This window comes from Niastella sp. sgz303648, from assembly GCF_059587045.1.
Map to the genome: position 1 here is coordinate 115,343 of NZ_JCAPSW010000006.1, position 57,671 is coordinate 173,013.

Here is a 57,671-nt window from a genome sequence, read left to right on the forward strand (position 1 = left end):
CGTTGCACCGAGCTTAAACCAAAACCTGTACCCTGTTTGGGCGATGAGGTTTCGGGGTCGAACGGATTTTGTATTTGAATCACCAGATAATTCGATTCTTCTTTGGCTTCCATATGAATGGTTACGGGTTCGGTAGTGTCGTAAAGGCCAAACTTAATGGCATTTTCAACCAGCGGCTGTAACAGCATATTGGGTAACTGTAGTTTTCTTGCGTCATCTGTGCTATGTATGGCTGCCTGTAAGCGGTGTCCAAAGCGCACTTTTTCAATATCGAGGTATAGTTGTAAATGTTGCAATTCGTCGTCGAAACTTATCCATTGGTTCTCTTCTTTTTTTAATGTGCCGCGCAGAAAATCTGATAACTGCTGAACCATTTTGCGGGCCTGTGCGGGTTGTATGGTTATTAAAGCGCTTATTGAATTAAGGCTGTTGAATAAAAAGTGGGGTTGCAGTTGCTGGCGTAATTTAAATAACTCGGCTTCGCGCGCCAGTTTTTCGGCATCGGTTTTACGTTGTTCGCTTTCTTTTTGTTCCTGCAGCGTGTAATACAATTCACTGATGAGGGCCATGCAAATGGTGGTCAGTAAAGCAATATCGAACCGTATGGGCATGAATTTATCGAGGAAGCTTACGTAGTCAGTTTTACCGGGATAAATAATGCCCATAGTATATTTTACAATGGTGCTCCATAAACCACAGGTGGCGGCGCAAATGATAATAATATATATGTATTTGCCTTTTTTGGGGCGGTAATATCTTAGGTTATTGGTAACGAGTATGCAAATGGCTGCCAGCAATGCGTTGCTCACCAGGCTGTCGATAACGGCTATACGCCATTCGAATCCCCAGTCCTGCAATATCTTAACCTGCATCAGCGACCAGGTAAACCACGCCGCAGCATATATGGTTTTGTTTTTAATGGTTGATAGTGGAGATGATGCCAAAGCTAAAGGCGTTTAAAGTCAATGATAATAAAATAAAGCTACTATTTATCTGTTACCGGTTACCGGGCGCTGGTTACCGGCAACCAGCAACCGGCACCTAAAATAATTGCAGAAATTTATGCGTACTATTCGATTTAATATGAGTGGCTTTTTTGTGTACCATTTCTTCATACAACGGGGCATTATCGGTTTCCTGAATTCTCGAATACAATTCTGCTCCGTCGATCAGCGCCGATATTTTATACAACTCACACACGTTTACAAATTGCCATTGTACTAATTTTTGCTGCTGGTTCAGAAACATTTCCTGTTCCTGTTCGCCAATGGCCTTTGCTTTTTCAAATGCCTCGTTTTCATCGGTGGCCTGTACTAATCGCAATTGTTCATCAAACTGCGCTGTGTGATCGCCGTCGCCGCAAATAATACGGTATACTATTTTTGCCAGGAACCAGTTCATATAATAGGTATTTAATGGTTGGTGAAAGACTTTATTAATAACTTTTGATTTCGATGCCGCCGAAGAAAGTAGTGCCGTTTAAAATAACCACTTTGTTTTCGTCGAAACTTGCTACAGGTGTACGCTTATCTTCGATACCGCCAAAAACGGCTACCATTTCTGAACGGATCTGCCAGTGGGGGGGTACAATTAACTTGGCGCCGCCGAATATCTGCACCATTTCTATCACTATTCTGCCTTCAAAATCGGCCTGTGTTAAGTTTATTTCAGCGCCTCCGAATATCGACACAATATCGCCGCCGCTGAAGTTTTTGGTATAAACGGTTTTTTTAATATTGCCGAAGATCGAAACAACCTCTAAGTTATCGCCTCTTTTTTTACGGGTGGTTGTTTCGGTAATATCCGGTGTTTCGGTAATATCCGAAGTTTCGGTGGGAGTATCGGTATTGGACGTGTTCGTTTGATCGTAATATTCTTTCCAACGCTCATCGAACCGGGTATGCCACAGCTTGCGGCGGCGGGGCGCCAGTATAATAATCAGGCCTAAAGCAATAATAAGCACGGGCCATATGAAGTGATAGATGGGTATGTTGGGCCATATCTTATCTAACAAAAAAACAAAGCCTACACCCGAAATGATCACCCAACCCGGGTCGCGGAAGGTATTACCCGCACCGGCCAGTAAACCAAATGCAATTAGCAGCATAGGCCAGGTAAATAACCATTCGGGAAATGCAACGCCAAATTCTTTTAAAAGTAAAATGGAACCAATGCCCAGCAGGAACAGTCCGGCCAAAACACTGCCGCTTCTTTTCCGTGCCTGGCGCCTTTCCTGTCGCGCTGCTCTTTTCAGTGCCCTGCGTTGTTCTTTGAATGTATTGTGACTCATGGAGTATTAATTTTACACAAAGCTATCCTCCATGACACTGTAATACAAGGCCTGGCCGACAGGCAGTCGGCAATTTTCGGTAAAACCGGATTTTCGACCGGTGAAAACGGAAGAAGGTAATAGTTACCGGTTACCAGTTACTGGTTACCGGGCTGTAATAGAAGCAGATCGCTCACAATAAGGAATAGACAATATGCAATAAGCAATGAAACAAACCGGGGGCCTTGTCAATTGTCTATTGCTTATTGGTTAATAGAATCCGTTCATGTTTCTTGATAACTTGCTTCTGATGCGACTGAGGGTTTCAAGCGTCATACCCAGGTAAGAAGCAATGAATTTAAGCGGAACCCGGTTCAGCAGGTCGCTTTTGGTGGCAATAAAATGTTTGTATTTCGAAGTGGCTTCGGTTAGCCGTGCTATAAAGGCTCTTTCTTCTGCATCGCGATAATACCTTTCCAATATCTTTCTGCCCACAATATTGGCTTCGGGAAAATGATCGTATAAATATTGAAGGTCCTCGTAATTGAGGCCCACCAGGTCGCAGTCTTCGAGCGCCTGAATATTTTCGCGTGCCGGTTGCTGTAAGCCAAAGCTGGTAATGGAGCTTACCAGTTCGTGTTCGGCAGTGATCCATGTAGTGATTTCCTTGATACCCTCTTTTATGTAGCTGCGTAAAATGCCTTTGCGTATCAGGTATATTTTCGAACACATGGTGCCCGACACTACCAAAAATTCGCCTTTGCTTACATGGTGCGGGAAAGTTTTTTGATTTAAATAGTCCTGTACAGCAGTACTAACGGGATATATGTTTTTTACAAATGAAGTAAATGGTGATTCTGAATAAGCGGTTTTTGATAACCATTGCTCTACACCTGTTTGTTTGGTTAGCGTTGTCGTCGTCATCTGTTGAGGTTTTAGATTGTCCTGAATTTGTGGAGGTACGGCCGTCGCTACGATTGCTTCAGTGGTAAGACACAGGTAATATTGAGCTGGATATTCTTATTAAAGATATAAATAATATTTTAAGTTTAGTAGTATTTATAATATGTATGAAAAATAAATAGCAGGCCTGCCAGTCCTCTGTGTTTGAGAAGATTAGTAGAAAAATTACAGATATGAATATGTGAAGCGGAAGTCTGAAGACAGATGTCCGAAGTCTGCTATCTGAGGACGGAAGTTGAAATCACGGGTTCTTCCGGCTTCCGGCTTCTGATTTCTGACCTCAGGTTTTCAGCAACTTAAAATCATCACCATCGAACATCCCCAGGTCGCTCAGTTTCAGGTGGGGAATAACGAGCAGGGCCATAAACGATAGGGTCATAAATGGAGCCGAAAGGCTGGCGCCCAGCGATTTGGCCATGGCATCGATAGCTGTATATGCTTCGGCAACTTTGTATCCGTCTTCGGCGCTCATGAGGCCGCCTACCGGTAATGGAAGTATCAGTTGCGCCTGCGGGCTCACACAACTTATGCCGCCCTGTTGTTCAATCACCAGGTTTACTGCCTGGCATATGCTTTCATCATCGGCGCCCACGGCAACAATATTATGACTATCATGTGCTACCGACGAAGCAATAGCGCCCTGTTTCAGTCCGATGTTTTTGATAAAACCGGTGGCAACCGGAGCATTCGCATAGCGGTTTACCACTACTATTTTGAGTATATCCCTGCCGGTATCGCTTACCAGGAATCCGTTGGCTATTTTAGGAGGCAGTAACAGTTTGTTGGTAATCAGCTGTCCATCGAGCGCCTCAATAACGGGGATTTCGGTTTCATCTTTGGAGGGAATCCCGAAATCGGAGATTTTCTTTAATTGACAATTAAAATTATTTACGCTGCCTGATTCAAGATAAGGAATGAACGAATTGCCTTTTTCCGCTACCAGTTCACCGTTAATATAGGTTTGTTGTATGGTAAACTGTTTCAGGTCGCCGGTTACAATAAAATCAGCGGGGTCGCCCACCCGCAGCAATCCAACATTGAGTTTATAATGCAAAACCGGGTTAACACAGGCAGCCTGCAAAATGCTAAACAGGTCAATGCCTTTAGCCACGGCCCTTGCGCATAGCTGGTTAATATGACCGGCCACGAGGCTATCGGGGTGTTTATCATCGCTGCCGAACATGATGTACCCGGGATAATCGTTCAGCAAAGGGATCAGTGCTTCGAAATTACGGGCGGCGCTACCTTCGCGAATGATGATCTTCATACCGTATTGCAGTTTATCCAACGCTTCTTCTTTGCTAAAGCATTCATGATCGGTACTGATAACCACTTTGCCCGGTTCACCGGCCTCGATATATTGCCGTGCCTGATCGCCCCGTAACCCCGGTGCATGTCCGTCGATCGGTTTGCCGGCCAGTTGGGCAGCCCTGATTTTTTGCATAACCACCGGATCGTTATACAATACCCCCGGAAAATTCATCATTTCGCTTAAATAGGGTATTTCTTCTTTTTGCAACAGCATGGTTACCTGATCGGCATCTAACGTGGCGCCTGCAGTTTCAAAAACGGTTGCCGGAACACAACTGGGAGCGCCGAAATAAAATTTAAAAGGAACGGTTTTGCCATTGCTGATCATGTACTCAACCCCCTGCATACCGCACACGTTGGCAATTTCGTGCGGGTCGCTGATGGTGGCAATGGTGCCATGCACCACTGCCAGCCGCGCAAATTCGCGCGGTATGAGCATGGAACTTTCAATATGCACATGACTATCTATAAAACCGGGGAGAATATAGTTTTGACTTTCAGGTTCTGAACTATCTGATGGCGTAATGGCAGTGATTTTTCCATCGGTCACGGTTATTGTAGCCGGATATATTTTTTTCTGCCATACATCTATGAGTTGACCTGAAATGCTAAAGTTCATATGTTTTGTTTTAGTCTGCAAGACCGCAAGTCTGCAAGTCCGAAAGATGAATGCTGCTAATGTAAGATTCTTTCGGACTTCCGGACTTTCCGACTTTTAAAAAGAAACCGGCAGGCCTGTAATATTTTCCCGCATGGGTCAACTAATTTTAAGGATTAACTAAACAGAAAAACTTTTATATAAAAAAAGGAACTTATTTTTATCCTCCAACCATTTTACCTAATAAAAAAATTAAATCATGAGATCCCTTCGTGTTGTATTGTTTTCAGTAGTGAGTATGCTGTCTGTTGTTTCTCTGCATGCCCAAACCGTTGATGACGTTATTAATAAGCACATTGAAGCAATAGGCGGCAAAGACAAAATTTCGGCCATAAAATCAGTATATACCGAGTATGATGTAGATATAATGGGCAATACGGCCTCGGGGATCACTTACCTGGTAAATGGCAAAGGCTTCAGGAATGAAGTAGATTTTGCAGGACAAAAGATCATTGAATGTGTTACCGAAAAAGGCGGCTGGGGCGTAAACCCAATGGCAGGTCAAACTGCACCAGAGGCCATGCCCGCCGATCAGGCAAAACTTCGCATGGGCCAGCTGGATGCCGGCGGACCCTTATTCAACTACGCATCCAAAGGCAATAAAGTTGAATTATTAGGAAAAGATACCCTTAACGGTAAATCCGTTTATAAAATAAAAGTTACCACCAAAGATGCCAATGAAAGTACATTCTGGATCGATGGTTCAACCTATTATATTTTAAAAAGCGTTTCAAAAGCAACCGTAAATGGTGAGCAAATTGAAACCAGTGTGCAGTTCAACAACTATAAGAAAACCGATTATGGATATGTAATACCGGTTAATTATGAAGTAACCCTGCCCCAGGGCTTTGCGCTGAACATAACCAGTAAAAAAACTGAGATCAATAAAGATATCGACATGAAGTTGTTTGAGATGCAGAAGTAAAGACTGATGTCGGAAGTCAGAAGTCAGAAGACAGAAGTCGGAAGATGGATGTAAAAAAATGTTAAAACGGGCGTGCTGTGACGTATGATTGCAGCACGCCTTTTTATTTATAGCGAAGCAAAAGATCTGTGTTCATCTGTATAATCTGTGGCAAAACTTCCTTCGCGTAGCGAATGAAAAACCCACATCCGTGGCTTCGCGCAGCGAAGCCTCCTTTAAAAGTTTGTTAGTACCGGTTGTTTCTTTAATTTGATGCCTTAATCAGGCAATATGGCAACATTTAAAAGGAGCATTTGTAGCATCATTTGTTTGGTTCTTTTTTGTACAGTATATGCCCAGCAGGCAATTGTAAATACAGTTGGAAAAGATCCGTTTACCGGGAAAACCACCGAAGTAGTTTATAAAGCAAAAGAAGGCACCTGGACGTTCACAGGATTCAATAATACCGTTATAAAAACAACGTATAAACCGGCCGACTACAGCAAAAATGAGCAGGTATCAGATGCCGTTATTGCCAAACCGGTTGGGGTTAACACTAAAATAACAGCAGGTACATCTCAAACGGTAGAATGGGAAAACTTAACCAGTGTAGTGGTGCAGCGCGAAAAATTCTATTATAAAGCGGGCAAAGAAGTAAAAGTAAAATCTGCCAGTTATTTTGCACAGGGCGATAGCCGCGGTTTCCGTTTTCAGTTAATGCCCAATGAACAGATCTTCGGTGGTGGCGAACGGGCCTTGCCGATGAACCGCCGTGGATACCGCATAAATTTATACAACAGTCCCTCGTACGGCTATGGGTTAGGAGCCGAAAACCTGAACTTTTCGGTGCCGTTCTTTATTTCCTCCGCCGGTTATGGTTTGTTTTTCGATAATCCTTCGAAAGGCTATGCCGATATTGGCCTTACCGATAAAAATACCCTTGAAACCGGTTTTATCAGTGGCGAGTTAACCTATTACGTGGTGTTTGGTAAAAACATCGACGAAATAATGAACAATTATACGGCCATCACCGGCCGCCAGCCTTTACCGCCACGCTGGGTGTTTGGCAATTTTGTTTCGCGTTTTGGTTATCGAAGCGAAGAGCAGGTGAAGCAGGTAGTAACTAAAATGAAGCAGGATAATTTCCCCATGGATGGTCTCGTGTTTGACCTGTTTTGGTTTGGCGACGATATCAAAGGCACCCTTGGAAACCTCGACTGGGTAAATACTCAAAAATGGCCTAACCCCAAACAAATGATCACTGATTTTAAAATGAAGGATAACTTAAAATCAGTGTTGATTACCGAACCATTTATTTTACAAAATACCAGATCGTATGCCGAGGCTACCCCCTTTTTAGCAACCGATGAAGCCGGCAAGCCGATGATGATCCCTGATTTTTATTTTGGAACCGGCGGTTTGGTAGATATATTCCGCAAACAATCGCAGGACTGGATATGGAAATATTATAAAAAGCAAATTGTTAATGGTGTAAGCGGCTGGTGGGTTGATTTAGCAGAACCCGAAAAACATCCCACGGGCATGATGCACAACTTTAAAGATTACGGTATAAACCGTTTGATGGGCGCCGATGAAGTGCATAACGTATATGGTCACTACTGGAGCAAAATGCTGTTTGAAAAATATAACTCTGAAGTTTCGGACCAGCGAATGTTTTTATTGAACCGATCAGGTTTTGCAGGCAGCCAGCGGTACAATGTATTTCCGTGGACCGGCGATGTGGCCCGTAGCTGGAGCGGATTAAAATCGCAACCCCTGGTTTTATTGGGAATGAGCATGAGCGGATTGCCCTATGTACATTCCGATGCCGGCGGATTTGCCACGGCAGATCAGCCTGACCCGGAGCTATATACGCGGTGGATACAGTTTGCTGCTTTTACGCCTGTATTTCGTCCGCATGGCACTGCGCTGGAAGATTATGATCGAAGTGTAAAAAGCATTCCTTCAGAACCGTGTTTTATAGAAGAGCCGTATAAAAGTATCGTTCGCAATTATATCAATCTGCGTTACCAGTTATTGCCGTATAACTATTCATTAAGCTACGAGCAGGCCGTGTTAGGGAAACCGTTGATGCGGCCATTGTGCTATTATAATTTATCCGACAGCATTGCGCTAAGGGCAGATGATGAATATTTCTGGGGCGATAATTTATTAGTAGCGCCGGTAACCGGTCAGGGGGCTACCGCCCGTATGTTGTACCTGCCTGCCGGTAAATGGTACAGCCTGGTCAATAACACGGTAAGCGATGGCAATAAATATATCAATCAACCGGCCGATGTAAAACAAATACCGGTGTTTGTAAAAGAAGGCAGCTTTGTGCCGATGTGGATCACAAAGGATACCATCAAATCGACCGAGTCGTACAACTCAAAAGAAATTACCATCCGGTATTATCCTTCGGCCACAGCTTCGACTTACGTATGGTTCGACGATGATGGCAACAGCACCAGAACGCTCGAAAAAGCCGATTACGAGCTGGTTACTTTCAGGGGCATTACTTCGGGCAATAAAGTAACCATCGAGATCAATACCAACAATCCGAATCAGTACGGTAAAAAATTCAGGCGCAAATTCAATATTGAATTACCAGTTCCCTTTGCAGCCGGTCAACAAGTAATGGTAAATGGCAAACCATTGGGTACTGAAACGATGGGTAAGCAACTCAATCCCTTTCAGCAGCTCACGAATGAATATGTATCGGTTGAGTTTAATGGCAAACCCTTAAAGGTAGAAGTGACCCTGAAGTAAGGGGGGAACATATTGCAGTTGGTGTGCATAAATAAGTTTTTCTAAAACACCTGATAGTCAATCGAACGGCAGGCAGATAAATACGGTACGTAAATCTCCTATATCGATAAAATCAGTTTGGCACGCGGCATGCTCTTCTATAACTGCAAAATCCACCCCCTTATGAAAAAGACTATTTTGATTGTACTGATCATGCAATTATTCATGTACCTGCTTATGTATTTGATAGCATAGTTTACTATTCTGTTACTTGTAGCGGTTTGGTTTTGTACCTGACCGCTTTTTTAATATCGAATATTAAACAGAAGAATGCTGAATGTTGAAGTTGCCTTTCCTTCGAAATTCGATGTTTATTATTCGTTATTCAATATTGTTCAATAAATCAGGTCTGCGATCTTTAGTACGTTGCAGCGATTGTTCATACCGCCAGTCTTCAACTTTTTTAGGATCGCCGCTAAGCAGTATATCAGGCACTTTCCATCCTCTGAAATCGGCCGGACGGGTATACACAGGCGGCGCCAGCAGGTTATCCTGAAATGAATCCATCAATGCCGAAGTTTCATCGTTCAATACACCCGGTAATAAACGGCCTATGGCATCAACCACAATAGCGGCAGCCAGTTCACCACCACTTAACACGTAATCGCCGATTGATATTTCCCTGGTGATAAAATGTTCGCGTATGCGTTCATCGATCCCTTTATAATGACCGCAGATAACAATCAGGTTTTCTTTAAGTGATAACTGGTTGGCGATCGACTGGTTAAACCGCTCGCCATCGGGCGTCATATAAATGATTTCGTCATATTTGCGTTCCTGCGACAGCGTTTCAATAGCTTTGGCCAGGGGTTCGCACATCATTACCATACCGGCGCCGCCGCCATATTGGTAATCATCTACCTGCCCGTATTCATTTACGGCCCATTGACGCAGGTGGTGCACCTGTACTTCGAGCAAACCTTTATCGCGTGCCCTTTTCATAATAGAGTGCGAAAACGGGCTTTCGAGTAATTCGGGCAAAACGGTAATAATATCAATACGCATGGAGCAAAGATAAAATATTGAACAGAAGAATAATGATGTTGAATGTTGAAGGTATGAGCAACCGGTTCAGCATTCAGTATTGGAAATTCAAAATTCGATATTAATTAAGTATTTGGTAATTTGTGACGTAATTATACAGGCATACAAATGTTTAAAGAGAAACCGTTTAACGTAATATTGTTTTGTTCGATTATAACCATTACTACTGCTGTATTACAATACCTGTATCCGCAGTTCAGCTTTCTGGATGGCGGGCTGATCACCGCTATTCTGGTAACTGTATTTTTAAAGAATGACCTGTACACCAAATTATTCGGCTTTGTTTCGATAGCTCTTGTAGTTATTTCTACTTTTTACCCCAACGAATTCATGACCCGGCAGCAGGTGATTATGCAGCATTTATTTTCGGGCATTGTTGTGGTGCTCACCCTGATATCGGTGCTGTATGTAAAAAAGCTGTATGGTTCCATTGAATCAGATAAACAACAGGTTACCGCTTTATTTGAACATGCCACCGAAGGTATTATTCTTACCAATCAAAAAGGTGAGATCGTTTTAATAAACCCCGCTGCCTTTGAACTGTTCCGGTACAAAAAAGATGAGCTGGTAGGTAAATCAATTGAAGTACTGATCCCTGGCCGGTTTCATCAGAATCACCACAAGTATCGCGAAGGGTTTTACCAAAAACCATCCAACAGGTCGATGGGGCATGGGCGTGATTTGTTTGCCCGTACAAAAGACGGGCACGAACTGCCGGTTGAAGTAAGTCTTAGCTATTATAAGCAAAAGGGCGAGTTTTATGTGATTGCGTTTATTGTTGATATTACACAACGGAAAGAAAGCGAACGAAGGCTGATTGAACAAAAAGATCAGCTCGAAAAAGTATCGGCCGACATACGTAAATTAAATGCCGAGCTGGAAAATAAGGTAGAAGAAAGAACGCTTATTTTGAAAGAAGCCCTGCAGGAACTCGAAAAGTCGCAGCAGGACCTGAGCGAAGCGCTTAATAAGGAAAAAGAACTGAATGAAATTAAATCGAGGTTCGTATCAACCGCTTCTCATGAATTTCGTACGCCGCTCAGTACTGTTTTGTCATCGGCCGCATTATTATCAAAATATGTAAAAACCGAAGAGCAGGATAAACGCGAACGGCATATAAGACGTATTAAAGACTCGGTTAAACACCTGAACAATTTGCTCGAAGACTTTTTATCGCTGGGTAAACTGGAAGAAGGAAAGGTGGAAGCGAAACCCGAGGTGACCGATATAAAAGAATTTCTGGATGAAGTAGCCGAAGAAATGAAAGCTATTGCCAAACCGGGTCAGCTTATATTGGTTGACATGAACGGCGATACGGTGTTTACTACCGACAGAAAATTATTGAAGAACATACTCATTAACCTGCTTAGCAATGCCGTGAAGTTTTCGCCCGAAGAAGCAGAAATATTTTTAAATGCCCAAAACAAAAACAACGAGCTTGTGGTATCGGTAAAAGACCAGGGTATTGGCATTTCGGAAGAAGATCAGCAACATTTATTTAGCAGCTTTTTCCGGGGCAAAAATGCCATCAATATTCAGGGAACCGGTCTTGGTTTGCACATTGTTAAAGGATATGTTGAATTGTTGCACGGCACAATATCACTCAACAGCAAAATAGGAGAGGGTACTATCATTACGCTTCAGTTACCTTCTCTGCCCGAAAACTGTTAAGGGTTTTCACTGCTCGTTAAATAATCGTAACTTAAGAATATAAATTCTCCTGTTATGTTACGAAAACCTGCATTTGTTACCACATTGGTTACAGGCTACCTGGTTTTGTATTATATATTGTTTCATGCAGGCGCCTCTGAAGATATCATTACGGCCATGTTCGCTGCCTCACCGGTTTTAGTTGTGTGGATGGCGATTACTATTATAAAACATGGAAAATATACAGGGGCTGAATTAGGCGACCATGAATGGGGATATCAGGACCGGTTTAATGACACGAAATAACCGGTTGGGGCGCCCTTGCCAATACAGGGCTTACAAATGGAATACCGAGGTTCAATCCACGTAAAATAAGCAACACAGCCATGCCTGCTACCAGCCAGTGTACTGCTTTTTTTAATTGCCGGCGAATAGAAATATTAATGTGAACGCCAAAAAACGACAATGCCAGCATAGCGGGCAAAGTGCCCGATCCGAAAGAAGCCATGAACACAACGCTTTCGGTAATGGAAGAAGCGCTTAAGGTAGCGGCAATGGCAACATATACCATGCCGCAGGGCAATAATCCATTGGCCATTCCCAGTAATAAATAATGATGGTATCGGGGCGATTTTAATAACCTGCCCATTACACCCTGTATACTAACATGAAAAGCCCTGAGCCATTTGGGCGAAACCGGGCTATTGAGAAAATAATTGAGAAAGGACAGCAGCAATATAACCATGCCCATGGTAATACTAAACCATTGCTGAAAGCCTGCTATGTAAATGCTTCTTCCTGCCCATCCGAACAGGGCGCCAATGGCCGCATAGGTAATAATGCGACCGGCATTGTAAAGCATTACCGCTGCCGCCTGCTGCATCCGTTGCAAATGCTGAACAGGTAAGGCCAATGCCAGCGGACCACACATGCCCACACAGTGAAAACTGCTCACCAATCCTAATAAGATGCCTGCTATTGCTGCCTCAAAAAACATAGGAATGCCAATACTGTTGAATGAATATATATAACTGTTACACGTTTCAGGTTACCGGTTACAAGATTAAAGCCCCTGCAACCTGAAATTTGTAACCTGTAACAATTAATTTATGGTAACATGTACTTCGCTGTAATACTGCTGCCCGTTACTTTCCCAGTTCAGCTTAACGGTATAAATGCCGGGAACAAATTCCCTGCGGTCGATGATTTGTTGGGCCGCGGAAGTCATCTTAAGCGCTACTTTTTTATCTTTCTGAGCATTGTCGGCACAATAAAACAAGGCATTTCCCGAAACGGTAGTCTGCTGCATTTCGTTCGGTAAGCGAATGATAATATTATTTCCTGATTGTGTTACAGTAGCGCGGCTGCTGAGGCGATTGGCGCGGTTAGTGCCATCTATCACCTGCTGGTATTGCAGCTCATCTTTGTAATATTCTTTCGACACCAGGTCGTAGCGGGTGTGCATGCTTTGGAAAACGAGGTACAATATCATACCTGCAAACAGAACAAACCCAAGCGTTAATTTATGTCCCCAATTCAATGTCATAATAAATTGTTTTGTGGTGAATGGTGAAACGTAAATCGTGAAACGGCAATCGGCAAAGCCCTTTAACTCCCTGTCAGCTCTGTTAACTTATCAACTGGTTAACTTATTAACTTACCAACTTTTCAACCCGTTAACCTCCCAATTCCTATGCGCAATCTGCCCACCTCCTTGTACCTTTATTCTGCAACAGGTCCCAGGAAATTGGTTGTTATTTCATCGATCTTTTCTTTTCCGTTATACAGCCCGATGTGAACGGGCAATTTTCTTTGATGAATGATGTTGGCAGGAAGCACTATAAAGAAAGTGCCCGAGCCCTGGCCTTCTTCTTTCACCTGAATGTTATGATGTGCGCCGATAATCTCAACCCTGCCGCTGATGTTCTCGAGCTTCAGCTGTAACGGAACCTGTTGAATGGTTTTATTGGCCACTTTAATATTGTACAGGTTCGATATACTATCGGCACCCCTTTGCTGATACAACATACCGGGCGTACGCATAATGGTTGCATCAACTTCTTTGCGGGTGAATAATAAAATGCCCAGAATGATTAGTAAAATGGTAAGCAATACGGTATACAGTTTCATGCGGCCGGTATACTTCAGCGGCTCCCTGCTTTCGATGCCGTTTTCCGATGCATACCGTATAAGCTCCAATGGTTTGTTTATTTTTTCCATCATGGCATTGCAGGCATCGATGCAGGCTGTACAACCCACGCATTCCAGCTGCGTGCCATTGCGTATGTCGATGCCTGTAGGACAAACCTTTACACATTGCAGGCAATCAATACAATCGCCCTGTTCGAGAACGGTCTTCTTGCTAAACTTGCCCCGCGGCTCGCCCCGTTTGTAATCGTAGGCCACGATCATTGAATTGCGGTCTAACAATACGCCCTGCAAACGGCCGTAAGGGCATACTACCGTACAGGCCTGTTCGCGAAAGAAAGCATACACGGCATAAAAAACGCCCGAAAAAATCAGTATCGAAAACAATCCGCCTACATGCAGATGTACAGGTTCGGTTATTATCTTACCCAGTTCTTTAGTACCGATAATATAAGCCAGAAAGAAATTGGCGATGATGAACGACATCAGGTAAAACACGGTGTGCTTAGCCGTTTTTTTAAATATTTTACTGCCTGTCCACGGGGCCTGCGCCAGCAGCCGTTGTTCTGCAGCATTACCTTCAATGGCATATTCGATTTTACGAAAGAACATTTCCATGAAAATGGTTTGCGGACAAACCCATCCGCAAAACAGCCGGCCGAAGGCAGCAGTAAACAAAATTATAAATACAATGAATGTTACCATCGCGAGGCCGAAGATGAAAAAATCCTGCGGCCAGAATACCTTTCCAAAAATGATAAAATGCGCGGTTGTTACATCAAACAAAAACAATGGCCTGCCATGTACGTATATAAACGGCAGTGAAAAGAAAAGAATAAAGAAAAACCAGCTTATATAGGTACGAATGGAATATAACTTACCCTTTGGCTTTTGCGCGTACACCCATTTTCGCTTGCCCGATGCATCTACTGTTGCAATACGGTCGCGGAACGAGTTGTTGAATTCAGGCGACACAGGGGTAATATTTGTTGCAGGTTCCAATTGTTTAATTAGTTTTTAGTAACAGCGGCTACTTTATTGGTGATTGAATCTGATTTATTGTTTGTATTGGTTTCTTCCTGGAACAACTCACCCTGTTTGGCTTTGGCATTCGGTGGGTTGGTGCCATGAATTGATTTTATATAGCTGGCTACCTGTGCTATTTGCACGGGCGACAGATCGTCTTTCCAGCTGCGCATTCCTTTTTCGGGCCAGCCGTATTTAATGGTTTTAAAAACATCTTTCACGCTGCCGCCATGTAACCAGTAATCATCGGTAAGGTTGGGGCCTACAATTCCTTCTCCGGCTTTACCATGACAGGCTGCGCAGTTTTGTGTAAACACTTTTTCACCACCTGCCAGGTCGGCTGCTGCAGTTAACCGTTTTACGGTGCTTTCATCAACATTATTAGCCGATTTTTTCAGGTAGATCGCTTTTTGTTCATCTGCCTGCTTCATAGCAATTTGTAACTCTTCGTGGCTTAACGGGGCTGTATGCGAAACGTGGTACCTCCACAGATAAACAGCAGCAAAAATGATAGTTGCATAAAATCCATACAGCCACCAGGGTGGTAACCGGTTATCCAGCTCGCGAATGCCATCGTAATCGTGGCCGAGATCGATCTGCGCTTCCTGTTCAACCGGCTTAAATCTGTTTAGCTTATCCCAAATGTTAACCTTCGGCTTCAGCTTGTATTCGGTAGCGCCCGATAAGTTCTGCCGTAATTTTTCTTTCGACAGAAAAACGCGCAACTGATACAACAGCATAAATACTACCAGTAGTTCAGCGCCAATTACGCCTACAATAAAGTAAAAGGCAACGGGCGATAAACCACCGATTGTTTCGGCTGTCTGCGTGGTGGCCGCAGCTACATTAGCATCCTGCGCAAACACCGGAGCGCTGAATAACAGCAGGGCAATAACAGATGCGGTGGCGGCAACAGCACTGCCCGATTTGTTTTGTTCACGCTCTTTTTCTTTCTGATGGTAATAACTGGCTGCGCCTAACACAACATTGGCAAGCAAGCCAATGGCCAGTAAAAGAATGAGCATGATGATAATCATGGTTATAACAAACGGATCGTACATGGAGGATTCTTTTGGCGCACTTCCTCCTCCATTGGCCATTACTGCCGGTACTGATAATAACCAGGCCGCAATAACAGTGGCTGCTTTTTTTAATGTGCTGTTTTTTCTTTTAAACCGATTAAAGCCGGGCATATTTAAATTGTTTTAAAAGTTCTTTGTTAGTCTAAAGGAATGCGACTGATATCATAGATCGTTTTCTTGTCTGCTTTAATCACCCATATCAGCATCACGAGAAAAAACAATCCGAAAATCGCAAATGATAAAAGCGGGTAAATGCTTACCCCGGTGATCTTTTCCAGATAGTTTATGAACTTCATAGTTGTATTAGTTTGAGCTTTGAGCAACTGAACTTGCTTTTATATCTTTTCCCAACCGTTGCAGATAGGCAATCAGTGCTACGATCTCTGCATCTTTGGGTGTTTCTATTTTATCCAATTTCAGGCTTACACGAATTCCGTTTGCCTGTAACAGTAAGTCCTGATTAGCTACGTGATCATATCCTTTGGGATAGGGCACTCCTAATGTTTGCATGGCCCTGATCTTTGCCGGTGTAGAGGCGGTGTCGATCTTATTGTCGAGCAGCCAGCTGTACGATGGCATAATGGAGCCGGGCGACATAATACGAGGGTCCATCATGTGGTTGTAGTGCCAACTGTCGGGGTACTTGCCGCCTTCACGCGCCAGATCGGGACCTGTTCTTTTTGAACCCCACTGAAATGGATGATCGTATACGAATTCGCCGGCTTTTGAATATTCGCCATAACGGGCAACTTCATCACGGAAAGGGCGAACCATTTGCGAGTGACAGGTGTAGCAGCCTTCGCGTATATAAATATCACGGCCCTGTAGTTCGAGCGGTGTATATGGTTTTACACTCGCGATAGTGGGCACATTGCTTTTTATGAGGAAGGTGGGCACCATTTCAATAGCGCCGCCGATGGCCACAACTATTAAACTGAACACCAGCAAAGTCATTGGTTTTCTTTCGATCCAGCGGTGCCAGTATTCGCGCACGTGGCCTGTTTCTTTTTGTAATGGCGCAGCTTCGGCCGCTTCGTTGGCAATGAATGAACCTTTGGCAATTGTTTTAGCCAGGTTGTATACCATTATAAAGGCGCCGATGAGATAAAGCGTACCGCCGATGCTGCGGGTAACGTACATGGGAACAATGTGGGTTACTGTTTCAAGGAATTGAAATTTCAATTGTCCTTCTTCAGTAAAGGTCTTCCACATTTGAGCCTGTGTAAAACCGGCCCAGTATAACGGTACAGCATATATTACGATACCGATGGTGCCTAACCAAAAGTGGTTGGTGGCCAGTTTCTTTGAATATATTGATGTGCCCCACATGCGTGGAATGAGCCAGTACAGCATACCGAATGCCATAAAGCCATTCCAGCCAAGTCCGCCAATGTGTACGTGGGCAATGGTCCAGTCGGTGAAGTGTGAAATCGCATTTACGCTTTTCAGCGACATCATGGGGCCTTCGAATGTTGACATACCATAGCAGGTAACGGCCACCACGAAGAATTTTAAAACAGGATCTTCTCTTACTTTATCCCAGGCGCCACGCAGTGTGAACAAACCGTTGAGCATACCACCCCAGCTGGGGGCAATCAGCATCAGGGAGAATACGGTTCCCAGCGACTGAGCCCAGTCGGGCAATGAAGTATACAACAGGTGGTGCGGGCCGGCCCATATGTAAATAAATATCAGCGCCCAGAAGTGAATGATCGATAACCGATATGAATAAACAGGGCGGTTGGCTGCCTTTGGAAGAAAATAATACATCAAACCAAGGATAGGCGTAGTTAAAAAGAAGGCTACGGCATTATGACCATACCACCATTGTACCAGGGCATCCTGTACGCCCGCGTACCAGCTGTAACTTTTGAAAATAGAAACCGGAATTTCGAATGAGTTTACAATATGCAACATAGCCACGGTTACCCAGGTAGCTATGTAAAACCAAATGGCAACATACAAGTGCCTTTCTCTTCTTTTTATAATAGTACCAAACAGGTTAATACCAAAAACAACCCATACCAGGGTAATGGCAATATCAATGGGCCATTCCAGTTCGGCATATTCCTTACCGGTTGTATAACCCAGCGCAAGGGTTAATGCTGCGGCAACAATAATACTCTGCCATCCCCAAAAATGAATATTGCTTAATTTATCACTGAACATGCGGGCTTTACAAAGCCGTTGCAGTGAATAATAAACACCGGTGAAAATGCAGTTGCCAACAAAGGCAAAGATCACCGCATTGGTATGAATGGGACGTAACCGGCCAAAAGTGGTAGGAGCAAAGTTTAATGCGGCACCCGGCGCATAAAACTGAATAGCAACCCACAAACCGGCTATCATGCCTACAATACCCCAAAGCGCGGTGGCATACGCGAACCGTTTAACAATCCTGTTGTCGTAATAAAATTGCTCTACTTGCATATTGGTATATTCGGTTTTGTGTGTAAAAAGGGGTGATTATTTTTCCGATTCGTTTTTTGTGTTGGTTACCGGATTGTCGAATAAGATCCGTTGCGGCGGCGAAAACTCATCATCATATTGCCCGTTGCGCACACTCCATATAAAAGCCGCCAGAAAAACCGCAGCTACTGATATACTGGCAATAAGAAGAATGATTATGGCGCTCATAAGAAATGTAATTGATATATAACAAAAGTATTTTTATACCGAAAGTTGCCATGTGATATGGCTCAGAGTTGGAAATGATTTTAATCATGGCTACTGCCGAAAGTGCGGTGAGAGCGCAGAAATATGCCATCATCCTGAGCGCCTGCCACCGGGTAATAAGTTAATTACCGGAACAAACGCCAGGATGTGACACATAGTGGGGCTATACAAGTAATCAGAACCTTAACAATCTGGCAGCTATATTGCTGCTGCCAAACGTAACCAGCAAAATGCTGAGTGAACTGGCAGGCATCAGAATGGCAGCAATCAGCGGTGATAAAACACCCTGTACAGCAAAACTGAGCCCTATTATGTTATATACGATCGATAATACAAAACTGGCGATTACAATTTGTTTGTTGGCTTTGCACAACCTGATGAATGCCGGCAACCGCGATAACTGACCAGCCTCCATAATGGCGTCGCTGGCGGGCGTAAAATTGTTGCAGTTGTCGGTAAGGGCTATACCCACATTGCTTTGTTTTAAGGCGCCTGCATCGTTTAAACCATCCCCGATCATCATTACCTTTTCGCCTTTCTGCTGCAGATTTTTAATGTAAAGCAGCTTGTCTTCGGGCTGCTGGTTAAACAATAATCTTGTGTCCCCGCCCATTAACTGCTGCAGCGTATTGTATTCGGTAGCGTTATCGCCCGATAATACCGACAACCGGTAGCGCGATGATAATGCCTTTATCAGTCCTGGTACTGCTTCACGGTAATGGTTGTGCATGGTAAAGTATCCATACAATTTGTTATCGATAGATACATATACCCTCGATCCATCGGCGTGCAGCGTTTTATTTCCGGTAACAAAGGCCTGTGAGCCTAAGGCAATCCAGTCGTCGCCCACCATGCCTTCGATGCCTTTACCGGTTACTTCGCGAAACTCCTCAACCAGCAGGCGGGGCAAATGGCCATAATGGCTTACCAGCGCCCTGCTCAACGGGTGATTCGTTTGTGCTGCAATGCTAACAATGGCCTGTTGCTGCAACCGGCTTAATGAACGGCCGTTATAAATTACCTGTTGTTCGCCGGGCGTGGTAAGTGTTCCGGTTTTATCGAAAACGATATGGGTAATGCCGGCAACATCTTCAATGGTTTGTGCGCTGCGTAAGTAAAATTTATTTCGGCCGGCTATGCGTAGAACGTTTCCGTTGGTAAATGTGTTCGACAACAACAGGGCGCAGGGGCAGGCAACTATCAAAACGGATGTGATCACATTCCATACTTTGTTGTTGTCGTGCATCAGCCACCAGGCGGCTGCTACGGTAGCGATGGTAAAAAGTATCCAGGTAAAATAGCGGCTTAACAGGTGAACAAATGAAACCGATTTTGAATCGGCATTCTTTTTAAATTCATCTCTCGACCATAACCTGGTTAAATAGCTTTGGGTAACTTCTTTTATAACCAGTATTTCGATGGCGCTTCCGGTTTGTTTGCCACCGGCGTACACAATTTCGCCCATTTCTTTATTAACCGGTAACGATTCGCCGGTTACAAAACTGTAGTCGATACAGGCTTTTCCGCGTGTGCATATGCCATCCGCCGGAATTAACTCATTGCTATGTATCAGCAGCGTATCGCCCACTTTCACATCGGGTAAAGGAACCGGCACCTGTTGAACACCTTTCACAATTGTGGCAGCCACCGGAAAATAGGAGGTAAAATCGCGTTCGAACGATAATTGCTGATAGGTTTTATCCTGTAGCACCCTGCCTGTAAGCATAAAGAAAACAATACCTGCCATAGAATCGAAATACCCGGCGCCGGTACCGCTTGTAACTTCGTACAGGCTTCGTGAAAACGTTACAATAATGGCCAGCGCAATAGGTGCATCGATGTTCAGGAATTTATGCTGCAATCCTTTCCATCCCGATTCGTAAAAAGGCCAGGCGCTGTAAAAGAATACCGGCAGCGCCAGCATTACATTCAGTATACGGAAGGCATGCTGCAATTGCATGTCGGCCTGTTCCAGTCCCAGGTATTCGGGAAAACTCAGCAGCATTATGTTCGCAAAACAAAAACCGGCTACTCCCAGCCGGTAAATCATGCTTTTATTGGCGCGTGGTTTATGATTTTGCAGATTTTGTAAACTGATATAGGGTTCATAGCCTATGCTGGTAAGCAGTTCGGCCACCTGCTGAAGCGTTATGCCGGAATGATCAAAAATTATATTAACTTCCTTACGGCTGAAATTTACCGTGGCGCTTATTACCGCCGGCTGCAGGCTGTGCAGGTTTTCGAGCAGGTATAAACAGGAGCTGCAATGTATTTGGGGCAGGTAAAACGTAATATGGGTTTGTTGTTCGTCGCTGAACGAAATAAGCTGTTGTTGTATAGCTGCATCCTGCAAAAAAGCAAACTTGTCTTTACGAACGGCTATCCGTTGATTAATACCGGGTTGATCGTTCAAATTATAGTATTCGCATAAACCGCTGCGGTTTAATAATTGATACACCATTTTGCAGCCTTCGCAGCAAAAATGTTTATCTTCCGCCGTAATTGTTGCGGTGGTACAAACTTCGCCACAATGAAAGCATACCAACTGATTGTTTACAGTGGTTGAATGCATAATAAACAGCTTTTTTAAGCTGCTAAAATAATATTAGGCGCAGGGGCGCCGGCTGACTGGCATCATTCCGGCGTATGATAATGATCAACCATTTTAAAAGTTTTACCTTTGCAACAGGTTGTATTATATATAGTAGCGTTCACCCGATAGGCAACCGTACTGCCACATCATATTCCTTATAGTTTAAAAATTTATAACATGAGCAGGATACTTGTTATTGATGATAATACAGACATCCGCGAAAATACCGCCGAAATATTAGCCCTTGCCGGTTATGAAACCCATACAGCCGAAAATGGGAAAAAGGGGATGGAAATTGCCATTAAAGTAAAACCCGACCTGATCATTTGTGATATCATGATGCCCGAGCTGGATGGTTATGGCGTTTTACACCTGCTCAGAAAGAACCGTGAAACGGAAAATACGCCTTTTATATTTCTTACTGCCAAAGCCGAACGGGGCGATTTTCGCAAAGGAATGGAAATGGGCGCCGATGATTATATAACCAAACCTTTCGACGATCTGGAATTACTGAAAGCCGTGGAAATACGGTTAAAAAAACTGAGCATTTTACAAAGCCAGTACGAAGCGGGTGAAAAGGGCGCCGGCAAACTGATGAAAGACCTGAAGGGTAGCGGTTTATTATTGCCCGACCCCGAAAGGTACAGCAGCGAGCTGCTGATGAAAAAACAGGTTTTGTACAGCGAAGGAAAGCACGCCCGGTTTTTGTTTTACCTGAAAAGCGGTAAGATCAAAACATTTAAGATTCACGAAGACGGTAAGGAATACATCACCAATTTATATGGTCCCGATGAATATATAGGCCATGTGGCCCTGCTCGAAAATCATACTTATACCGATACAGCCGAAGTACTCGAAAATGCCGAAATCGTTTCAATTCCCAAAGACGATTTTTTGCAGGCGGTTTACAACGATATGAGCATTGCCTCGAAATTTATAAAGCTCATCACCAACGATGTAAAGGAAAAAGAAGAACGGTTGTTGCGACTGGCCTACGATTCATTGCGTAAACGCGTAGCGAAGGCATTGGTTGATGTGCAACAGAAATTCAATAAAGAGAAAAAAGATCCGGTGCTGATAGAAATTTCGCGCGAAGATTTTGCGCAATATATTGGTACTGCCACCGAATCGGTTATTCGCACGCTGAGTGATTTTAAATCAGAAAAACTGATCGAAATCAAAGAGGGAAAAATCAGGATACTGAACGGAGAAAAATTGAATAACCTGCTTTATTAAGTCGAAAGACCGAAAGTCGGAAAGTCCGGAAGAAATACAGTTATAAGTGTTTTTCTTTCGGACTTTCAGATTTACCGACTTCCTGACTCTTACCTATAGTTATTTCGCGACCATGATCGTTTTGTTGTTTGAGCGTCCAGCTATCGGTAATGGTGGTTTCGAGCCACAGGTTACCTGAGCGGCGGAATACCTGGGCCGACAAGCCAAACTGGTCCATAAAAGCGTTTTCGAAATCGGTTACCGTCGTAATATCGTTGATTTCAAGCCTGCCTTTATCTTTTTTCCAGTTCCATGCTTCTTTTAATAGTCTTGTACCTGGAATTAATTTATTTATAGGATACCGGTCGCGACGAATGCTTCCGTTTTTAAAAAACTCGATTTTTAAAAACGGATATAAAGCACAGAAATCTTTCTGTATTTCGCTGATCAGCCGCTCTCCGTTAATTTCCAAATACATACAGAATAATTTAAATTCTTCTATTTGCTGCTGCGCCTTTCCGGCGCTGAAGTTCTGGCGCAGGCGCCTATACTAAGGCGACACGCGGTCACATAACTTCAGCGATGCCCGGCTACACTCAGTTCCGACTATATTTCAGGATTCTGTTAAAATAAATTTATCATCACTGTAAACAAAGCTAACTTTTGCGGCAGCCCCGGAAAATGATTTTAAGATAGGAGAATGCTGATTCTGGTCAGGTTAGAAAATGAAAACGTGCGGGTGGTAAAAGCAGGTTGGCAGTTTGTTCCGCCACGATGGGAGCAATTAACTCTTCCCTGACAACTGCCAACTGAAAATCGGATTGTATAAAACGGAAGCTATTCCATAAAGTCATCGAGATCGCGTCTTTCTTTTTTGGTAGGGCGACCTATTTTGCTCAGTCGTTTACCGGTATGAAAGCTGGATGCCTGGTGTTGCAGGCGTTCGAGTTCTTCGGCCGGTGTAATATCAATATAGTATTTTATAGCTTCAGTGTAGGCCTGTCGGTTGTGCAGTAAACCGGTGACCTTTATGCGCCAGCGCCGCGCCTCGGTTTTAACTTCATATTCTTCACCCACATGCACCTGTTTGGAGGCTTTCACCTGTGAACCATCCCACTTCACCTTACCGCTATCGCAGGCAGCTGCTGCCAGCGAACGCGTTTTAAATAAACGAATCGCCCAGAGGTATTTATCTATGCGGAGTTTTTCTTTTTCTGCCATGTGTTTTGCTTATGCGATATATTACAATTCAACCCAACCAAAGTTAAAAAAACTCCACGAAATAGCGATGCCACGGCTCACGCTGAAACTGCGCTCAGAGCCGTGGCATCGTAATATAATATTTAAATATTGTCTCCTGTAAGCTATTGGAACACAACTTATCCCTCCCCAAAATACTTATGGAACCAGGGAATGGTTTCAATGCCTTTGTAAAAATTCACCAGGTCGAATTTTTCATTGGGCGAATGCAGGTTATCGCTATCAAGCCCAAAACCCATGAACACGATCTTTACGCCCAGCTCTTTTTCAAGAATAGAGCAAATAGGAATACTGCCGCCGCCACGTACAGGTATAGGTTTTTTTCCGAATGTGGTTTCGATTGATTTAGCGGCTGCCTGGTAGGCTTTTGAATCGATCGGTGTCATATAAGGCTCGCCACCGTGCAGGTTATGCGCTTCTACCGTAACGCCGGCAGGCGCTATTTTCCTGAAATGCCGCAACAGCATGTCGGTGATTTTTTCAGATGACTGGTTAGGCACCAGCCGTGCCGATATTTTTGCGTAGGCTTTTGAAGGCAATACGGTTTTGGCGCCTTCACCGGTATAACCACCCCAAATGCCGTTTATTTCCAATGTGGGCCGAATACCCGTTCTTTCATTGGTGGTATATCCTTTTTCGCCCCAGAGTTCTTTAACGCCCAGGTCGTTTTTGTATTCGGTTTCACTGTAGGGAGCTGCCGCCATTAATTTTCTTTCTTCCGTAGTAGCTTCCACTACATCATCATAAAAACCGGGAATGGTGATATGATTATTTTCATCGTGGCACGATGCGATCATTCTGGCCAGCATGGTAGCCGGGTTGGCTACGGCGCCGCCATAAACACCGCTGTGTAAATCGCGGTTGGGGCCCGTTACTTCAACCTGTATATACGCCAGGCCGCGAACACCGATATCGATGGAAGGATTTTCCATGCTAATCATGGCGCTGTCGCTGATAAGAATTACATCGCATTTGAGCAGGTCTTTATTGGCCGCAACAAACTTACCCAGGTTGGGCGAACCAACTTCTTCTTCTCCTTCGATCAAAAACTTGATATTGTTTCCGAGCGAGTTGGTTTTGGATAATATTTCAAGGGCCTTTACATGCATGTAAAACTGCCCTTTATCATCGGCAGATCCACGGGCGTAAATGCGCCCTTCTTTGATCACCGGATCAAACGGACCGCTGTGCCAAAGGTTCAGCGGATCGGGCGGTTGTACATCGTAATGGCCGTAAACCAATACGGTGGGTTTTGAAGGATCAACAATTTTTTCGGCATATACTACCGGGTGGCCATCAGTTTCAAGCACAGAAGCTTTTGCGGCCCCGGCTTCGAGCAATCGCTGTTGCACTTTTTCTGCACATTTTCTCATATCCTCTTTATGGGCGCTGTTGGCGCTCACCGAAGGAATGCGTAACAATTCCAATAATTCGTCCAGGAAGCGTTCTTTGTTCTTTTCCTGGTAATCTTTCCAGGCTTGCATAATCATGAGTTTAGTTATTAACAATACTTGGCAAACGGATAGCGAATATATGTTTTTATTGGCGAGTGGTAAGTAGTTAGTAACGAGTGGAGCCGGAGGTCGGGGATCTGAAGTCAGAAGTTTGAAGTCGGAAGTCGGAAGTCTGAAGTTGACGAGTTGAAAAGTTAACAGGTTTACAGGAGTGAAAGAAACGGAGAGACAATTGCCAATTGCCCATTGCCAATTGCCTGTTTATAACGAGTGCTTCTTATCTTCAATCACATTCTTCAACGTCCATTCAACCTGTTTTTCGAAGGGGCGCCGGCGAACGGTGCAATCATCTTTTGTACAGATGCTGCAGGAAAAATCGAGGCAGGGATCGGTATGCACAAAAAACTCAATTGCGTTCCCAAATTCGCGTTTGATAAGCCGGCCCAGCTCTTCCACTTCCTTATGCGCTTCCACTACATTCAGGTACCAGGGAACCGTTAGGTGGCAATCGATATGCAGCTGACCACCGTATTTTATTACCCGCAGGTTGTGCAGGTCGATCCAGTTCGGACGCCGATTGGCATTCAAAACAGCAAGCATTTTTAATAACAGTTCCTTGTCGGCCTCATCCATAATGCCGGCCAGCGAATGGCGCAGAATATGATAACCGGTGTAAATAATGACAAATGCAAAGATGATGGCTGTTACGCTATCGAGCCAGCTCAATCCAGTTAACCTGATTAGCCCTAGTCCAACAATAATACCAAGGGTTGAATAGGTGTCGGACTGCAGGTGTTTGCCACTGGCAATTAAAGCGAGGGAATTATTTTTCTTTCCGTTCCTGATGCTAATCCATCCAACTACATAGTTGATGACAGCAGTAACGGCCACCAATATAATCCCCTGATCGAGTTTTTGCAGCTGGTGGTGATGGATGAAATTATTGATCGATTCGTAAATAATAACCATGCCCGCAACAAGGATGAGGGTACCTTCTACCGCGGCCGATAAAAACTCGGCTTTTCCATGACCGTACGGATGGTTTTCATCGCGCGGTTTGGCGGCCACATACAAACTGAACAAACCAATAAAACCTGCTATTACATTTACGGTGCTTTCGAGCGCATCGGTTAATATGGCAACGGAGCGGGTAAGCCAAAAGGCCACAATTTTAATGATAAACAGTAATACTGCTACTGTTACTACCCATTTCTGTATTCGAAGATTTTCACGGCCTGAATTCAATACAAGCAATTTGGGGCGAAGGTAAGGCGCAAAGGGCAATGGGCAATACGCAGTTACAGGTTTCAGGTTACAGCGTTACCAGTTACCAGGAATCCGGTAACCGGCAACTGCATCAACTTATCTGCGGTTGCTCTTTAACCACCTTTTTACGGGCAATCATTTTGCGTACAGTTCTGAAGATGCGGTAATAGAATTCTTTATTGAACAATTGCGAATCGTGTAAGGCTTTGTAAATGAGAAACAGACCCAGCGGAACCAGCACAGCCGTAGCCAGCCACATACCGGCCATGGGTTGTAAAACATCTTCCTTTACGAACTTTTTACCGAAGTTGTTGAGCAGAAAAAAGATCACAAAAAATACCACCGCAAATACAACTGGTGTTCCGATGCCTCCTTTTCGAACAATAGATCCCAGGGGAGCGCCTATGAGAAACAATACCAGCACCGCAATAGACATGGTGAATTTTTCGTGCCATACCATCAGGTGCATACGCAGATCTTTTCTTTTTGACTCATAGTCCCACGAAGGCCCTTCAATAGTGGCTTTAACCGAATTGGCGAATGAAATGCTTTGGTCGAGCACAGACGTTTTAACCGAAACAGGCATTTTATCGGTGGGCGATATTTTTAAACTGTCGGGCAACATGTCAATAAATTTGACGCCTTTTTTTACCGGCGGGGCCTTTACGTTTATCCATCCGGTATCGAGGTATTTCGAAAATTCGAGATAGGTCTGCAGTTCGTGGCGGTCGCGCTCCTGGAACTTCGTAAGCGTTTTTTCGAGCGAATCGATATTTTTACCCAACTGCCGGGTGCTTAACATTTCATAACGGTCTTTGTATGCACTATCGTTGGTGCGGGTTAAGGCCAGCGAGCTCAGGTCGAGCACTTTTTTGTATTCTTTAAAACCAAGTCGTATAAAATCGGTGTTGTTGCCGTAGCGGTTGCCCCGTTCTTCATAACGCCATCCGTTAAACAGGGTAAATTCCAAAAAACGTTTATCAGACGAAATGCGCATGATGCCTTTTTCGGCTGCTACAATATTATCCTGAGGGCCGGTACTGCTTTCGTAAATGATCACATTATGAAGAATGGAATCCTTTTCTTTTTTCGAAACCTTGATGGCATAATCGGGAATGGTGGTATAAAAAACGCCTTCCTTCAAATCAAAGGCAGGTTTTTTATTTACGAGGTCGTAATGCAATGTTTTCATTTTCAGGTTGGCCACCGGAATAACATAGTTGTTGAACATAAATGCCAGACCCGATAACATTAAGGCTGCAACAAGCAGGGGAAGCATAAATCGCAGCAAACCGATGCCTGCCGATTTAATGGCTACCAGTTCAAAAGTTTCGCCGAGGTTGCCAAAGGTCATGATCGACGACAGCAGAATAGCCAGCGGCAATGCCAGTGGAACAAGGGTAGCGCTGAGGTAAAGCACAAGACGCAGCATTGTAATCACATCGATGCCTTTACCAACAAAATCATCTATCCACAACCAGAAGAACTGAAGTATCAGTACAAACAGGGTGAGGAAAAAGGTTGCGATAAAAGGACCGATAAATGATCGCAATACCAGTATGTCGAGTTTTTTTATCACGGTTATAAAGTTTAAAGTATAAGGTTTAAAGTTTAAGGTGGAGCCCGATAATCGGTCAGTTTTTGTAATCGGCTACCAACCTTATACCTTATACCTGAAACTTATACTTTTGTAAAATGGACGCCGCAAAAATACATCTTTCAGCAGAGGAATTATCGTTGGTTCAAAATGCCGGCTGGCTTTTAACAAAGAATACAATTATTGAAAAAGTTTATGTTTTGTTTGGCGAAATCGCCCATGAATTGCGTGGGCGTATCGATGCTGCCAACCCGGTCTGGCTGAGCGAAGAAGTGCGGATAATTTCGCCGAAAATATCAAAAGGCGAAAATTACCGGGGATTGCCTTATGTAATGCTTGATTATCCGCGTTTATTCGGCCGTGAGCATACGTTTGCCATTCGCACGTTTTTCTGGTGGGGCCATTTTTTCAGTGTTACCCTTCATGTAAAGGGGCAATACAAAAAGCAGTACCAGCAAAGCCTGCTGCATCATCTGCCAATGCTGGCAGAGCGTGCATTTTACATATGTATCGGTGAAGATGAATGGCGCCATGAATTTGAAGAAGACAATTACATACCCCTCAGCCAGTTGAATTATACTGCTGTTCAAAAAATTTTGCTGGCTAATAATTTCTGTAAGCTATCCGCCAAAATTTCACTTCCTCAATGGAATCAGTCAAAAGAATTATTAATTGAGTGTTTCGAGACAATCTTTTCATCCATCAATTACCAAGCCGGTGAAAAAGATCTTTCACCTGATAATCCCATAGCTGGCTCTGGTCTTTAACATCCCCTTTATCTGCAAAATCCTTGATCACAAGGATGGTCTGATTCGTTACTTCTGATTTCTCAATTCTGAATTCAAAAAATTCTTCTTTGGGTGCATGCAACCAATGAAATCGTATGAATTTTTCTTCTTCGCTTTCCATAACCTCCGCCTTGTCGATTGTTCCATTCCATGAAAAACTAAAAATGCTATCCCGTTCGTCCACCTTATCGGCAAACCATTCCTGCAAACCTGCCGGCGTACTAAGGAATTCGTATAAAATGGAAGGAGAACATCTTACCGGATACTCTAACGTAAATATGTGTTTCTTACTCATCTAACCCTTGTATTGATCTTTTTTGCAAGTACCAATGGTGCAATTATAGAAAAATAATGCAACCATCAAAATTTTTTTTTCATTTCCAGGCTTCAAAAGTGGTAAAAACCCTTAAATATCCGAAAAAAAATTATGTATTTGACAAACAAGGGGTTACGAATATGTTTGATGAGAATACAATTATTCGTTAAATTGGTGTGCATATGTTTTTTAAGAACTTAATGCTGATTCATATAACAAATTGATCGGGTATTTCGTTTTTTGAAAGCCATTGACCTTTATTAACCTAAAAAACCCTTTAAAATGACCTACCTATGAGTATGCGGCAACTCAAGATCACGAAATCAATTACGAATCGTGAATCTCAGAGCCTTGAAAAATACTTGCAGGAGATCGGAAAAGTTGAATTGATTAGCCCGGAAGAAGAAGTGAAGCTCGCCGGATTAATCAAGCAAGGAAATCAGGCAGCCCTTGACAAACTAACCAAAGCGAACCTCCGGTTCGTGGTATCCGTAGCCAAGCAGTATCAGAATCAAGGTCTCTCTCTACCAGACCTCATCAATGAGGGTAATTTGGGACTAATCAAAGCAGCACAGCGTTTTGATGAAACCCGTGGTTTTAAATTCATTTCCTACGCCGTATGGTGGATTCGCCAAAGCATTCTTCAGGCATTAGCCGAACAATCGCGTATTGTAAGGCTTCCCTTGAACAAGGTTGGGTTAACAAACAAAATCCAGAAAGCATTTTCGCAACTGGAACAGGAGTTTGAACGGGAACCCTCGCCCGAAGAGCTGGCCGAACTGCTGGAACTGGAAACCGATGAGGTATCAGCTACCCTGGGCATTGCAGCCCGGCACGTAAGCATGGATACGCCACTATCTGAAGGGGAAGACAATACCCTGATAGATGTGTTGGAAAATCACAATGCTGAGCGGGCCGAGACCAACATCGAGCACAAAGAGTCGCTTAAACAGGAAATCGAGCGCTCTATGAAAATGCTTACCGAGCGGCAAAAAGAAGTGATCTGCTATTTCTTTGGTTTAGGTGTCGATCATCCCATGAGCCTGGAGGATATCGGAGATAAATTTAATCTCACCCGCGAGCGGGTACGTCAAATCAAGGATAAGGCAATAACGAAGCTGCGCACCAATTCGCGTTCAAAGGCCCTGCGGGGATATTTGGGCGTATAACCTTAAAAAGTATAAGCCGGCAAAAGAAACTTTACACAACAACAATTTACTTCCTGTAAATTTGCAGTCCTTAAAGTGAATATAACTTACCTTATATTCACTTTTTTGCTTTTATGAAGGAACTCGCGCAAAGGCGCTAAAGCACAAAGAAAACTGATTTAATTTTTTCCGTACATCCGGAATTTAGCAAATTGGTGTTTTAATTTTAAGCTGAGAACCCCATTCAATAAAACATTGCGACTTTGCGTCTTAGCGCGAAATCATTTGAACTGAGAAAAACAGGAAGTTATGTTTGAAAATCTTACCGACCGGCTCGAATCGGCCCTTAAACAGATAAAAGGTGAAGGCCGAATCACCGAGCTGAATATTGCCGCCACTGTAAAAGACATCCGCCGCGCACTGGTAGATGCCGATGTGAACTATAAAATTGCCAAGGAATTTACCGATAAGGTGAAAGACAAGGCACTGGGCCATAAAGTATTAACCGCCGTAAGCCCCGGTCAGTTAATGGTGAAGATCGTTAAAGACGAACTGGCCGAACTGATGGGCGGTACCGAAAGCGATTTTAATGCAAAAGGCAATCCCGCCGTTATTCTGATCGCCGGATTACAGGGTTCCGGTAAAACCACCTTCAGCGCCAAACTGGCCAACTTTCTTAAAACCAAAGGTCGCTTTTCGCCCATGCTGGTGGCCGCGGATATTTACCGCCCGGCAGCGATAGACCAGTTGAAAGTACTGGGCGAACAAATTCAGGTTGACGTATACAGCGAGCCCGAAAATAAAAATGCGGTTGAGATTGCCAACAATGCGATCAAAGAAGCCCGCAGTAAAAATAAAAACGTGGTGATCATCGATACTGCCGGCCGCCTGGCCATCGACGAGGCCATGATGACCGAGGTTGCCAACATAAAATCGGCTGTAAATCCGCAGGAAATATTGTTTGTGGTTGACTCCATGACCGGTCAGGATGCGGTGAACACGGCAAAAGCGTTTAATGATCGCCTTAACTTCACCGGCGTGGTATTGACCAAGTTAGATGGTGATACACGGGGTGGGGCAGCCCTTTCGATCAAATACACCGTTCAAAAACCCATCAAGTTTGTAAGCAGTGGCGAAAAGCTCGATACGCTCGATGTGTTTTACCCCGAACGTATGGCCCAGCGTATTTTGGGCATGGGTGATATTACCACCCTCGTAGAAAGAGCGCAGGAACAGTTCGACGAAGAGCAGGCCCGCAAGCTCGAAAAAAAGATACGTAAGAACCAGTTCAATTTCGAAGACTTTAAACAACAGCTTGAGCAGATCAAGAAAATGGGTAACATCAAGGATCTGCTGGGTATGATACCAGGTGTTGGCAAAGCCGTAAAAGACATCGACATCAGCGACGATGCTTTTAAAGGCATTGAAGCCATGATCAATTCCATGACGCCGTTGGAGCGTACCGAGCCCGATGTGATTGATATGAAACGCAAAATGCGCATTGCCAAAGGCGCCGGAAAGGATATTGGCGAGGTTAACGCCTTTTTGAAGCAATTTGAGCAAATGAAACAAATGATGAAGATGATGAATAAGATGCCGATGGGCCGCATGGGAATGCCGAAACGGTAAGCGGGGAAGGTTGAAAAGTTGATTAGTTAACAGGTTGAAAAGGTTGGCCTGCTTACCTGTAAAATGCGAAATTTATTAACTTGTTAACTAAATTAAATACGTTCTTTGCAGAATAATAGCGTAATAATTCAGGTAATTGTTGATCTGAATTATTAAATTTGGAAAAATCAGTTCGATTGTTATTTTTGCAATCGTTAAATGAAAAGTAACCCTATTTGTTCACGCATTTAAATTTCTATTTAAGATGCCAGTTAAAATCAGACTGCAACGCCATGGGTCTAAAAAAAGACCTTTTTATTTCATCGTAGTGGCCGATGCCCGTTCTCCCCGGGATGGTAAATTTATCCAGAAGTTAGGTACGTACAATCCGCTTACAGTTCCTGCTACAATTCAGTTAGATCGCCAGAAGGCTCTGGATTGGTTGCACAAGGGTGCTCAACCTACTGATACCGTTCGCAGAATATTGTCTTACAAAGGTGTGCTGTACCTCAAACATTTGTTGCGTGGTGTAAAACTGGGTCTGTTCGACGAAGCTACCGCTATGGAAAAATTCCAGAAGTGGCATGCCGAACATGAAGTTACGGTTAAAAAGCGCCAGGAAACAAATGCCCGTGATAGAAGACCTCGCCGTGGCGGAGCCGGTGCACCTCCCATACGCAGAGGCAGAGGAGAATAATCCTGAAGCAGTATAGCTAACTGTCAACTTGTTGTAAAATCCTGTCCTGATTAGATCGGGACGGGATTTTTTTTATATCGCAAGGCGGTCATCCTTAACGGGGCGACCGCCTTGTTTGCTTTTGGAGAGGTTTACAGTTATTTTTGCGCCATGACTAATTATCATAGCGTTGGTAAACTGGTGGCAACATTTGGGGTAAAAGGCGAGGTGGTATTGCATCATCATCTGGGCAAAAAAACATCGCTCAAAGACCTTGAAACCGTTTTTGTTGAAGAAAAGAAGGATGAAATGCTGCCGTATTTTATTGAAAGTACGCGCATTAAGAACGAGGAAGAATTGTTTATAAAGTTCGAGGGCATCGAAACAAAAGAAGCTGCAACAAAGCTTATACAAAAAAAGGTCTGGCTTACGCAGGACGATTTTAATAAATATGCCGCCAAATCGGCACCCATCGCCTTACTGGGCTTTCATATCATCAACGAAGGAACCGACCTGGGCGAAATTCTGGAAGTGATTGAACAGCCGCACCAGGTGCTTTGCCTCATCGAAATAAATGGCAAGGAGGCCCTGATACCCGTACATGAAGATTTTCTGCTGAAAATTGATAAAAAGAAAAAACAGGTGCATGTTGAGCTGCCTGAAGGGTTGCTTGATATTTATAAGTAAGAAGTAATTTGAAAATGTACTAATTTGAAAATTTGAAAATGAAATACCGTTGGCTACTTAAAAGCATTTTCAAATTTGCATATTTTCAAATTTTCAAATTGACTAAATGAACAGTCCGCAACGCATCATAGCGCATTTTGATCTCGATGCATTCTTCGTTTCGGTGGAGTGTTTGAACAATCCTTCACTGAAAGGAAAGCCTTTGATCGTGGGCGGGCGTGAGCGTGGGGTAGTGGCAGCCTGTAGTTATGAAGCCCGTAAATTCGGTATTCATTCGGCCATGCCCATGAAAACAGCCATGCGGTTATGTCCGCATGCAACGGTGGTGAAAGGCAGTCGCGGCGAATACAGCCGCTATTCGCGCTGGGTTACCGAAATAATAGCCGCAAAAGCTCCTTTGTTCGAAAAGGCTTCCATTGATGAGTTTTATCTTGACCTAACAGGCATGGACAAGTATTTTAATCCCTCGCAGTGGACGATCGACCTGCGGCAGGAAATTATCGATAAAACCGGATTGCCTATTTCGTTTGGGCTGGCATCGAACAAAATGGTGGCAAAAATTGCTACCGATGAGGCTAAACCCAATGGCTATCTGCATATCGCTTTTGGAAGGGAAAGGGAATTTCTGGCATCATTAAAAGTGAACAAAATTCCGGGGGTAGGCGAACATATGCACCAGGCATTACGCGAACTGGGCATCGAAACCATTGCCGATCTGGCCGCGCAGCCCATTGAGTTGCTCGAAAACCGCTTTGGTAAATATGGCGGCGACTTATGGAACAAAGCACATGGCATTCATCACGGCGAAGTAGTGCCTTACCATGAAGCCAAATCTATTTCAACCGAAAGCACTTTTGAAGAAAATATTCTTGATACCGACCGGCTGCTGAGCGAGTTGGTAGGCATGACGGAGCGGGTGGCCTATGAGCTTCGCCAGGATAATAAAATGGCCGGTTGCATTGCTGTAAAAATACGCTATCCCGATTTTGAAACCACTTCGCGCCAAACCACCATTGCCTATACTTTTTATGATGATGAGCTGATTCCCAAGGCTAAAGATCTGTTTCACAAGCTTTATCGCAAGGGGCATGCGGTAAGACTGCTGGGAGTGCGGCTAAGCGAACTCACCGATGAGGCCGTGCAAACCAATTTATTTAGTGATGTTGAAAAAAAGACCGAGCTTTATAAGGCTATCGACGATGTAAAAAACCGGTATGGCAGCAATTCAATAACAAAGGCCACCGGTTTGTGATTCATTCAATATAGTAGCAACCCGGATTCTGTACTTCCGAAAACAAAAATTAAATATCAGTCTACTTTATCGGTAGGGATTATTATCTTCGTACTCCTTTTAAGGGTGACATCATTTTTATTAACCTAAAATACGAGTAATATGAGTTTACGATTGGGTGACATTGCCCCTAATTTTCAGGCTAAAACAACCGCCGGCGACATTGATTTTTACGAATACCTTGGTAATGGCTGGGGAATTTTGTTTTCGCACCCTGCAGACTATACTCCGGTATGTACTACCGAATTAGGTAAAACAGCTTTGTTGCAGGAAGAATTTGCCAAACGCAATGTTAAAGTGCTGGCTGTAAGTGTTGATCCGCTCGATAAACACCTTGGCTGGGTAAATGATATCAATGAAACACAGAATTGCACTGTTGGGTTTCCTATCATTGCCGATGAAAACAGAAATGTGGCTACGTTATACGATATGATTCATCCCAATGCTTCAGAAACTTTTACTGTTCGCTCGCTGTTTGTGATAGGCCCCGATAAAAAGGTTAAACTGATGATCACCTATCCTGCTTCAACAGGAAGAAACTTTTATGAAGTATTACGGGTTGTTGATTCACTGCAATTGACAGCTAATTACAGCGTTGCTACTCCAGCCGACTGGAAACATGGTGAAGATGTAATTGTGGTGCCTGCTGTTTCAACCGACGATGCCATTAAGAAATTCCCCAAAGGTGTAAAAGTGGTGAAGCCTTACCTGCGCTATACACCTCAGCCGGATAAATGATAACATCGCATTCGATGATAATAATAAAAAATCCCGCAACAGCGGGATTTTTTATTATACAGCGTTATCCGGCTCTGATTTCGGATATAAAAACAAGAAGGCCGGTTGCAGAAGCAACCAGCCGTTATTCCTCTAAATCTCAGAAACGTGTCCCCGTTCAGAAATATTTTTATCAAACCCGGATGTATACCTGGTGAGTGAACCGGAACTGCGGCTGAGCGCAGAAACCCCCGAAGAGCATCAGCCGCCCGGTTCTTCCACTTTGAAGGTTTAAAGGGGTAATGAATTATTTTGTTATAAACATCATGCCGACAGATGCTCAATAATTTTTACTTCCTGTTTTATAAACCGCATGTTATAGGGAATATTCTGCAGGTTTACAAGTACCAGATTCAATGCACTCATTGGTAAGGCAGTTTCATATCGTTCATCTTCGGGCGAAACCGGAATCAATGCTAATAATTCTACAGAGCATTGTTCAGGCAACGGCAGCACAAAAAAAGTATACCGAAGGGTGATTACACCGGTGAAATCGGCCGGTATATAACATAACTTACCCAAAGCAAAATGTTGCGCATTGGAAACCGTTTCAGGCGCCAGCTCAACAGGAGGCTCGGGCCCTGCCTGCACACATGAAAAAGATACAATGCTTCCTGTAGGCACATTGGTACAATTGATCACAAAAAGCACATCTTCGCCTATAGGATGATGCCTGTACTGCACCGAAATAAAACCAATCACCTCATTGGGCAATCGCTGAGTTGCTGAATTGTTAACCATAAGCTATTTTTAACCTGTTGGACATAAGTACAAACCAGCTTCGCCTGCAATTTTAAAAAGCTTCCATTTGTTGGATGCAGCGATAATCATATTGTTTCATTGGGTACCGGCGGCGTCCCCGCATGTGTTAATACATTCCCTTATCTGCAGGCGAAACTGAATTTGTTTTTGAACCTGGTTTTTACTCCGCCGAGGATATTATATAAAGAACCGACAACCACAATTACGAATTCATGTACCTGTTAGTGACCAACCGATTAAATTTATTTATGATAAATAATTTGTATTTGTTGTTGTGTTTTGTAATAAAGAGCTTACCGGTATCGTACATCGATGATGAAGCAAATGTCAAAACATTACCGGTTAAACACAACCGCTGAAGTACCTGAAAAAAAATCAGGTACTTTTACGGGGTAGCGCTTTCTTGCTTTTTTATGCAGCTTTACATAGTTTTGAAAAAAACATTTTTAACCTCAAATCCTAAACTATGTCAGAAACCAGCATTCAGGTGGGTACCACCTACAATATTCCTCTTGCAGACGCTGAAAGATATACAGCAGCCTGGAGAGAAGCACACCGTGACTCAGATAGGGCTTTCACCATTAATGTGCAGGAATTAAAGGACATCCTTGAAGAGCTTGGCAACCGTCATCCCTTTCATTGCCCTATTAAAGAAATCCGCGTTTACTTTGGCATTAAAGACGATGGAAAAGAAGGGTTGATATTGGTAGGTGTTGATAAAGAAGGGAGAGATATTACCACACTTCCTCCGAAAACCGAAGGGGCAACTGAGGATTCAGGAACCTACGATTTTACCAAGCCATGCCCATCTACCTGCGATGAAACCAGCCCGTTGAGTTGAGTAACATTATCAGACCTCTTATTGATTGCTATTTAAACTTGTAACAATTTAAACTGATGTTCCACTATTTAAAGCAAATAGTGTTTGAGGTGGCCTCCTATGCAGTGGGGCCACCTTTGTTGCTGGGTATTTGGAAATATAGAAAACTACCGGCCGCAGGCAGGCTTATTAGTATTCATTTACTATTTGCCGGCCTTATAGCGTTGGTTGCAGAGTTGTTGTGGTATTACCGTACCAACAATTTATTTTTACTGCATATTTTTACTGTAGAAGAATGCGGAATGATTTTGTGGTTTTATAGTTATTTACTCAGTGGATTTATAAACAGGAAATTATTTCTTTATATTTTCTTTTTCTTCTTTGCTTTTGCAGCGATCAATTCTGTTTTTTTTCAGCCACTAACGCAATTCAATACTTACGCACGTAGTATTGAAGCGGTTATCATCGTTTTTTGCGCTATCGCTTTTTTTTATAAAATGCTGAGTGATATTAATATTGAAAGGCCTGAACAGTTGCCTTATTTTTGGATAAATACCGGTTTTCTTATTTATTTTTCCGCTTCCCTGTTATTGTTTACGCTAAGCAATTACATTCGTGATGTTCAACATAAGCAACTAAAATATGATATCTGGACCCTGCATGCATTCTTTTCCATACTTATGTACACGTTTATAGCAATCGGTTTATGGAAATGGCGAAAGAAATAGATATATTTTTCTTTTTGTTCGCCGGCACGTTGGGCATGATAACCCTGGCTGGTGGCGTAATTGCTTTTTTTATGGTGTACCAGCGACGGCTGATGCGCAAGCAGGGCGAACTGCATGAAATGGAAATGAAGCATAAAGAAGAATTGCTGTATAGTAACATTGAAATGCTTGAGAACGAACGGAAGCGTATCGCTAAAGACCTTCACGACGATATAGGACATGTTTTTTCAACTTTGTCGTGGCGGCTTCGGCAGCTGGATGGAAAATCAGGAAGCGAAGAAATAGTCGCCATTCTCAAAGATGCGCAGGATTTGATCAGTACAGGGGTACAAAGCGTAAAAACCATTACCCATGATATGGTGCCCTATGGTTTTGAAATTTTTGGATTGATTACGGCTATTCAAAACCTATGCGACCGGGCAATGGCTTCGGGCCTGCTCGACATAAATTTTGAATACACCGAAAACATGTCTTCTTTACCTGATGACGACTGTTTGAATATTTACCGTATTATACAGGAGCTGATCAGCAATACGATCAAATATGCGGCCGCCAGCCGTATAGATATTCAGCTGGCCGCCACGCCTGATGTATTGGTGTTAAACTATAATGATAACGGTAAAGGATTTGTAATTGAAGAAGGCATCAAAAAAAGAAAGGGGTATGGCCTTAGCAATATCGAAAGCCGTATTCATATGCTTGGCGCCCGGCATACTTATATTACAGCGCCCGGCAAAGGAGTACAGGTAGAAATTATAATACCAATAAAAAATGAGCATGGAGCAAACAACCATACAGGTAGCAGTGGCGGATGATCAGCAATTGTTCCGGCAGTGCCTGGTATCGAATGTAAACCTGTTGCAGCAGGTGCGGGTAATCATGGAAGCAGAAAACGGGCAGCAATTGATTAACCTGTTGCAAACCGCTCCTGTGCAGCCCGATGTGATTTTGCTTGACCTGAACATGCCCGGTATGAACGGGGTAGAAACCACTGAGAAAGTGCGCAATTCCTTTGCAGGCATGAAGATCATTATTTTGTCGGTACACAGTGAGCCCCGGCATGTTATTTACATGATCGAAAAAGGCATCAATGGATATCTGTCGAAACACAGCACACTCGAAGAAGTTGATAAAGCAATAAACGCCGTATACCGCAACGGGTTTTATTTAAGCGAGGAGCTGATGAAATCTATTCAGCACGGGTTGCCTCAGAAAAACAAGAAATTTTATTTTGATGTGCTGGAAACGCTTACCCGGCGCGAGAAAGAAGTGCTCGGTCTTATTTGCAAAGAATTTACAACGCCCGAAATTGCACATCAGTTATTTTTAAGTGAAAGAACGGTAGAAGGTCATCGAAATAATCTTTTAACAAAAACCGGCGCCCGCAATACCGCCGGCCTGGTGATCTTTGCTTTGCGCAACAAACTTGTTGATATATAAGGCAATAGGCAATGGGCAATCGGCAATAGACAATAGGCAATGGGCAATCGGCAATTGCCTCCGTTTCTTTCACTCCCGTAAACCTGTAAACCTGTTAACTTTTCAACTCTTCAACTTCTGACTTCTGACCTCCGACTTCGATTTCAACCGGGCCTGTACTTCTCCTTAAAAATTTTATCGGTATTGGCGTGAATGAATGTGGTACTTTTTTTGAAATCAGACCGGATGTTAGGCGTTACATAATTGATCCAGGAGGGATTGTTTTCCTGTCTGAAATAATTATATAAAGCAAGGGCATAGCCCCATTCGCGTTGTTTAAGGTACCCAAGTGAATTATGTCCATGGCTGTCGAACCCTCTAATTTCTCTGAAAGCACAATTGGCATTAAAAATGCCGATACCAAATACAACGGTGGCTAGGTCGGTTAACGATTCATCATTAAAGCTAACCCGCTTTTCGCCCAGCAATTTAATATGCGCGAATTCATGAGCAATGGTAGCAACCAGTTTTTCGGGGTCCTTTAAATTGTTGTTCTCAATAAAAATATCGAATTTACCATGCTCGTTTTTTTCGAAATACAAGCCTGATGTCAATTGTTCCTCACTGTTGTCATCAGGAACCGTCCAGGTTCTGAAACCAAAATCGCCCTGTATTTCATGAATGCTGTGATTATAGGTATCGAGGTTAATATCATTCAGGTTAATTTCCATTTGATGGGCGATGATGGCAGCGGTTTTCAGCAAAGAATCTTTTGAGCCATCGTATTGAATGGGGAAGTGTTCAACGGCAGGGAAGAGGATAGGTTTTCCGGCAATATTTTGATGTCCGAATTCCTGCACCAGCCAAACAAATGCCTGCTCCATCCACAAACGCGTGTTGGTATCGATGGGGCATTCGTTGGGTTGCTTTTTTAAAAATCCAAACATAACCCAATTTACATATATAACTGCAATGAAGCGCAAGGCCGTGCATCTTCGGCGGATGGATCAAAAAGTTTTATCTTCCATGAAATTTACGTCACATGAAAAAACTGCTTATCGGGCTGCTTTTTTGTAATCCGCTCATGCTGTTATCGCAACGTACCATTTTGCATTGCGGTAAACTCATTGATGTTACCAAAGGGCAGGTTCTGAATGAATACTCTGTTATTGTTGAAGGCAATAAAATTACCGATGTACAGGCCGGTTATGTAAAGCCTTTGGGTACCGACAAAGTAATTGAGCTGAAAAACAAAACCGTTATGCCCGGTCTTATCGATTGTCATGTGCATATGGAGCATGAAACCAATCCCAATGCCTATCTGCAGGAGTTTACCTATAATCCGGCCGATTATGCATTTCAGTCGGTAGTTTTTTCAGAACGTACGTTGATGGCAGGGTTTACCACGGTACGCGACCTTGGAGGAACCGGCGTGAATATTTCGCTGCGTAATGCCATTAATAAAAACCTGATCAAAGGCCCACGCATATATACAGCAGGTAAAGCCATTGGCACTACCGGCGGACATGCCGACCCCACCAACGGTTACCGGAAAGATTTGATGGATGATCCCGGACCTGCAGCCGGCGTAGCCAACGGAGCCGATGAATGCCGCAAAGCAGTAAGGCAACGATACAAAGATGGTAGCGACGTTATAAAGATCACTGCATCGGGCGGTGTGTTAAGCGTTGCAAAGAGTGGCGAAAATCCACAGTTTACCGAAGAAGAAATAAAAGCTATAGTAGAAACAGCGCACGACTATGGTTTTAAAGTGGCGGCGCATTGCCACGGCGCCGAAGCGATGAAAAGAGCTGTTAAGGCTGGTGTGAACAGTATTGAGCATGGCACTTTCATGGATGAGGAAGTGATGCAGTTAATGAAACAACACGGTACTTATTTTGTGCCCACCATTATAGCCGGCAAATCAGTGGCTGATTCGGCAAAGAAACCGGGTTATTATCCGGCGCTGGTAACTCCAAAGGCATTGGCTATTGGTCCTAAAATACAGGGCACGTTTGCCAAAGCATACAAGGCCGGTGTAAAGATCGCTTTTGGTACCGATGCCGGCGTATACGCGCATGGGAAAAACTGGATGGAATTTATTTATATGACCGAAGCGGGGATGCCGGCTATGGAAGCCATTCAATCGGCCACCGTATCGGCTGCCGACCTGATTGGTATTTCGGATATAGCCGGCAGTATTGAAAAAGGAAAATTAGCCGATATAATTGCCGTTGACGGTGATCCTGTTAAAGATATTCAGTCGATGGGTAAAGTGAAGTTTGTGATGAAAGACGGGGTGGTGTATAAAGAGGAGTAAGTTACCGGTTGCCGGTTACCAGTTACCGGAAATCCGGGAACCAGTAACCGGTAACTAATTAACTCTTCCATTTCTTCAGCTGTTGCAGCAGGGCGCGCATGTCTTTGGGCAATGGCGCTTCGAGGTTATAGGCATTGCCTTCCATATCGGCAAATACCAGCCTGTGTGCATGTAAGCCTACCCGTGATAGTATGGGTTTTTCTTCTTCCTCGTATTTTGATAATTTAAAATTCTTTTTAAAAGAAGAAATGCGAACGGGTTGGCCGTCGCCATACAATTCATCGCATACCAGCGGGTGACCAATATATTGCATATGTACCCTGATCTGGTGTGTTCGGCCGGTATGTATCCTGAATTGTACCAGTGAAAATTTTCCAAACTCTTCCAGCACTTCATAATCGGTAACAGCCGGTTTGCCTTTTTTGTGCACGATCATTAAACCCCTTTTAACGGAGTGTTCCATGATAGGCGCATCGATGGTTTTGCTTTTTTCAGACAAGGAACCATTTACCAGGCCGAGATAATATTTTTCAACCGATCTTTCTTCAAACGCCTGCGACAGGTACTTATGCATTTCAGCATCTTTGGCAAATACAATGATGCCGCTGGTTTCGCGGTCGAGCCGGTGCACAGTAAATACCTGTTCGTATTTTTGCTGCAACAATTGTTTTAATGAAACTTCCTTTCCTTCACGATCGGGTATGCTTAATAAGCCAGCGGGTTTATTAAGTACTATAAAATGATCGGTCTCGGCAATGATCTCCGGTGAAATTTTAACCACGGGTAACTGTTTTGTTTTTCGTATACGACGCATTCAGGTATTTGAGCAGGCGCACTTCTTTTTCGGATAAGAAGCGCCATTTGCCTCTTTCAACATTCTTTTTGGTGAGGTTGGCATACATTACCCGGTCGAGGTTACGAACATCGTACCCGAGGTGTTCAAAAATGCGGCGTACAATACGATTACGGCCACTGTGAATTTCAATGCCAATTACGCTTTTATCTTTCGGATCGGCATAAGCGAGCGAGTCGGGTGCAATGATACCATCTTCGAGCGTAACGCCATTCAAAAGGGTATCAAAGTCTTTTTTAATCAGTGGTTTATCGAGCTTTACTTCGTATATCTTTTTTATTTCGTAGCTGGGGTGTGATAATTTTTGTGCCAGTTCACCATCGTTGGTGAGCAGCAAAACGCCGGTGGTGTTTCTGTCTAAACGTCCTATGGGATATACACGTTCAGGAGTTGCATTGCGAATTATATCGAGCACCGTTTTTCTTCCCTGCGGATCTTCGGTGGTGGTGATGAAATCTTTAGGCTTATTCAATAAAATATACACCAGGTTTTTACGGATGAACAGTTTTTTACCGTTCACTTTTATTTCATCCTTATCGGTAACCTTATGCCCCGGTTCGGTAGTTTTTTCACCATTCACAATTACTTTTCCTGCTTTTACCATTTCGGCTGCATCGCGCCGTGAGCAAATGCCGGCGTGGGCGATGAATTTGTTGAGTGGCATTTCACCTCCCTTACCCCCTTCGGTGGTTTGAGGTTTATTGTTTGTAGTTTGTAGTTTGGGGTTTGTTGTTTGTGGCTGGTTCCCGGCTTTTTGAATGTTCTTTTTAGTATCCTGCTTTTTTTGATTTACAGGTTGAGCCTCATTGATGGGTTTTTGTTTGAAACCTGCAGTCTTTGGCTTATTCCCTGTTTCTTCTGCCCTAAATCCTGCACCCTGAGCCTTGTTCCTTGTACCTTGTGCCTTAAATCTTTTGCCATCTTCCTTGTGCCTTGAGTCTTGTTCCTTGTCTCCTGTGGCCTGAGGCTTATAACCGGCGCCATGAGCCCTTGCTTCCCGCGCTTCCTGTTTCTTCTTTTCGAAGTATTCTTTTGTTTCCTTGCGGATCTTTTTCTTTTCCTGGCGGATGCGTTCTTTCTTTTTGGCGCCGCTTTCGCCCTGCTGAATGAATTTCTTAAATGGTTGACTCATTGTGTAGTAGTTTGCTGTTTTTCAACAGTAATGAGCGGCAAAGGTACGAAATAAGTAATAGCCGGCAGGTTATATTAATCAGCACCACATTTGCCGCAAAATCAATTGTGTAATAAGGTTGTATATGTGAAACAGCCATAAAAAAACGCTCCCGGTTTAGCCGGGAGCGTTTAATCAAAATTGAGCTGCATTTATGATTGAAGGCCGACAAAAGGAGTTACGAAAACTCAGAATCGCGTATGCGAAAAAAGCCCCATCACTCTACTCGCGACCTTTTTGGTCGGCCTGATGTTTTTTGTGCTGCTCCAGTTTCTGTAACTGTTCAGGGGTAAGAATTGATTTCAGGTTGTCGTGCTGCTGTTTTCTGTATTCTTTCATCTGCGCTTTTTTCTGTTCGTCGGTCAACGATTTGTCGTCGTGTATAGCCTTGAATTTCTGCTCCATGTCTTCATGGTTCTTTTTCAGGGAAGCTACCTGATCGTCGGTTAAACTCAGCTCTTTCTTCATTTTTTCGAGCCGTTGTTCACCATGCTTTTTCATATCTTTTTTGTGGTCCTGCCGCATTTTTTTCATGCTGGCTTTTTGTTCGGGAGTGAGCAACTTTTCGATTTTTTCGTGGTGCTCTTTACGAATGGTGGCCATTTTACTTTTCCATTCCCGAACCGTTATATCCTCATTCTTTTTCAATTCGGTCATTTGTTGTTTGTAGTCTTCATTAATGCCCTTTAACTCGGTTTTTTGTTCGTCGGTTAAGTTCAGCTGTTGAGCCATGTCGAAGCGATGACGGCCTCTATGCTGATTGTCGGAAAAGCCGGGGTTTTGATCCTGGGCATACACCCCTACCGCAACAAAAGCCGTTAACACTATGCCTGCAAGTACTTTTTTCATATTATTTATTTTACATTTTAGAAGCCGGATGAGACGGGAAACTTCCGGCAAGCTTTGTTAAAAAATCTTTTAAACTTAGTAATAGACGCCGGTTTGGGCTGCCGGGTTTAATTAAAGCACGAAATTATTCGTAAATGGAGATTTTTACGGATGAGTGGGTTTACGAAATGTTAACCCCCGGCCTCTAAAGGGGAGTATTAGCGGCGCAAAAAAGATTCTGTTTCCAGGTTAAACTGGTTACAGGTTACAAGTCGCAGGTTTCAGGGAAATGCACTTGCCTAAGTGGTTGTAATCCAAATTGATGAGCTGTTCAGCAATGTTCTGAACGTACAGGAGTGCGACGCAACGGTAGCCAAATAGTAATTCTGCAGCCGGTAAAAAAAGCCAACTGCCCATTGCCCATTGACAATTGCCTATTGCTTATTGTTCTTTATTGGCTAACTGACCGCAGGCCGCATCGATATCTTTACCGCGGCTGCGGCGCAGGCGGGCGTTTACGCGATTGCGTTCGAGGTAATTCATAAACTGTTGTACAGTATTCTCGTCGGGTTTTTCAAAGCGGGCCGCCTCAATAGGATTGTACTCAATAATATTCACCAGGTCGGCGGGCACCTGCCGGTAAATTTTAATTAGTTCATCGGCATCCTTTAAACTGTCGTTAAAGTTGTTGAACAGAATGTATTCGAAGGTGATTTCGTTTTTCGTTTGCTGGTAAAAATGATTCAATGCATCGATCAACGCTTTCAGGTTATTGGTTTCGTTGATGGGCATGATTTCGTTTCGCTTTTTATCGTTGGCAGCATGTAACGACAATGCCAGCTTAAATTTCACTTTATCGTCGCCCAGCTGGTTAATCATTTTGGCAACACCGGCCGTGGAAACGGTAATACGCCGGGGGCTCATGCCGAGTCCATCGGGCGAGGTTATGCGATCAATGGCTTTAATCACATTTTTATAATTCAGCAGGGGTTCGCCCATGCCCATAAATACAATATTGCTGAGCTTCTTTTCGTATACACGTTCGCATTGCTGATTTATAAGCACCACCTCGTCGTAAATTTCATCAAACTCAAGATTGCGTTTGCGGTCCATATAACCTGTAGCGCAGAATTTACAGCTCAATGAGCAACCGATCTGCGACGAAACGCAGGCTGTTTTACGATCATCTGTGGGGATCAGCACGCCTTCAACAAGGTGCCCTTCGAACGTGCGGAAGCGCGATTTGATGGTACCGTCGGCAGAGTATTGTGTAGCATCAACGGTTAAAGCAGGCAATGAAAAATTATCGGTCAGTTTTGCGCGCAGCTCCTTGCTCAGGTTGGTCATGGCTTCGAAGGTATGGGCCTGTTTCAGCCAAAGCCATTCATATACCTGTTTAGCGCGGAATTTCTTTTCGCCGAGGGTTTCAAAATACTTTTCCAGCTCACTGAGGCTCAACTGCCTTATATTCTTTTTCGCCGTTTTTAACATGGTGCAAAGGTACAAAGGGTTAGGCGGATTTGCGAATGAAGGGTTTTCTGATTTGACGGTTTAAGGGTATGGGGCTGAGAGTCAGGTCGATAGGGCCTTATCGTTTATCTGATTATTTTTCAATCGAAGGAGGGGAGAATTATAATGGCGGTGTTGGAGGTACCAGATTGGGTATTGTAGATTTAGATAAAAAGTAATTTTCTGTCAATGTTGTATCAGGCTGCAGGTTAAGGGTCTGGTATAAATTGATTAGTTTCTCAAACAGCAGGTGCAACTCTATTGGTTCCTCATGATGTCCGTAAGCAACTGACCGGGTGACTTTCCCTTTATGAAAAATAGATATTCCGAGGGTTTGATCATCGGTGCGGGGAGCATTATAAAATTCCTTTAAAGAATCAATTGGAAGATTTCTGATTTTTCTGATTATTGAGTTATATTCATTTTGACTGATTTTTCCCCTATACCCACCTTCTTTTGAAGTAAACGATCCTCCATAAAAATTTATGTTTAATGAAGAGTCGATTTCAAGATACATTCCGGGGCAACTACCAAAGCATCCCGAGCTGGCAAAATAAATGGAAGCAGGAGTGATATTATTTTTTGCCCTGACTTTTGAATATTTTAAAATAACCGGATTTGGTGCATCGGGTTTTTGTAATTGTAAAAGGAGTGAATCGCTGGTTAATTTTAGTATGGTGTACTGATTCAATTGGGCTTTTTTTTGATGCCACCAGCTTTCCATATATAGGGTATCTTCAAGGATATGATATTTAAAAGAATTGTCATGCCAATCAATTGTACAGATTGAATCTTCAAAGCATACATATTTTGTTTGATTATAGAAGTTCTCCAGCTTTATTTCCGGGTCGGTCCAGTCGCCTTTAATCAGCTGAGCATGATCATTTTGCCTGTTTTTTTCGCGACAGGCAAAAAGAAGACTTATTAATGAAAGTAATGCAACATGTTTCATGAACAGAATGGGATTGGTAATTAGATGCGGGAGCCGGAAGTATTCATAAATAAATCGGAATAAAATAGTTATTAAGCCCAGGGAACTGTTTTAATTGATAAAGTTTTATTGAAAATCTTTCATTTAAATACTTTGCAATTACTTTGCGGCGCAGCAGCCGTGTTAAGTTCCCCTTTCGATCTGCCAGTTGCAGCAGGCAGGCTTTCGCACCGGACTATACCACGGTTTAAAACAAAAGCTATATGAATAAAGTATATGTTATAGATGCGGTAAGAACACCGATAGGAAAATACGGTGGGGCATTGAGCACCATTCGTCCTGATGATCTGCTGGCGCATGTAATAAAAAGTTTGTTGCAGCGTAATGCGGGTGTGGATGTAAATGCCATTGAAGATGTGATTGCCGGCGATGCCAACCAGGCCGGAGAAGATAATCGCAATGTGGCCCGTATGGCGGCATTGCTGGCTGGTTTGCCGGTAACCGTACCGGGCAATACGGTAAACAGACTGTGTGCATCGGGCCTGCAGGCCATTATGGATGCCGCCCGCGCAATTATGTGTGGCGAAGGTGACCTGATGATAGCCGGTGGCGTGGAAAGCATGACCCGCGCGCCTTTTGTAATGTTGAAATCATCGGGCGCCTGGAATCGTACACCCGAAGTAGTTGATTCAACCATCGGCTGGCGTTTTCCCAATAAAAAACTTACCGATCAATATTATCCTTATTCAATGGGCGAAACGGCGGAAAATGTTGCCCGGCAATGGAAGATCAGCCGGCATGCGCAGGATGAGTTTGCGCTGGAAAGCCAGGAAAAATATTTCGCTGCCCTTGGAAAAGGAAAATGGAAAGATGAAATAACCGGTGTTGAAATATTTGGCGGCCGCGATGAAAAAATATATTTCGATAAAGATGAACCACCGCGTTCTACCTCCATGGAAAAGCTGGCTGCCCTGCGTCCGGCTTTTATAAAAGATGGGACGGTAACGGCAGGTAATTCATCGGGTATTAATGATGGTGCAGCCGCCGTGTTGCTGGCCAGTGAAGCCGCGGTGCAGAAATACAACCTGCAGCCGATGGGGCGCATTGTATCTATGGCGGTTGCGGGTGTTGATCCGGCCATCATGGGTATTGGTCCCGTACCAGCAAGCCGTAAAGCCCTGCAACGGGCCGGTATTACCGCCAGTGACCTGGATATTATAGAACTGAATGAAGCCTTTGCTTCACAATCAATTGCGTGCATTCACGACCTGGGCTTCGATCTGCAAAAAGTAAATGTAAACGGCGGTTCTATTGCTATTGGTCATCCGTTGGGTTGCAGCGGCGTACGTATAAGTGCCACTTTATTACATGAAATGAAAAGACGTGGTTCAAAATATGGCCTTGCAACCATGTGTGTAGGAGTAGGGCAGGGAGCTGCCATTGTTTATGAAGGCGCCTGAAACGAACGATACAGTATGAAATGAAATATAGGGCGGGTCAGCAGTCAATGAGGGCCCGCCCTTTACTTTTATGATGATTTTTATTATATTTAAGCTGCCCGGTAACCTGCTTATGAAAACGAATACCATGGAGGCCGGGTAGAATATATGCGCGATACAGTACTCACCACGCTTTTATATAAATATAACCCCTATGCGCGATTTTTTTTCTTTCTGTATACAGTAAGTATCTTTTTGCTTTGCCTGTTTGTATGTGATAAAATACCCATGTACATTATTTGGCTGCTGTTGTGCATCTGGGCAATGCCATTGATATATGGTGCTATTTCAAAAAAAACAGTTTTCAATTTCAGGTCGTGGGATAACAGAATGCTTACTTTATCGCCTTCATTTATTAAAATAGGAAACGAGAAGTATGATATCAATGATATTGCCATTGAGCTGCATATAAATGCTTATGATGGATTTATCAATCGCATACGGCGTAAAGGGTTGTTAAAGCCGTATACCATGTATGGCGATAACAATATGCTGATTTTTATGCATAAAGGCATTTCGTACGATGCTGAATTTCATCTGCGCGACTACAATAGTTATGTAACCTTATGTGAACTCTCAGATGCCTGGAAAGCAGCAGGCGTTACCGTAAAATTAAAAGAAGCCTTCACAAGAGAGTTTGTGCATAAACAATATATAAGACAAAAAAGGGAATTGAAATAATCGCTTAGCCAAATAATTTATATTGCAGGTTCAATTAGTACCAATATGAACCTGCAAACTGCCTTACAACAACTGGAAAAATATATTAAGGAAATTCCTGAACAGTTTAGGCAAATTCCCGCTGACAGCATTCTCAAAAGGCCTGCGCCCGGCAAATGGTCGAAGCAGGAAATACTGGGTCATTTGATCGACTCGGCCCTCAACAATCTGAAGCGTTTTACTGATGCACAATTTCTTCCGCAACCTTATCAGGTTTTACGCTACCAGCAGGTCGATGTGGTGGCCGCAAACGGGTACCAGCAACTTCCCCTGGAACATTTACTGCAATTATGGGGCGTGCTGAATAAACAAATAGCCTATGTAGTTAGTAATATTCCGGCCGAAAAATTATCGTACACCATCATCACCCCGGCCGGTGAATCACATACGCTTGAATGGCTGGCCATAGACTATGTTGAGCATATGGAGCATCATTTGCGGCAGGTTTTTGGAGCATAACCTGTAAGCAAAGGTCCATTTCGCATGGGAAAAACATCACTTCCATGATCGAAGCATTCCGGCGCATGAGCGAAGGATCATTTCATGTAAGAAAAAGTTCATTTCATGTAAGAAAAAGTTCATTTTATGCAAGCAAAAACATTTTTTCCGTAAGTGCAGACATAATTACCTCAGGCAATTACCCGATTACCATAAGCAAAAAGCCAAATTACATAAGCAAAGACACAATTACTACAAGCAATGACATATTTACCATGGGAAAAACATTTTTTCCTGTAAGCAATGAATCGTTTCTCACTGGAAATTTTGCCCATCTCCCTGACTTTCAATACCACTTATTTCTCATTTCCTCGTTTTGCCATTTAATTCGACGGTCCTGAAAACCAGTTTTATGTGTAATGTATACGCGATGAAGGGTTTGATATTTCGCCTACACCAACCTGTACAACAACCTTCTCACCATTTTGTAGTTCGTAATCAACGATAACCCGATCAGTACAACCGAAGTAGTTAACACTGTCCAGTGTAGTAAGGATGATAGTTCGGGGCGGTCGAACATAGCGAAATGGTGAAAGGCCCACTGCATGCCTTCGGTAAGGGCCAGCGCCACCACTACGACCATTATATAAACAGGAATAAATTGTTTGGATACATTTTTACTGAGCCAGTTGGGGCTGTAACCGAGCATCAGTAACAATTGCAGATTGTCTTTGCTGCGCGCGATCATTAGTTGCAGATAAAACGAAAACAACATCAGCGCCAGAATAACTACCAGCAATCCGAAAATGCCCAGTCCGCTGAAAATGCCCTGCAGTACCTGCTTTACGCGGCCGAATTTGGTTTTGTCTTTATTTACTTTGTAATTCTTTTGCTGCAGGTAAGTCAGAAAATCGGGATTGTTGGCGTCTTTGGTTTTTATGTATAAGCGTGAGGCTTTAACATCGGCTGCATGGCCGAATTTGCTATTGGCCCAATCGAGAAAGTTTTTGGGAACGATGATCGAATTTACGCGATCGCTCAGGGCAACAATAGAACCGCGGAAAGTTTGTTGAACGCCGTTGGCCCCATAACAGGTAATGTACACCACCACCTGCGAGGCGGTAGCCTCAGATAATTGCGGCAAACCGTAGCCGGGCGCAAAAACATTATATATTTCAAGAAAGTCTGACGAAAAAACGATGGGAATATAGTTTTGTCCTTCCTGCCAGGTGAAATTCGGCGGCACAGTATCTATAAAACTATTGTCGAGTGATTCAAGGAACATGTCGGTGCTGAAAGGAATGATATCACCGGCGCTTAACTGTACCCGAAAGCGATTGGCTACCAGGGGCGATACGCCCTGCACAAAAGGTTTGGAAGCAATATCCTTAATATCATTTTCATTGAACAGGTTTTTCTCCAGCTGCCCCATGGTTTCATTGGTAATGGTTTTTGATATGGAGATGAAGTCGTAACCTTCTTTACGCGGACTTTCACCACCCAGCAACTGCTGTATGTTTATGAACATTTGAATGGAGCATAACAATAGCAATACACCAATACCAAGACCAATATAGCTGAACCAGCGGGAACCTGTATTGGTACCTGTTTGCAATAACGAGCGGATGGGTTGAAAGGATACTGCCACAGACAATTATTACAAATGATATAATCGGGTGAATGGAAAATAATCAATGCGCTCAAGGTCGGCAAATATAATAGCAGCATTGCGTAGCTTGCTTTCTTCGAGCATCAGCTTCATGGCATTTTGCGAATTGATATCGTCTAAATGACTGAAAGGTTCATCTAACAATAAAAAATCATACGGCTGCATCAGGGAACGGATGATGGCTACGCGCTGCTGTTCGCCATAGGAACATATGCGGGCTTTGGAAGCCAGTTTATTGCCAATGCCAAGCCGTTCGGCCATTTCCTTAATTTTTGCGGCAGGATGAAACGGGTTGAGTTGCCGCTTCAGTTCAATATTCTCGTAAACTGTTTGTTCGGGAAAAAGCCGCAGGTCCTGAAATACGATACTCACATGATCTTTACGGTAATCAGCAAAGTCTTCAGCAGTATACTGTCTGATGTTTTGTGAATTGTATAAAATATTCCCGTTGTACTCATTGCGAAGACCATACAAAAAGTGCATGAGCGACGACTTGCCGCTGCCCGAAGGCGCTACGATTTTCACATACTCGCCTTTGCTGAACGTGAGGTCATTTCGCCATACTTCAGAAGTACTGCGATGGTCACTATCAAAATAAACAGGTAATAATTGCTGTAATTGAAGTTGCATGAGTTACCTTAAAATAATTGAATATTGAGCACTGAGTGTTTACGACAGCATGCTGTTAAGTTCAATGCTCAATATTCAATTCAATTTTCAATTATCAATGAGTTAATGGCGTTAATGCAGCCAAACTTAATGCTGCCGGATCGCTGTATTTTGCCTGTACATCGTACCGGGCCGATTTTACATTGAAAATCTTAGATATGGTATCAAGGTATTTGTTCAGTTGTTTCAGGCTGTTGGTTTTTTTATCAACCAGGATTACTTCGGCTTCACCGCTGTAAGCACCATCTTTCTGACCGCCACTGGTCATTACAATATCTTCCCACATGTTTATCGAAACATCCATAGCTGCCCTGGCGCTGCTATCGGTAATTGAGGGAGCAGCCAATTGCAGTATCTTTTGAACATTAATGTAACCGCCAAAGGCATGTCCGCTGATGCGGCTGGCAAATGCCTGATGACTGTTGCCACCGGCTAAAAATCCGTTTACCTGCTCGGGTGAATTGCCGGCAGCAAACCAGTTGTTGTTGGCCTGAAAATGTATGTTGTTGGCAATTGATGGCATGTTTTGCTGAATTTGCGTTTGCAAAATGCCAACCAGCTTATCGAACGATGGTTTATCGTTCACCGAAGTGGCAAATAAAATTTTTGCATTCGGAACACCATCCTGTTTTATTGTATGAGGCTGTCCGTTTTCGTCGTTAATGGTTATTTCGTGCGGTTTTAAATCGAAGTCCGAAACCGATATCAGCATATCGCCTTTATTGGCTTTTACAAATTCATCGGTGCTATAGCCAACGCCGCTGAAAAAGCTGTTTACAAAACCATCAACACCGGTGAGCTTAATAAGGTCTTTAAAAGCTTCGGGGGGATATTTCAATGCAAAAACAGCTACTACATTTTGCGAAGGAATGCGATTGATCATATCGGTACTAACCGAACCGGAAGGATATTTTTCAATCATATCGCGCAATTCCTTGTTGTACCAGGCTTTTGATTTAAGGGTTATTTTGCCTTCGTCGAAGTTTAGGGTAGAGCCATATACATTGCCTTCGAATAATGTATTCAGTTTTAGCAACGATAAAAAGCCGCCGAGGCTGTTATAATATTGTTCGGCATTTATCCAATAGTGAATATCGCCCTGCTCTTTTAATAAAGATGCAAAACGGTCGTCGCTCAGCAGGTTGTTTTTATGGGGCAGGTCGAACAGCTGAACTGCAAATAGCTGCAGACTATCGGTATGAAATGAAAAAGGCTCGGTATAAGAATCGCTGCTGCCACGGAAGCGATCGGTTGCCGACGGCATAGGCATATCTGCAATGTATATAAAGCGTTTATCGGTCCAGGCTACCAAACTTTTACGACTGGTTGCCATTACGTTGATATCGCCGCTTTTTTCAACTTTACGACCTTTGTTAATCTTTACGGCGAAAGCCTCAAAGTCTGAAGCGCTTTTTATGCCACCTTCAAAAGCCAGGTAGCCACCCTGTCCCTGTTTCTTTATAAAAAAGGCCATATCGGCTTTTGTATCGATGCCTGAGTTAGACGGATCATCCATTATTTTTCGGCTAAGCGAGTCGGTTTCTTCGCTATATACTTTTTTAAACCACTCGTTTTGCTGAATTTCCTGCCAGCTAACTTTCGAAGTCAGCGATGGCGAATTGATGTGTACAGCCAGCGCGGCATCTTTGGGTATTATGATGCCTGTTTTATCGGTACGGCCGCAGGATACGATACCGGTGATAGCTACGGTTAGCAGAGCCAGGGACAAAAGGTTGCGTTGCATATTAATATTTTAAGAAAGATTTACGTATTTGACGGGGCGTTTTGCCGCTGAACCATCAAATGCGTTTAAATTGAGTTCAAATAAACAAATTATTGGTAAGATTTGCCAGCGCCACTGTTTCCTGCTTTCCGGTTTTAATATTTTTGACTACGCCTGTATTATTTTGTATTTCCTGGCTGCCAATAATTACAACATAACCAATATTTTTCTTTTCGGCATATTTGAACTGTTTGTCCATTTTGGCCTGTTCGTGAAACAATTCGCAGCGTACGCCCTGCCTGCGAAGCGATTGCATGGTGGTGAATGCGGTGGCGCTTTCGGCTGCACCCATATTGAAAAACAGCACCTGGGTGCCGGTGTAAACGCCTTCGGGGAAAAGTTTCAGGTCTTTCATTACATCATAAATGCGATCAACGCCAAAGCTGATGCCTACGCCCGGAATATTGGGTACGCCAAAAAGACCTGTAAGGTCATCGTAACGCCCGCCGCCGCCGATGCTGCCCATTTTAACTTCGGCCGGTGCTTTGGCCTCGAAAATAATGCCGGTGTAATAATTTAATCCGCGGGCAAGCGTAAAGTCGATCGTCAGATTGCTGATTGCTGATTGCCTGTTTACGGTTTCCAGTTCTTCAATACCTTTTTTCCCGATTTCGAGTTCGCCAAGAAGCAATTTAATCTGCTGCAGTTTTTCGTCGTTACTGCCGGTAATGTTCAGATATTTTTCGATAGTGCTTATCTGGTCATCATTCAATCCGCGTTGGGCGAGTTCGGCCTTTACCTTATCTATACCAATTTTATCGAGTTTATCGATGGCAATGGTAATATCGATCATTTTGTCGGCGCCCCCACAAAATTCAGCCAGGGCCGTTAAAATTTTACGGCTGTTGATGCGCAGATCATAATTAGGCATCCCCAATTGCGTAAATACATCGTGGTATATATTGGTCAGTTCAATTTCATTCAGTAATGAATTGCTGCCTACTACGTCGGCATCGCATTGATAGAACTCACGGTAACGGCCTCTTTGCGGCTTGTCGGCACGCCAAACCGGTTGAATCTGGTAGCGCTTAAACGGAAAAGTAATCTGTCCGTGGTTCATGGCCACATAGCGGGCAAACGGAATGGTAAGATCGTATTTCAGGGCGCGCTCTGTTATTTCTTTTACATTCTTTCCCTGCAACACTTTTTCAAAATCTTCACGTGCCTGTGTTTGTTTATCGGCGAGTCCGTTATTCAGAATTTTAAAGATCAGTTTATCGCCTTCCTCGCCATACTTGCCCATCAATGTTTCGATATTTTCCATGGCCGGCGTTTCAAGCGGTTGAAATCCGTACAGTTCAAAAACACTGCGAATGGTATTAAAAATAAACTGCCTTTTACGAACCTCTTCTGGTCCGAAATCTCTTGTTCCCTGCGGTAATGATGGTTTTGACATTAATTATAATATTAAATGTTGAATATCGAATTTTGAATGTCGAAGTATAAGAACTTCAACATTTGTCATTTACCATTCGATATTCGATATTTCTGAATGATTTTATCACAGGCCTTATCAACCATTTCAAATACTTCGTGGTAGCCGGGTTCAGTTCCATAAAAGGGGTCGGGCACATCCATATTTTTACCCGGGTACAGTTCGTTCATCAGCAGATCGACTTTCGAAGGATCAAATTCCTTTTTGGCGATAAGCTGCATTTCTTCCACCACATCTTCGGCCATTGCGTATATTTTGTCGAACCGGTTAAAATCGGCGGCTGCAAAACGGCGGGCCCGTTGTTTACTGATGTCGATGCCATGCAGTAAAGCCACTTTTTGAGATAGCCGGTGAGGCGCTTCTCCTATATGATATCCGTTGGTGCCGGCGCTGTCGATCGTCCACAATAAACCTTCTTTTAATGCCTTGTGCTGCAAAATGCCTTCGGCGAGGGGGCTTCGGCAAATATTACCCAGGCAAACCATTAAAATTTTCATAGGCGGCAAAGATAGTTTTTGTTTGTGGTTTGGGGTTTGCGGTTTGTGGTTCGATTTCCGGTCTGTAGAAGGCAATCTAAACGACTGGCATTTTAAAGCGCGAAGCAACAACAAACTACAAACCACAAACCTCAAACTAATTTATGGAATCCTTCTCTCTTAGCATCTCATAATCAACCTGCGCAGGTTCATTTTTGATGGATTCATCACCATACCATAACCAATTATTCGGGGTTTGTTTTGCTGTGGAGCACCCGACGATAATCACTAAATCATACTATCATGATGAAGCCCGAAATGATTCTGTCGAGCGACCTGCTTGATATATTATTTGAAGACCGGAATAAAGACTACGGCGCCTATCAGCTGCGCAAACAATATCACCGGCGTTTACTGATTGCGTTAGGCAGCATTCCGGTATTGGTGGGTTTGTTTTTCTGGATAAATTATCTGAATAAAACCCTGCGGTCTGAAACAATAGCAGGGTTGCCGTTGAACAAAGATGTGGTGATTCAACAGATAGAAATTGATAAGCCTTTGCCTAAACCGCCCGAAGCGCCTAAGCAAAAGCAGATTGCTACTATAAAAAATACCAGCCCGGTCATTGTACAGCAGGAAGTTGCAGCCGATCCGCCGCCAACGGTAGATGAACTGGACAATGATAACCGTGCCATTTCAAATGCCACCCGTGAAGGCGAGCCCCCTGTTTCGGTAACATCGCCCCCAACCGGTGAGGTGGGGGGAACCGGAGATAAGCCGGCTGCGGAACCTGCTCCGGAACCCGAAAAAGTGGTATCCGTTGCCGAAGTGATGCCTGAATACCCGGGTGGGGTAGACGCACTTCGACGGTTTTTGGGCCGCAACCTGCGGGTGCCTGAAAATGTTATAGAACCGGGGCAACGGGTGAAAGTGCCGGTTCGTTTTATAGTGAATAAGAACGGTGAGTTATCGGATGTGGAATTTCTGGTACAGGCCGACGAAGTGCTGAAACAGGAAGTATTACGGGTAATGCATAAAATGCCGAAATGGAAACCCGGTTTGCAAAACGGTAAAAATGTAGCGGTTTTCTTTTCGATACCCATTGTTTTTGAAGTGAGTGAATAAGCCAGTAAAGTCCAAAAGTCCGGAAGTAGGAAAGAATCCTAACACCGGAAAAAGCTTCTTCCTGACTTTCAATCTTTCCGTCTTTCGGACTTCCGGACTTTCAGACTTTTTTGGATTTCAGTATAGTGTTTATTTCTTATCTTGCCCGAACCCTAAATAAAGTACATGGCATCGGAATTAGAGGATAAAAAAAACAAGGCTTACGTTAACAGAAGAGCTATAATGGATCTTGGAATGGGCATTATATATGCCGGGGTAGGTGGTTTCTTTGTAGTGACAGGTTTGATGGGCATTGAAATGGAATTTCCCCCCAAACCATTCTCCTACATATTCGGTGCTCTATGTTTGTTGTACGGCGGTTTTAGGATTTATCGCGGCATTAAGAGAAACTATTATCGGTAAAGCAATTAATTATTCAGGCTGTTCGAATCCAGTATTAAATTTTGATTAAACCAATAAGGAAATTAATACCTGATTTTATTCGGCCTTTGAAAAAACATAGAAGTATTCAGATGAAATGGATAGGGCTTAATCAACCGGTTGTAAGGGTATTGGTAGCGATTGTTGCAGCGAGCTTATTTTTAAATGCATGTAGCTCAGGACCCACACAACCCCGCGAAACCACAACCAGTGGAACCATTCGCATAAGCGTAGATGAATCGTTTAAACCGGTTATCGACTCGCAGATTAAAGTATTTGAATCACAGCATCCCGATGCGCATATTATAGTTCAATATAAACCCGAAGCTGATTGTTTGCGCGACCTGAATGTGGACAGCATTCGCATGGTAATTGTAACGAGGGGTTTAAGTGAATCAGAGGAAAAAACACTAACCAATAAATTATCATTTAAGCCCATATATGGGGCGATTGCCTTTGACGCCATTGCTGCAATTGTAAATAACGAGGTAAAAGATACCTCATTTACCATGCAGGATATTCGCTCAATGGTAAAAGGAACCAGTGGATACAAATACAAAGTATTGCTTGATGGAAAATCGGCTACCAGTACCGTTCGGTTTGTGATCGATTCCTTATTGAAGGGGCAGCCACTCAGTTCCAATGTGGTGGCGGCTTCCAATACCGAAGGGGTGATTGAATATGTATCGAAAAATAAGGATGCGATTGGTTTACTGGGCGTTAGCTGGATCGGTAATAGAGACGATACCACCCAGCTGAGTTTCTTAAAAAAAGTTAAAATTGCGCACATCGAATGCCGCGGCTGTGATGGCACATATGTTGACCCGGTTCAATACAACATCGCCTACGACCGGTATCCCATGATTCGACCTTTATACTAC

At 43.5% G+C, this 57,671-nt stretch carries 55 protein-coding genes (2 of these 55 running past the window's edge); 23 read left to right on the forward strand and 32 right to left on the reverse strand.

Annotated features, from left to right (window positions below; all coding sequences use genetic code 11):
- The 5 genes from AC59IL_RS18695 to ade all read right to left on the reverse strand — a co-directional run.
- Positions 1 to 944: the 5' portion of a sensor histidine kinase gene (locus tag AC59IL_RS18695; RefSeq protein WP_496553703.1), read on the reverse strand. 103 nt of this gene lie to the left of the window's left edge; only the first 944 of its 1,047 coding nucleotides appear in the window; the start codon lies at positions 942 to 944; its stop codon lies off the left edge, out of view.
- Positions 945 to 1,041: 97 nt separating this feature from the next.
- Positions 1,042 to 1,401 carry a DUF4288 domain-containing protein gene (locus tag AC59IL_RS18700; protein ID WP_496553704.1) on the reverse strand — a complete coding sequence of 120 codons (360 nt, stop codon included), beginning with the start codon at positions 1,399 to 1,401 and terminating at the stop codon, positions 1,042 to 1,044.
- Between the two features lie 34 nt (positions 1,402 to 1,435).
- Complete coding sequence (locus tag AC59IL_RS18705) at positions 1,436 to 2,290, reverse strand: LiaF transmembrane domain-containing protein (RefSeq protein WP_496553705.1); 855 nt, start codon at positions 2,288 to 2,290, stop codon at positions 1,436 to 1,438.
- Positions 2,291 to 2,539: 249 nt separating this feature from the next.
- A complete protein-coding gene (locus AC59IL_RS18710) occupies positions 2,540 to 3,193 on the reverse strand; it encodes a Crp/Fnr family transcriptional regulator (protein ID WP_496553706.1) in 654 nt (217 codons plus the stop codon).
- Positions 3,194 to 3,512: 319 nt separating this feature from the next.
- Positions 3,513 to 5,162 (reverse strand): adenine deaminase, encoded by a 1,650-nt coding sequence (ade, locus tag AC59IL_RS18715; protein WP_496553707.1) that lies wholly within the window; start codon positions 5,160 to 5,162, stop codon positions 3,513 to 3,515.
- Positions 5,163 to 5,400: 238 nt separating this feature from the next.
- Between ade and AC59IL_RS18720 the strand changes: the two genes are divergently transcribed.
- A complete protein-coding gene (locus tag AC59IL_RS18720; protein WP_496553708.1) occupies positions 5,401 to 6,126 on the forward strand; it encodes a LolA-like protein in 726 nt (241 codons plus the stop codon).
- A gap of 270 nt (positions 6,127 to 6,396) precedes the next feature.
- Positions 6,397 to 8,874, forward strand: a complete 2,478-nt coding sequence (locus AC59IL_RS18725; RefSeq protein WP_496553709.1) for a TIM-barrel domain-containing protein — start codon at positions 6,397 to 6,399, stop codon at positions 8,872 to 8,874.
- 360 nt (positions 8,875 to 9,234) lie between these two features.
- Here AC59IL_RS18725 and trmD read toward each other — a convergent pair whose 3' ends face one another.
- Positions 9,235 to 9,918 (reverse strand): tRNA (guanosine(37)-N1)-methyltransferase TrmD, encoded by a 684-nt coding sequence (trmD, locus tag AC59IL_RS18730; RefSeq protein ID WP_496553710.1) that lies wholly within the window; start codon positions 9,916 to 9,918, stop codon positions 9,235 to 9,237.
- Positions 9,919 to 10,065: 147 nt separating this feature from the next.
- On the opposite strand from trmD, the gene AC59IL_RS18735 reads away from it, so the two are divergent.
- Together AC59IL_RS18735 and AC59IL_RS18740 are read left to right on the forward strand one after the other, a co-directional pair.
- Positions 10,066 to 11,628, forward strand: a complete 1,563-nt coding sequence (locus AC59IL_RS18735; RefSeq protein ID WP_496553711.1) for a PAS domain-containing sensor histidine kinase — start codon at positions 10,066 to 10,068, stop codon at positions 11,626 to 11,628.
- 54 nt (positions 11,629 to 11,682) lie between these two features.
- On the forward strand, positions 11,683 to 11,913 hold the full coding sequence (locus AC59IL_RS18740; RefSeq protein ID WP_496553712.1) for a hypothetical protein: 231 nt from the start codon (positions 11,683 to 11,685) through the stop codon (positions 11,911 to 11,913).
- Here AC59IL_RS18740 and AC59IL_RS18745 read toward each other — a convergent pair.
- The 8 genes from AC59IL_RS18745 to AC59IL_RS18780 all read right to left on the reverse strand — a co-directional run bounded on the left by AC59IL_RS18745 (position 11,897) and on the right by AC59IL_RS18780 (position 21,111).
- Complete coding sequence (locus AC59IL_RS18745) at positions 11,897 to 12,604, reverse strand: sulfite exporter TauE/SafE family protein (protein WP_496553713.1); 708 nt, start codon at positions 12,602 to 12,604, stop codon at positions 11,897 to 11,899. The genes AC59IL_RS18740 and AC59IL_RS18745 overlap by 17 nt on opposite strands.
- Positions 12,605 to 12,709: 105 nt before the next feature.
- A complete protein-coding gene (locus AC59IL_RS18750) occupies positions 12,710 to 13,153 on the reverse strand; it encodes a FixH family protein (protein ID WP_496553714.1) in 444 nt (147 codons plus the stop codon).
- Positions 13,154 to 13,329: 176 nt separating this feature from the next.
- Positions 13,330 to 14,757, reverse strand: a complete 1,428-nt coding sequence (gene ccoG, locus AC59IL_RS18755; protein WP_496553715.1) for a cytochrome c oxidase accessory protein CcoG — start codon at positions 14,755 to 14,757, stop codon at positions 13,330 to 13,332.
- Between the two features lie 8 nt (positions 14,758 to 14,765).
- Positions 14,766 to 15,974, reverse strand: coding sequence for a cbb3-type cytochrome c oxidase N-terminal domain-containing protein (locus tag AC59IL_RS18760; RefSeq protein ID WP_496553716.1), 1,209 nt, complete (start codon positions 15,972 to 15,974; stop codon positions 14,766 to 14,768).
- 26 nt (positions 15,975 to 16,000) lie between these two features.
- Entirely contained in the window at positions 16,001 to 16,159 is a 159-nt protein-coding gene (locus AC59IL_RS18765; RefSeq protein ID WP_496553717.1) for a CcoQ/FixQ family Cbb3-type cytochrome c oxidase assembly chaperone, read from the reverse strand.
- Between the two features lie 7 nt (positions 16,160 to 16,166).
- A complete protein-coding gene (ccoN, locus tag AC59IL_RS18770; protein WP_496553718.1) occupies positions 16,167 to 18,293 on the reverse strand; it encodes a cytochrome-c oxidase, cbb3-type subunit I in 2,127 nt (708 codons plus the stop codon).
- 36 nt (positions 18,294 to 18,329) lie between these two features.
- A complete protein-coding gene (gene ccoS / locus AC59IL_RS18775) occupies positions 18,330 to 18,500 on the reverse strand; it encodes a cbb3-type cytochrome oxidase assembly protein CcoS (protein ID WP_496553719.1) in 171 nt (56 codons plus the stop codon).
- Between the two features lie 214 nt (positions 18,501 to 18,714).
- Positions 18,715 to 21,111, reverse strand: coding sequence for a heavy metal translocating P-type ATPase (locus AC59IL_RS18780; protein ID WP_496553720.1), 2,397 nt, complete (start codon positions 21,109 to 21,111; stop codon positions 18,715 to 18,717).
- Between the two features lie 198 nt (positions 21,112 to 21,309).
- Here AC59IL_RS18780 and AC59IL_RS18785 point away from each other — a divergent pair, with 198 nt between their 5' ends.
- The gene (locus AC59IL_RS18785; protein ID WP_496553721.1) at positions 21,310 to 22,368 is read left to right on the forward strand and encodes a response regulator; all 1,059 of its coding nucleotides are present in this window, start codon (positions 21,310 to 21,312) and stop codon (positions 22,366 to 22,368) included.
- A 40-nt stretch (positions 22,369 to 22,408) separates the two neighbouring features.
- Here AC59IL_RS18785 and AC59IL_RS18790 read toward each other — a convergent pair whose 3' ends face one another.
- From AC59IL_RS18790 to AC59IL_RS18810, 5 genes are all read right to left on the reverse strand, one after another.
- Positions 22,409 to 22,825, reverse strand: coding sequence for a hypothetical protein (locus AC59IL_RS18790; protein WP_496553722.1), 417 nt, complete (start codon positions 22,823 to 22,825; stop codon positions 22,409 to 22,411).
- Between the two features lie 359 nt (positions 22,826 to 23,184).
- Complete coding sequence (locus tag AC59IL_RS18795) at positions 23,185 to 23,568, reverse strand: RNA-binding S4 domain-containing protein (RefSeq protein ID WP_496553723.1); 384 nt, start codon at positions 23,566 to 23,568, stop codon at positions 23,185 to 23,187.
- A gap of 158 nt (positions 23,569 to 23,726) precedes the next feature.
- Entirely contained in the window at positions 23,727 to 25,091 is a 1,365-nt protein-coding gene (locus AC59IL_RS18800; protein WP_496553724.1) for a dipeptidase, read from the reverse strand.
- Between the two features lie 231 nt (positions 25,092 to 25,322).
- Positions 25,323 to 26,306 (reverse strand): cation diffusion facilitator family transporter, encoded by a 984-nt coding sequence (locus tag AC59IL_RS18805; protein ID WP_496553725.1) that lies wholly within the window; start codon positions 26,304 to 26,306, stop codon positions 25,323 to 25,325.
- A 112-nt stretch (positions 26,307 to 26,418) separates the two neighbouring features.
- On the reverse strand, positions 26,419 to 27,906 hold the full coding sequence (locus tag AC59IL_RS18810; RefSeq protein ID WP_496553726.1) for an LptF/LptG family permease: 1,488 nt from the start codon (positions 27,904 to 27,906) through the stop codon (positions 26,419 to 26,421).
- Positions 27,907 to 28,022: 116 nt separating this feature from the next.
- On the opposite strand from AC59IL_RS18810, the gene AC59IL_RS18815 reads away from it, so the two are divergent.
- Positions 28,023 to 28,691 (forward strand): hypothetical protein, encoded by a 669-nt coding sequence (locus AC59IL_RS18815; protein ID WP_496553727.1) that lies wholly within the window; start codon positions 28,023 to 28,025, stop codon positions 28,689 to 28,691.
- Here the strand turns inward: AC59IL_RS18815 and AC59IL_RS18820 are convergent.
- Positions 28,627 to 29,007: an START-like domain-containing protein gene (locus AC59IL_RS18820; protein WP_496553728.1), complete on the reverse strand. Its 381-nt coding sequence runs from the start codon at positions 29,005 to 29,007 to the stop codon at positions 28,627 to 28,629. The genes AC59IL_RS18815 and AC59IL_RS18820 overlap by 65 nt on opposite strands.
- A gap of 314 nt (positions 29,008 to 29,321) precedes the next feature.
- Here AC59IL_RS18820 and AC59IL_RS18825 point away from each other — a divergent pair, with 314 nt between their 5' ends.
- From AC59IL_RS18825 to AC59IL_RS18850, 6 genes are all read left to right on the forward strand, one after another.
- Complete coding sequence (locus AC59IL_RS18825; RefSeq protein WP_496553729.1) at positions 29,322 to 30,197, forward strand: sigma-70 family RNA polymerase sigma factor; 876 nt, start codon at positions 29,322 to 29,324, stop codon at positions 30,195 to 30,197.
- 288 nt (positions 30,198 to 30,485) lie between these two features.
- A complete protein-coding gene (gene ffh, locus AC59IL_RS18830) occupies positions 30,486 to 31,805 on the forward strand; it encodes a signal recognition particle protein (protein ID WP_496553730.1) in 1,320 nt (439 codons plus the stop codon).
- Positions 31,806 to 32,049: 244 nt separating this feature from the next.
- Entirely contained in the window at positions 32,050 to 32,481 is a 432-nt protein-coding gene (rpsP, locus tag AC59IL_RS18835) for a 30S ribosomal protein S16 (protein WP_496553731.1), read from the forward strand.
- 150 nt (positions 32,482 to 32,631) lie between these two features.
- Entirely contained in the window at positions 32,632 to 33,147 is a 516-nt protein-coding gene (gene rimM / locus AC59IL_RS18840; RefSeq protein WP_496553732.1) for a ribosome maturation factor RimM, read from the forward strand.
- A 106-nt stretch (positions 33,148 to 33,253) separates the two neighbouring features.
- Entirely contained in the window at positions 33,254 to 34,399 is a 1,146-nt protein-coding gene (gene dinB / locus AC59IL_RS18845) for a DNA polymerase IV (protein WP_496553733.1), read from the forward strand.
- A gap of 141 nt (positions 34,400 to 34,540) precedes the next feature.
- Positions 34,541 to 35,176, forward strand: coding sequence for a peroxiredoxin (locus tag AC59IL_RS18850; protein ID WP_496553734.1), 636 nt, complete (start codon positions 34,541 to 34,543; stop codon positions 35,174 to 35,176).
- A 303-nt stretch (positions 35,177 to 35,479) separates the two neighbouring features.
- Here AC59IL_RS18850 and AC59IL_RS18855 read toward each other — a convergent pair whose 3' ends face one another.
- Positions 35,480 to 35,956 carry a hypothetical protein gene (locus tag AC59IL_RS18855; protein WP_496553735.1) on the reverse strand — a complete coding sequence of 159 codons (477 nt, stop codon included), beginning with the start codon at positions 35,954 to 35,956 and terminating at the stop codon, positions 35,480 to 35,482.
- Between the two features lie 487 nt (positions 35,957 to 36,443).
- Here AC59IL_RS18855 and AC59IL_RS18860 point away from each other — a divergent pair, with 487 nt between their 5' ends.
- Genes AC59IL_RS18860 through AC59IL_RS18875 form a run of 4 tightly spaced genes read left to right on the forward strand, consistent with a single transcriptional unit; the run spans position 36,444 to position 38,965 of the window.
- Positions 36,444 to 36,818, forward strand: coding sequence for a hypothetical protein (locus AC59IL_RS18860; protein WP_496553736.1), 375 nt, complete (start codon positions 36,444 to 36,446; stop codon positions 36,816 to 36,818).
- 56 nt (positions 36,819 to 36,874) lie between these two features.
- Positions 36,875 to 37,525, forward strand: coding sequence for a hypothetical protein (locus tag AC59IL_RS18865; RefSeq protein ID WP_496553737.1), 651 nt, complete (start codon positions 36,875 to 36,877; stop codon positions 37,523 to 37,525).
- Positions 37,510 to 38,340, forward strand: a complete 831-nt coding sequence (locus tag AC59IL_RS18870) for a sensor histidine kinase (RefSeq protein WP_496553738.1) — start codon at positions 37,510 to 37,512, stop codon at positions 38,338 to 38,340. The genes AC59IL_RS18865 and AC59IL_RS18870 overlap by 16 nt, the downstream gene beginning before the upstream one ends.
- A complete protein-coding gene (locus AC59IL_RS18875) occupies positions 38,303 to 38,965 on the forward strand; it encodes a response regulator transcription factor (RefSeq protein ID WP_496553739.1) in 663 nt (220 codons plus the stop codon). Before AC59IL_RS18870 ends, AC59IL_RS18875 begins: the two co-directional genes overlap by 38 nt.
- Before the next feature lie 143 nt (positions 38,966 to 39,108).
- On the opposite strand, the gene AC59IL_RS18880 is transcribed toward AC59IL_RS18875, so the two are convergent.
- Entirely contained in the window at positions 39,109 to 39,891 is a 783-nt protein-coding gene (locus AC59IL_RS18880) for a hypothetical protein (protein ID WP_496553740.1), read from the reverse strand.
- A 95-nt stretch (positions 39,892 to 39,986) separates the two neighbouring features.
- Between AC59IL_RS18880 and AC59IL_RS18885 the strand changes: the two genes are divergently transcribed.
- The gene (locus tag AC59IL_RS18885) at positions 39,987 to 41,264 is read left to right on the forward strand and encodes a metal-dependent hydrolase family protein (protein ID WP_496553741.1); all 1,278 of its coding nucleotides are present in this window, start codon (positions 39,987 to 39,989) and stop codon (positions 41,262 to 41,264) included.
- Between the two features lie 58 nt (positions 41,265 to 41,322).
- Here AC59IL_RS18885 and AC59IL_RS18890 read toward each other — a convergent pair whose 3' ends face one another.
- The 5 genes from AC59IL_RS18890 to AC59IL_RS18910 all read right to left on the reverse strand — a co-directional run bounded on the left by AC59IL_RS18890 (position 41,323) and on the right by AC59IL_RS18910 (position 46,577).
- Entirely contained in the window at positions 41,323 to 42,045 is a 723-nt protein-coding gene (locus tag AC59IL_RS18890; protein ID WP_496553742.1) for an RluA family pseudouridine synthase, read from the reverse strand.
- Positions 42,038 to 43,249 carry a pseudouridine synthase gene (locus tag AC59IL_RS18895; protein ID WP_496553743.1) on the reverse strand — a complete coding sequence of 404 codons (1,212 nt, stop codon included), beginning with the start codon at positions 43,247 to 43,249 and terminating at the stop codon, positions 42,038 to 42,040. Before AC59IL_RS18895 ends, AC59IL_RS18890 begins: the two co-directional genes overlap by 8 nt.
- 261 nt (positions 43,250 to 43,510) lie before the next feature.
- Complete coding sequence (locus AC59IL_RS18900) at positions 43,511 to 44,137, reverse strand: hypothetical protein (RefSeq protein ID WP_496553744.1); 627 nt, start codon at positions 44,135 to 44,137, stop codon at positions 43,511 to 43,513.
- 420 nt (positions 44,138 to 44,557) lie between these two features.
- Positions 44,558 to 45,607: a dual-specificity RNA methyltransferase RlmN gene (gene rlmN, locus AC59IL_RS18905; RefSeq protein WP_496553745.1), complete on the reverse strand. Its 1,050-nt coding sequence runs from the start codon at positions 45,605 to 45,607 to the stop codon at positions 44,558 to 44,560.
- 139 nt (positions 45,608 to 45,746) lie between these two features.
- The gene (locus tag AC59IL_RS18910) at positions 45,747 to 46,577 is read right to left on the reverse strand and encodes a DUF6438 domain-containing protein (protein WP_496553746.1); all 831 of its coding nucleotides are present in this window, start codon (positions 46,575 to 46,577) and stop codon (positions 45,747 to 45,749) included.
- Between the two features lie 242 nt (positions 46,578 to 46,819).
- Here AC59IL_RS18910 and AC59IL_RS18915 point away from each other — a divergent pair, with 242 nt between their 5' ends.
- The 3 genes from AC59IL_RS18915 to AC59IL_RS18925 all read left to right on the forward strand — a co-directional run bounded on the left by AC59IL_RS18915 (position 46,820) and on the right by AC59IL_RS18925 (position 49,234).
- On the forward strand, positions 46,820 to 48,016 hold the full coding sequence (locus AC59IL_RS18915) for a thiolase family protein (protein ID WP_496553747.1): 1,197 nt from the start codon (positions 46,820 to 46,822) through the stop codon (positions 48,014 to 48,016).
- Between the two features lie 267 nt (positions 48,017 to 48,283).
- Positions 48,284 to 48,736 (forward strand): hypothetical protein, encoded by a 453-nt coding sequence (locus AC59IL_RS18920; protein ID WP_496553748.1) that lies wholly within the window; start codon positions 48,284 to 48,286, stop codon positions 48,734 to 48,736.
- A 45-nt stretch (positions 48,737 to 48,781) separates the two neighbouring features.
- Positions 48,782 to 49,234 carry a DinB family protein gene (locus AC59IL_RS18925; protein WP_496553749.1) on the forward strand — a complete coding sequence of 151 codons (453 nt, stop codon included), beginning with the start codon at positions 48,782 to 48,784 and terminating at the stop codon, positions 49,232 to 49,234.
- Positions 49,235 to 49,664: 430 nt separating this feature from the next.
- Here AC59IL_RS18925 and AC59IL_RS18930 read toward each other — a convergent pair whose 3' ends face one another.
- The 5 genes from AC59IL_RS18930 to AC59IL_RS18950 all read right to left on the reverse strand — a co-directional run bounded on the left by AC59IL_RS18930 (position 49,665) and on the right by AC59IL_RS18950 (position 55,266).
- Positions 49,665 to 50,861 (reverse strand): transporter, encoded by a 1,197-nt coding sequence (locus AC59IL_RS18930; RefSeq protein WP_496553750.1) that lies wholly within the window; start codon positions 50,859 to 50,861, stop codon positions 49,665 to 49,667.
- Positions 50,862 to 50,870: 9 nt separating this feature from the next.
- A complete protein-coding gene (locus AC59IL_RS18935) occupies positions 50,871 to 51,512 on the reverse strand; it encodes an ATP-binding cassette domain-containing protein (RefSeq protein WP_496553751.1) in 642 nt (213 codons plus the stop codon).
- A 94-nt stretch (positions 51,513 to 51,606) separates the two neighbouring features.
- Positions 51,607 to 53,295, reverse strand: coding sequence for a DUF4836 family protein (locus tag AC59IL_RS18940; protein ID WP_496553752.1), 1,689 nt, complete (start codon positions 53,293 to 53,295; stop codon positions 51,607 to 51,609).
- 76 nt (positions 53,296 to 53,371) lie between these two features.
- On the reverse strand, positions 53,372 to 54,730 hold the full coding sequence (hisS, locus tag AC59IL_RS18945; RefSeq protein WP_496553753.1) for a histidine--tRNA ligase: 1,359 nt from the start codon (positions 54,728 to 54,730) through the stop codon (positions 53,372 to 53,374).
- Between the two features lie 65 nt (positions 54,731 to 54,795).
- A complete protein-coding gene (locus tag AC59IL_RS18950) occupies positions 54,796 to 55,266 on the reverse strand; it encodes a low molecular weight protein-tyrosine-phosphatase (RefSeq protein ID WP_496553754.1) in 471 nt (156 codons plus the stop codon).
- Positions 55,267 to 55,548: 282 nt separating this feature from the next.
- On the opposite strand from AC59IL_RS18950, the gene AC59IL_RS18955 reads away from it, so the two are divergent.
- The 3 genes from AC59IL_RS18955 to AC59IL_RS18965 form a co-directional block, all read left to right on the forward strand.
- Positions 55,549 to 56,370, forward strand: coding sequence for an energy transducer TonB (locus AC59IL_RS18955; RefSeq protein ID WP_496553755.1), 822 nt, complete (start codon positions 55,549 to 55,551; stop codon positions 56,368 to 56,370).
- Between the two features lie 165 nt (positions 56,371 to 56,535).
- Positions 56,536 to 56,772 (forward strand): hypothetical protein, encoded by a 237-nt coding sequence (locus AC59IL_RS18960; RefSeq protein ID WP_496553756.1) that lies wholly within the window; start codon positions 56,536 to 56,538, stop codon positions 56,770 to 56,772.
- Between the two features lie 110 nt (positions 56,773 to 56,882).
- On the forward strand, positions 56,883 to 57,671 hold the 5' portion of the coding sequence (locus tag AC59IL_RS18965; protein ID WP_496553757.1) for a PstS family phosphate ABC transporter substrate-binding protein. It continues 144 nt past the right edge of the window; the window shows 789 of its 933 coding nt (coding positions 1-789); the start codon lies at positions 56,883 to 56,885; the stop codon falls past the right edge of the window.

Bases quoted from the DNA above. Each gene is read 5' to 3' on its own strand.
- rlmN (WP_496553745.1), bottom strand. From the start codon at position 45,607: ATGTTAAAAACGGCGAAAAAGAATATAAGGCAGTTGAGCCTCAGTGAG.
- AC59IL_RS18935 (WP_496553751.1), bottom strand. From the start codon at position 51,512: ATGCAACTTCAATTACAGCAATTATTACCTGTTTATTTTGATAGTGAC.
- AC59IL_RS18870 (WP_496553738.1), top strand. From the start codon at position 37,510: ATGGCGAAAGAAATAGATATATTTTTCTTTTTGTTCGCCGGCACGTTG.
- AC59IL_RS18855 (WP_496553735.1), bottom strand. From the start codon at position 35,956: ATGGTTAACAATTCAGCAACTCAGCGATTGCCCAATGAGGTGATTGGT.
- AC59IL_RS18820 (WP_496553728.1), bottom strand. From the start codon at position 29,007: ATGAGTAAGAAACACATATTTACGTTAGAGTATCCGGTAAGATGTTCT.
- AC59IL_RS18925 (WP_496553749.1), top strand. From the start codon at position 48,782: ATGAACCTGCAAACTGCCTTACAACAACTGGAAAAATATATTAAGGAA.
- AC59IL_RS18765 (WP_496553717.1), bottom strand. From the start codon at position 16,159: ATGAAGTTCATAAACTATCTGGAAAAGATCACCGGGGTAAGCATTTAC.
- AC59IL_RS18785 (WP_496553721.1), top strand. From the start codon at position 21,310: ATGAGCAGGATACTTGTTATTGATGATAATACAGACATCCGCGAAAAT.
- AC59IL_RS18915 (WP_496553747.1), top strand. From the start codon at position 46,820: ATGAATAAAGTATATGTTATAGATGCGGTAAGAACACCGATAGGAAAA.
- AC59IL_RS18955 (WP_496553755.1), top strand. From the start codon at position 55,549: ATGATGAAGCCCGAAATGATTCTGTCGAGCGACCTGCTTGATATATTA.
- AC59IL_RS18940 (WP_496553752.1), bottom strand. From the start codon at position 53,295: ATGCAACGCAACCTTTTGTCCCTGGCTCTGCTAACCGTAGCTATCACC.
- AC59IL_RS18910 (WP_496553746.1), bottom strand. From the start codon at position 46,577: ATGAAACATGTTGCATTACTTTCATTAATAAGTCTTCTTTTTGCCTGT.
- ccoN (WP_496553718.1), bottom strand. From the start codon at position 18,293: ATGCAAGTAGAGCAATTTTATTACGACAACAGGATTGTTAAACGGTTC.
- AC59IL_RS18850 (WP_496553734.1), top strand. From the start codon at position 34,541: ATGAGTTTACGATTGGGTGACATTGCCCCTAATTTTCAGGCTAAAACA.
- rpsP (WP_496553731.1), top strand. From the start codon at position 32,050: ATGCCAGTTAAAATCAGACTGCAACGCCATGGGTCTAAAAAAAGACCT.
- AC59IL_RS18750 (WP_496553714.1), bottom strand. From the start codon at position 13,153: ATGACATTGAATTGGGGACATAAATTAACGCTTGGGTTTGTTCTGTTT.
- AC59IL_RS18795 (WP_496553723.1), bottom strand. From the start codon at position 23,568: ATGGCAGAAAAAGAAAAACTCCGCATAGATAAATACCTCTGGGCGATT.
- ffh (WP_496553730.1), top strand. From the start codon at position 30,486: ATGTTTGAAAATCTTACCGACCGGCTCGAATCGGCCCTTAAACAGATA.
- AC59IL_RS18875 (WP_496553739.1), top strand. From the start codon at position 38,303: ATGGAGCAAACAACCATACAGGTAGCAGTGGCGGATGATCAGCAATTG.
- rimM (WP_496553732.1), top strand. From the start codon at position 32,632: ATGACTAATTATCATAGCGTTGGTAAACTGGTGGCAACATTTGGGGTA.
- ccoS (WP_496553719.1), bottom strand. From the start codon at position 18,500: ATGAGCGCCATAATCATTCTTCTTATTGCCAGTATATCAGTAGCTGCG.
- AC59IL_RS18860 (WP_496553736.1), top strand. From the start codon at position 36,444: ATGTCAGAAACCAGCATTCAGGTGGGTACCACCTACAATATTCCTCTT.
- AC59IL_RS18880 (WP_496553740.1), bottom strand. From the start codon at position 39,891: ATGTTTGGATTTTTAAAAAAGCAACCCAACGAATGCCCCATCGATACC.
- hisS (WP_496553753.1), bottom strand. From the start codon at position 54,730: ATGTCAAAACCATCATTACCGCAGGGAACAAGAGATTTCGGACCAGAA.
- AC59IL_RS18720 (WP_496553708.1), top strand. From the start codon at position 5,401: ATGAGATCCCTTCGTGTTGTATTGTTTTCAGTAGTGAGTATGCTGTCT.
- AC59IL_RS18710 (WP_496553706.1), bottom strand. From the start codon at position 3,193: ATGACGACGACAACGCTAACCAAACAAACAGGTGTAGAGCAATGGTTA.
- ade (WP_496553707.1), bottom strand. From the start codon at position 5,162: ATGAACTTTAGCATTTCAGGTCAACTCATAGATGTATGGCAGAAAAAA.
- AC59IL_RS18705 (WP_496553705.1), bottom strand. From the start codon at position 2,290: ATGAGTCACAATACATTCAAAGAACAACGCAGGGCACTGAAAAGAGCA.
- AC59IL_RS18700 (WP_496553704.1), bottom strand. From the start codon at position 1,401: ATGAACTGGTTCCTGGCAAAAATAGTATACCGTATTATTTGCGGCGAC.
- AC59IL_RS18800 (WP_496553724.1), bottom strand. From the start codon at position 25,091: ATGCAAGCCTGGAAAGATTACCAGGAAAAGAACAAAGAACGCTTCCTG.
- AC59IL_RS18760 (WP_496553716.1), bottom strand. From the start codon at position 15,974: ATGCCCGGCTTTAATCGGTTTAAAAGAAAAAACAGCACATTAAAAAAA.
- AC59IL_RS18900 (WP_496553744.1), bottom strand. From the start codon at position 44,137: ATGAAAAAAGTACTTGCAGGCATAGTGTTAACGGCTTTTGTTGCGGTA.
- AC59IL_RS18790 (WP_496553722.1), bottom strand. From the start codon at position 22,825: ATGTATTTGGAAATTAACGGAGAGCGGCTGATCAGCGAAATACAGAAA.
- AC59IL_RS18740 (WP_496553712.1), top strand. From the start codon at position 11,683: ATGTTACGAAAACCTGCATTTGTTACCACATTGGTTACAGGCTACCTG.
- AC59IL_RS18865 (WP_496553737.1), top strand. From the start codon at position 36,875: ATGTTCCACTATTTAAAGCAAATAGTGTTTGAGGTGGCCTCCTATGCA.
- trmD (WP_496553710.1), bottom strand. From the start codon at position 9,918: ATGCGTATTGATATTATTACCGTTTTGCCCGAATTACTCGAAAGCCCG.
- dinB (WP_496553733.1), top strand. From the start codon at position 33,254: ATGAACAGTCCGCAACGCATCATAGCGCATTTTGATCTCGATGCATTC.
- AC59IL_RS18815 (WP_496553727.1), top strand. From the start codon at position 28,023: ATGGACGCCGCAAAAATACATCTTTCAGCAGAGGAATTATCGTTGGTT.
- AC59IL_RS18885 (WP_496553741.1), top strand. From the start codon at position 39,987: ATGAAAAAACTGCTTATCGGGCTGCTTTTTTGTAATCCGCTCATGCTG.
- AC59IL_RS18780 (WP_496553720.1), bottom strand. From the start codon at position 21,111: ATGCATTCAACCACTGTAAACAATCAGTTGGTATGCTTTCATTGTGGC.
- AC59IL_RS18895 (WP_496553743.1), bottom strand. From the start codon at position 43,249: ATGAGTCAACCATTTAAGAAATTCATTCAGCAGGGCGAAAGCGGCGCC.
- AC59IL_RS18725 (WP_496553709.1), top strand. From the start codon at position 6,397: ATGGCAACATTTAAAAGGAGCATTTGTAGCATCATTTGTTTGGTTCTT.
- AC59IL_RS18960 (WP_496553756.1), top strand. From the start codon at position 56,536: ATGGCATCGGAATTAGAGGATAAAAAAAACAAGGCTTACGTTAACAGA.
- AC59IL_RS18745 (WP_496553713.1), bottom strand. From the start codon at position 12,604: ATGTTTTTTGAGGCAGCAATAGCAGGCATCTTATTAGGATTGGTGAGC.
- AC59IL_RS18950 (WP_496553754.1), bottom strand. From the start codon at position 55,266: ATGAAAATTTTAATGGTTTGCCTGGGTAATATTTGCCGAAGCCCCCTC.
- AC59IL_RS18825 (WP_496553729.1), top strand. From the start codon at position 29,322: ATGAGTATGCGGCAACTCAAGATCACGAAATCAATTACGAATCGTGAA.
- AC59IL_RS18735 (WP_496553711.1), top strand. From the start codon at position 10,066: ATGTTTAAAGAGAAACCGTTTAACGTAATATTGTTTTGTTCGATTATA.
- AC59IL_RS18920 (WP_496553748.1), top strand. From the start codon at position 48,284: ATGTACATTATTTGGCTGCTGTTGTGCATCTGGGCAATGCCATTGATA.